At 37.4% G+C, this 57,671-nt stretch carries 55 protein-coding genes, 1 tRNA gene and 1 pseudogene (2 of these 57 cut by a window edge); 31 read left to right on the top strand and 26 right to left on the bottom strand.

What is annotated here, in order from left to right; all coding sequences use genetic code 11:
* From ACY2A0_RS18005 to gyrA, 3 genes are all read right to left on the bottom strand, one after another.
* On the bottom strand, positions 1-592 hold the 5' portion of the coding sequence (locus ACY2A0_RS18005; protein WP_461790765.1) for a tetratricopeptide repeat protein. Its footprint begins 551 nt before the window's first position; 592 of the gene's 1,143 nt are visible here — the first part of the coding sequence; it begins with the start codon at positions 590-592; the stop codon falls past the left edge of the window.
* Between the two features lie 84 nt (positions 593-676).
* Positions 677-1,759, bottom strand: coding sequence for a tetratricopeptide repeat protein (locus ACY2A0_RS18000; protein WP_461790764.1), 1,083 nt, complete (start codon positions 1,757-1,759; stop codon positions 677-679).
* Positions 1,760-1,843: 84 nt separating this feature from the next.
* Entirely contained in the window at positions 1,844-4,384 is a 2,541-nt protein-coding gene (gyrA, locus tag ACY2A0_RS17995) for a DNA gyrase subunit A (RefSeq protein ID WP_461790763.1), read from the bottom strand.
* Positions 4,385-4,690: 306 nt separating this feature from the next.
* On the opposite strand from gyrA, the gene ACY2A0_RS17990 reads away from it, so the two are divergent.
* The 4 genes from ACY2A0_RS17990 to ACY2A0_RS17975 are packed head-to-tail and all read left to right on the top strand — an operon-like array spanning position 4,691 to position 8,456.
* The gene (locus ACY2A0_RS17990; RefSeq protein ID WP_461790762.1) at positions 4,691-5,176 is read left to right on the top strand and encodes a DUF4442 domain-containing protein; all 486 of its coding nucleotides are present in this window, start codon (positions 4,691-4,693) and stop codon (positions 5,174-5,176) included.
* A 50-nt stretch (positions 5,177-5,226) separates the two neighbouring features.
* Positions 5,227-5,865, top strand: coding sequence for an AlbA family DNA-binding domain-containing protein (locus ACY2A0_RS17985; RefSeq protein WP_461790761.1), 639 nt, complete (start codon positions 5,227-5,229; stop codon positions 5,863-5,865).
* 56 nt (positions 5,866-5,921) lie between these two features.
* Positions 5,922-7,298 carry an MATE family efflux transporter gene (locus ACY2A0_RS17980; RefSeq protein WP_461791077.1) on the top strand — a complete coding sequence of 459 codons (1,377 nt, stop codon included), beginning with the start codon at positions 5,922-5,924 and terminating at the stop codon, positions 7,296-7,298.
* A gap of 18 nt (positions 7,299-7,316) precedes the next feature.
* The gene (locus tag ACY2A0_RS17975; protein ID WP_461790760.1) at positions 7,317-8,456 is read left to right on the top strand and encodes a cytochrome-c peroxidase; all 1,140 of its coding nucleotides are present in this window, start codon (positions 7,317-7,319) and stop codon (positions 8,454-8,456) included.
* On the opposite strand, the gene ACY2A0_RS17970 is transcribed toward ACY2A0_RS17975, so the two are convergent.
* Complete coding sequence (locus ACY2A0_RS17970; RefSeq protein ID WP_461790759.1) at positions 8,457-8,615, bottom strand: hypothetical protein; 159 nt, start codon at positions 8,613-8,615, stop codon at positions 8,457-8,459.
* A 182-nt stretch (positions 8,616-8,797) separates the two neighbouring features.
* Between ACY2A0_RS17970 and ACY2A0_RS17965 the strand changes: the two genes are divergently transcribed.
* From ACY2A0_RS17965 to ACY2A0_RS17940, 6 genes are all read left to right on the top strand, one after another.
* Positions 8,798-10,966, top strand: a complete 2,169-nt coding sequence (locus ACY2A0_RS17965; protein ID WP_461791724.1) for a S46 family peptidase — start codon at positions 8,798-8,800, stop codon at positions 10,964-10,966.
* A gap of 182 nt (positions 10,967-11,148) precedes the next feature.
* Positions 11,149-11,343, top strand: a complete 195-nt coding sequence (locus ACY2A0_RS17960; RefSeq protein ID WP_461791723.1) for a hypothetical protein — start codon at positions 11,149-11,151, stop codon at positions 11,341-11,343.
* Positions 11,344-11,717: 374 nt separating this feature from the next.
* A complete protein-coding gene (locus ACY2A0_RS17955) occupies positions 11,718-12,932 on the top strand; it encodes a TCR/Tet family MFS transporter (protein ID WP_461790756.1) in 1,215 nt (404 codons plus the stop codon).
* Positions 12,933-13,017: 85 nt separating this feature from the next.
* Positions 13,018-13,578, top strand: coding sequence for an RNA polymerase sigma factor (locus tag ACY2A0_RS17950; RefSeq protein ID WP_461790755.1), 561 nt, complete (start codon positions 13,018-13,020; stop codon positions 13,576-13,578).
* Between the two features lie 65 nt (positions 13,579-13,643).
* The gene (locus ACY2A0_RS17945; RefSeq protein ID WP_461790754.1) at positions 13,644-15,605 is read left to right on the top strand and encodes a T9SS type A sorting domain-containing protein; all 1,962 of its coding nucleotides are present in this window, start codon (positions 13,644-13,646) and stop codon (positions 15,603-15,605) included.
* 6 nt (positions 15,606-15,611) lie between these two features.
* Positions 15,612-16,619, top strand: a complete 1,008-nt coding sequence (locus ACY2A0_RS17940; RefSeq protein ID WP_461790753.1) for a FecR family protein — start codon at positions 15,612-15,614, stop codon at positions 16,617-16,619.
* A 65-nt stretch (positions 16,620-16,684) separates the two neighbouring features.
* On the opposite strand, the gene ACY2A0_RS17935 is transcribed toward ACY2A0_RS17940, so the two are convergent.
* Complete coding sequence (locus ACY2A0_RS17935; RefSeq protein ID WP_461790752.1) at positions 16,685-18,034, bottom strand: PhoH family protein; 1,350 nt, start codon at positions 18,032-18,034, stop codon at positions 16,685-16,687.
* 166 nt (positions 18,035-18,200) lie between these two features.
* On the opposite strand from ACY2A0_RS17935, the gene folE reads away from it, so the two are divergent.
* From folE to ACY2A0_RS17920, 3 genes are read left to right on the top strand one after another with little or no spacing between them, the layout of a single operon-like run.
* Positions 18,201-18,851, top strand: a complete 651-nt coding sequence (gene folE / locus ACY2A0_RS17930) for a GTP cyclohydrolase I FolE (protein WP_461790751.1) — start codon at positions 18,201-18,203, stop codon at positions 18,849-18,851.
* Complete coding sequence (locus ACY2A0_RS17925; protein ID WP_461790750.1) at positions 18,851-19,570, top strand: SDR family NAD(P)-dependent oxidoreductase; 720 nt, start codon at positions 18,851-18,853, stop codon at positions 19,568-19,570. The genes folE and ACY2A0_RS17925 overlap by 1 nt, the downstream gene beginning before the upstream one ends.
* A gap of 3 nt (positions 19,571-19,573) precedes the next feature.
* Complete coding sequence (locus tag ACY2A0_RS17920; protein WP_461790749.1) at positions 19,574-20,206, top strand: flavin reductase family protein; 633 nt, start codon at positions 19,574-19,576, stop codon at positions 20,204-20,206.
* 19 nt (positions 20,207-20,225) lie between these two features.
* Here ACY2A0_RS17920 and ACY2A0_RS17915 read toward each other — a convergent pair whose 3' ends face one another.
* From ACY2A0_RS17915 to ACY2A0_RS17905, 3 genes are all read right to left on the bottom strand, one after another.
* Entirely contained in the window at positions 20,226-20,993 is a 768-nt protein-coding gene (locus ACY2A0_RS17915; protein ID WP_461790748.1) for a hypothetical protein, read from the bottom strand.
* A 42-nt stretch (positions 20,994-21,035) separates the two neighbouring features.
* Positions 21,036-23,471, bottom strand: coding sequence for a TonB-dependent receptor (locus ACY2A0_RS17910; protein ID WP_461790747.1), 2,436 nt, complete (start codon positions 23,469-23,471; stop codon positions 21,036-21,038).
* 129 nt (positions 23,472-23,600) lie between these two features.
* Entirely contained in the window at positions 23,601-24,554 is a 954-nt protein-coding gene (locus ACY2A0_RS17905; protein WP_461790746.1) for a fasciclin domain-containing protein, read from the bottom strand.
* Positions 24,555-24,702: 148 nt separating this feature from the next.
* Here ACY2A0_RS17905 and ACY2A0_RS17900 point away from each other — a divergent pair, with 148 nt between their 5' ends.
* Positions 24,703-25,314 carry a MarR family winged helix-turn-helix transcriptional regulator gene (locus ACY2A0_RS17900; RefSeq protein WP_461790745.1) on the top strand — a complete coding sequence of 204 codons (612 nt, stop codon included), beginning with the start codon at positions 24,703-24,705 and terminating at the stop codon, positions 25,312-25,314.
* Between the two features lie 9 nt (positions 25,315-25,323).
* Here ACY2A0_RS17900 and ACY2A0_RS17895 read toward each other — a convergent pair whose 3' ends face one another.
* Positions 25,324-26,304, bottom strand: a complete 981-nt coding sequence (locus tag ACY2A0_RS17895; RefSeq protein ID WP_461790744.1) for a D-alanine--D-alanine ligase — start codon at positions 26,302-26,304, stop codon at positions 25,324-25,326.
* Between the two features lie 165 nt (positions 26,305-26,469).
* Here ACY2A0_RS17895 and ACY2A0_RS17890 point away from each other — a divergent pair, with 165 nt between their 5' ends.
* The 5 genes from ACY2A0_RS17890 (at position 26,470) to ACY2A0_RS17870 (ending at position 30,172) form a co-directional block, all read left to right on the top strand.
* On the top strand, positions 26,470-27,237 hold the full coding sequence (locus tag ACY2A0_RS17890; RefSeq protein WP_461790743.1) for a PASTA domain-containing protein: 768 nt from the start codon (positions 26,470-26,472) through the stop codon (positions 27,235-27,237).
* 8 nt (positions 27,238-27,245) lie between these two features.
* Positions 27,246-28,295 (top strand): endolytic transglycosylase MltG, encoded by a 1,050-nt coding sequence (mltG, locus tag ACY2A0_RS17885; protein ID WP_461790742.1) that lies wholly within the window; start codon positions 27,246-27,248, stop codon positions 28,293-28,295.
* A complete protein-coding gene (locus ACY2A0_RS17880; RefSeq protein WP_461790741.1) occupies positions 28,295-28,702 on the top strand; it encodes an acyl-CoA thioesterase in 408 nt (135 codons plus the stop codon). Before mltG ends, ACY2A0_RS17880 begins: the two co-directional genes overlap by 1 nt.
* A 99-nt stretch (positions 28,703-28,801) precedes the next feature.
* A complete protein-coding gene (locus tag ACY2A0_RS17875; RefSeq protein WP_461790740.1) occupies positions 28,802-29,782 on the top strand; it encodes a YihY/virulence factor BrkB family protein in 981 nt (326 codons plus the stop codon).
* Positions 29,783-30,087: 305 nt separating this feature from the next.
* Positions 30,088-30,172, top strand: a tRNA-Ser gene (locus tag ACY2A0_RS17870).
* Between the two features lie 49 nt (positions 30,173-30,221).
* Here the strand turns inward: ACY2A0_RS17870 and ACY2A0_RS17865 are convergent.
* The gene (locus tag ACY2A0_RS17865) at positions 30,222-30,599 is read right to left on the bottom strand and encodes a diacylglycerol kinase family protein (protein ID WP_461790739.1); all 378 of its coding nucleotides are present in this window, start codon (positions 30,597-30,599) and stop codon (positions 30,222-30,224) included.
* Positions 30,600-30,695: 96 nt separating this feature from the next.
* Positions 30,696-32,117, bottom strand: coding sequence for an RtcB family protein (locus tag ACY2A0_RS17860; protein ID WP_461790738.1), 1,422 nt, complete (start codon positions 32,115-32,117; stop codon positions 30,696-30,698).
* A gap of 316 nt (positions 32,118-32,433) precedes the next feature.
* Here ACY2A0_RS17860 and ACY2A0_RS17855 point away from each other — a divergent pair, with 316 nt between their 5' ends.
* Complete coding sequence (locus tag ACY2A0_RS17855) at positions 32,434-33,492, top strand: helix-turn-helix transcriptional regulator (RefSeq protein ID WP_461790737.1); 1,059 nt, start codon at positions 32,434-32,436, stop codon at positions 33,490-33,492.
* 46 nt (positions 33,493-33,538) lie between these two features.
* On the opposite strand, the gene ACY2A0_RS17850 is transcribed toward ACY2A0_RS17855, so the two are convergent.
* The 3 genes from ACY2A0_RS17850 to gatB form a co-directional block, all read right to left on the bottom strand.
* Positions 33,539-34,228, bottom strand: coding sequence for a response regulator transcription factor (locus ACY2A0_RS17850; RefSeq protein ID WP_461790736.1), 690 nt, complete (start codon positions 34,226-34,228; stop codon positions 33,539-33,541).
* Positions 34,229-34,331: 103 nt separating this feature from the next.
* A complete protein-coding gene (locus tag ACY2A0_RS17845) occupies positions 34,332-35,441 on the bottom strand; it encodes a redoxin domain-containing protein (RefSeq protein WP_461790735.1) in 1,110 nt (369 codons plus the stop codon).
* A gap of 41 nt (positions 35,442-35,482) precedes the next feature.
* Positions 35,483-36,952 (bottom strand): Asp-tRNA(Asn)/Glu-tRNA(Gln) amidotransferase subunit GatB, encoded by a 1,470-nt coding sequence (gene gatB / locus ACY2A0_RS17840; protein WP_461790734.1) that lies wholly within the window; start codon positions 36,950-36,952, stop codon positions 35,483-35,485.
* 266 nt (positions 36,953-37,218) lie between these two features.
* Between gatB and ACY2A0_RS17835 the strand changes: the two genes are divergently transcribed.
* Complete coding sequence (locus tag ACY2A0_RS17835) at positions 37,219-37,611, top strand: hypothetical protein (protein ID WP_461790733.1); 393 nt, start codon at positions 37,219-37,221, stop codon at positions 37,609-37,611.
* Between the two features lie 42 nt (positions 37,612-37,653).
* On the opposite strand, the gene ACY2A0_RS17830 is transcribed toward ACY2A0_RS17835, so the two are convergent.
* From ACY2A0_RS17830 to ACY2A0_RS17820, 3 genes are all read right to left on the bottom strand, one after another.
* The gene (locus ACY2A0_RS17830; protein ID WP_461790732.1) at positions 37,654-38,532 is read right to left on the bottom strand and encodes a Ppx/GppA phosphatase family protein; all 879 of its coding nucleotides are present in this window, start codon (positions 38,530-38,532) and stop codon (positions 37,654-37,656) included.
* Positions 38,532-40,586, bottom strand: a complete 2,055-nt coding sequence (gene ppk1 / locus ACY2A0_RS17825) for a polyphosphate kinase 1 (RefSeq protein WP_461790731.1) — start codon at positions 40,584-40,586, stop codon at positions 38,532-38,534. The genes ACY2A0_RS17830 and ppk1 overlap by 1 nt, the downstream gene beginning before the upstream one ends.
* 90 nt (positions 40,587-40,676) lie before the next feature.
* Positions 40,677-41,282 (bottom strand): hypothetical protein, encoded by a 606-nt coding sequence (locus ACY2A0_RS17820; RefSeq protein WP_461790730.1) that lies wholly within the window; start codon positions 41,280-41,282, stop codon positions 40,677-40,679.
* A 64-nt stretch (positions 41,283-41,346) separates the two neighbouring features.
* Here ACY2A0_RS17820 and ACY2A0_RS17815 point away from each other — a divergent pair, with 64 nt between their 5' ends.
* On the top strand, positions 41,347-41,838 hold the full coding sequence (locus ACY2A0_RS17815) for a YajQ family cyclic di-GMP-binding protein (RefSeq protein WP_461790729.1): 492 nt from the start codon (positions 41,347-41,349) through the stop codon (positions 41,836-41,838).
* Between the two features lie 157 nt (positions 41,839-41,995).
* Positions 41,996-42,448 (top strand): GNAT family N-acetyltransferase, encoded by a 453-nt coding sequence (locus tag ACY2A0_RS17810; RefSeq protein WP_461790728.1) that lies wholly within the window; start codon positions 41,996-41,998, stop codon positions 42,446-42,448.
* 16 nt (positions 42,449-42,464) lie between these two features.
* On the opposite strand, the gene ACY2A0_RS17805 is transcribed toward ACY2A0_RS17810, so the two are convergent.
* Positions 42,465-43,778, bottom strand: coding sequence for a nicotinamide mononucleotide adenylyltransferase (locus tag ACY2A0_RS17805; RefSeq protein WP_461790727.1), 1,314 nt, complete (start codon positions 43,776-43,778; stop codon positions 42,465-42,467).
* 219 nt (positions 43,779-43,997) lie between these two features.
* On the bottom strand, positions 43,998-44,432 hold the full coding sequence (locus tag ACY2A0_RS17800; RefSeq protein ID WP_461790726.1) for an Hsp20/alpha crystallin family protein: 435 nt from the start codon (positions 44,430-44,432) through the stop codon (positions 43,998-44,000).
* Positions 44,433-44,510: 78 nt separating this feature from the next.
* Between ACY2A0_RS17800 and ACY2A0_RS17795 the strand changes: the two genes are divergently transcribed.
* Complete coding sequence (locus ACY2A0_RS17795; RefSeq protein ID WP_461790725.1) at positions 44,511-45,002, top strand: acyl-CoA thioesterase; 492 nt, start codon at positions 44,511-44,513, stop codon at positions 45,000-45,002.
* 23 nt (positions 45,003-45,025) lie between these two features.
* On the opposite strand, the gene ACY2A0_RS17790 is transcribed toward ACY2A0_RS17795, so the two are convergent.
* On the bottom strand, positions 45,026-45,382 hold the full coding sequence (locus tag ACY2A0_RS17790; protein ID WP_461790724.1) for a dihydroneopterin aldolase: 357 nt from the start codon (positions 45,380-45,382) through the stop codon (positions 45,026-45,028).
* 136 nt (positions 45,383-45,518) lie between these two features.
* Here ACY2A0_RS17790 and ACY2A0_RS17785 point away from each other — a divergent pair, with 136 nt between their 5' ends.
* From ACY2A0_RS17785 to ACY2A0_RS17765, 5 genes and pseudogenes are all read left to right on the top strand, one after another.
* Positions 45,519-46,709 carry an acyl-CoA dehydrogenase family protein gene (locus tag ACY2A0_RS17785; RefSeq protein ID WP_461790723.1) on the top strand — a complete coding sequence of 397 codons (1,191 nt, stop codon included), beginning with the start codon at positions 45,519-45,521 and terminating at the stop codon, positions 46,707-46,709.
* 134 nt (positions 46,710-46,843) lie between these two features.
* Positions 46,844-47,232, top strand: a pseudogene (locus ACY2A0_RS17780) (GxxExxY protein).
* Between the two features lie 111 nt (positions 47,233-47,343).
* A complete protein-coding gene (locus ACY2A0_RS17775) occupies positions 47,344-47,730 on the top strand; it encodes an SRPBCC domain-containing protein (protein WP_461790722.1) in 387 nt (128 codons plus the stop codon).
* Positions 47,731-47,795: 65 nt separating this feature from the next.
* Complete coding sequence (locus ACY2A0_RS17770; protein ID WP_461790721.1) at positions 47,796-48,599, top strand: hypothetical protein; 804 nt, start codon at positions 47,796-47,798, stop codon at positions 48,597-48,599.
* Positions 48,600-48,649: 50 nt separating this feature from the next.
* The gene (locus tag ACY2A0_RS17765) at positions 48,650-48,862 is read left to right on the top strand and encodes a hypothetical protein (protein WP_461790720.1); all 213 of its coding nucleotides are present in this window, start codon (positions 48,650-48,652) and stop codon (positions 48,860-48,862) included.
* Positions 48,863-48,916: 54 nt separating this feature from the next.
* On the opposite strand, the gene lysA is transcribed toward ACY2A0_RS17765, so the two are convergent.
* Together lysA and ACY2A0_RS17755 are read right to left on the bottom strand one after the other, a co-directional pair.
* Positions 48,917-50,068, bottom strand: a complete 1,152-nt coding sequence (lysA, locus tag ACY2A0_RS17760; RefSeq protein WP_461790719.1) for a diaminopimelate decarboxylase — start codon at positions 50,066-50,068, stop codon at positions 48,917-48,919.
* 236 nt (positions 50,069-50,304) lie between these two features.
* On the bottom strand, positions 50,305-51,618 hold the full coding sequence (locus tag ACY2A0_RS17755; RefSeq protein WP_461790718.1) for an aspartate kinase: 1,314 nt from the start codon (positions 51,616-51,618) through the stop codon (positions 50,305-50,307).
* 225 nt (positions 51,619-51,843) lie between these two features.
* Between ACY2A0_RS17755 and ACY2A0_RS17750 the strand changes: the two genes are divergently transcribed.
* A complete protein-coding gene (locus ACY2A0_RS17750) occupies positions 51,844-53,577 on the top strand; it encodes a phospho-sugar mutase (RefSeq protein WP_461790717.1) in 1,734 nt (577 codons plus the stop codon).
* Positions 53,578-53,670: 93 nt separating this feature from the next.
* Positions 53,671-54,513 (top strand): NAD(P)-dependent oxidoreductase, encoded by an 843-nt coding sequence (locus tag ACY2A0_RS17745; RefSeq protein ID WP_461790716.1) that lies wholly within the window; start codon positions 53,671-53,673, stop codon positions 54,511-54,513.
* A gap of 124 nt (positions 54,514-54,637) precedes the next feature.
* Here ACY2A0_RS17745 and ACY2A0_RS17740 read toward each other — a convergent pair whose 3' ends face one another.
* From ACY2A0_RS17740 to ACY2A0_RS17725, 4 genes are all read right to left on the bottom strand, one after another.
* On the bottom strand, positions 54,638-55,297 hold the full coding sequence (locus tag ACY2A0_RS17740; RefSeq protein ID WP_461790715.1) for a 3-oxoacid CoA-transferase subunit B: 660 nt from the start codon (positions 55,295-55,297) through the stop codon (positions 54,638-54,640).
* Positions 55,298-55,377: 80 nt separating this feature from the next.
* A complete protein-coding gene (locus ACY2A0_RS17735; protein WP_461790714.1) occupies positions 55,378-55,734 on the bottom strand; it encodes a four helix bundle protein in 357 nt (118 codons plus the stop codon).
* Between the two features lie 24 nt (positions 55,735-55,758).
* Positions 55,759-56,472 (bottom strand): CoA transferase subunit A, encoded by a 714-nt coding sequence (locus tag ACY2A0_RS17730; RefSeq protein ID WP_461790713.1) that lies wholly within the window; start codon positions 56,470-56,472, stop codon positions 55,759-55,761.
* A 198-nt stretch (positions 56,473-56,670) separates the two neighbouring features.
* A protein-coding gene (locus tag ACY2A0_RS17725; RefSeq protein ID WP_461790712.1) for a PQQ-dependent sugar dehydrogenase crosses the window boundary here: on the bottom strand, positions 56,671-57,671 show its 3' portion. The gene runs 79 nt beyond the window's last position; 1,001 of the gene's 1,080 nt are visible here — the last part of the coding sequence; its start codon lies off the right edge, out of view; its stop codon occupies positions 56,671-56,673.

The following is a 57,671-nucleotide window of genomic DNA, read 5'->3' as shown; positions in this document are numbered from 1 at the left end:
TCGCTCCACCATCTTTTGCCCTGATGAAATAGGTTAACGCTTCGTTGTATTGTTGTAAGTTTTGTGCACAAACTGCGGCATCAACCGCTAAAATGGTATCTCTAGGCTGGTAATCGCTAACAGCTTTAAAAAGTTCATATGCAGTAGAAAAGTCGTTTTGAGCAAAGGCTTCAGTTGCACGTCTTTGTTTTTTAACGTTGATATTATGGTTAGACGCTTTGATCAATTCAGTATTGGACTGAAATTTATCTAATTTTATCGCCTGTTCCAATGCTTCCTGTGCGAATTTGAAATATTTGTCTGCATTACTTTCATTATCGTCAATTAATGCAGTATAAGAACACAAATAGGCTTTGATAGCCCAGGTTTCGGGCCAGTTTTTAGTTTTACGGTCTTTTTCGGCTAGTTCAATTGCTTTTATCCCCTCTCCTATGATAGCTAATTGCTTTTTTACATCTGCTTTTTCAGCAATACTGTTTTGTAGTTTAGCAAGGCTATTGTTAGCAATTTTAACTTGCGAACCTTGTGCAAAGACGTTCAGGTTAGAGGTGACTTGGACTAAAAATAAAAAGAGAAATATTCTGCGCATCATCAAAAACTTTATACAAAGTAACTAAAAAAGGGAGATATAGTTTAATTATCTCCCTTTTTTGTCAACACTTAAATGTGTTATTGGTTATTTTTTCTGCAATGCATCTAAAAGCTTTTTAGTTTCTTCGTAGCTCTTAGTGTCGTTTTTAAAGGCGTAAATTTGTTTTAATGCCTCCAAGGTATGTGTTGCTTTAGGGTCCAATTCCTGTGCCTTTTTGTAGTATGGTAAAGATTTATCAATTAAAGCCGTCATTTTAGTAGTTAGGGCATTGTACTCTTTTACTTTTTTCGCATCCACTTTTTGGCGTTCATTTTGAACATTTAATGCTTGTTTGTAATAAGTTTCTCCTAGTAAAAAATGGTAAATCGCTTTATTTGGATCTTTAGCAATCAATTTACCCAATGAAGTCTGAGATTTTTCAATTTCACCTCTAATGATGTAGATATCTGTTTGAGTTCCTACAAAATCAGGGTCATCTTGGTATTTAGTTAATGCCTGATCAATTGAAGCTAGCGCCGCAGTTGTATCTTTTAAATTTACCAATTGGATATTGATCGCTTCCAATAGCAAATTTTTACTCTCTGGAACGCCAAACTCCGCAACTTTTTTAAAGTTTTTAACTGCACCTGCATAGTTACCCGCTTGTTTAGCAGCAACACCAGCATTTAAATACATTGATGTATCTGAAGGATTTTTTTCGGTGATTTCAGTGAAGATCTTAAATGCAGTTGCGAAATCTTTCTTATTGTAAGCTCTAATTGCTCTGCCTTGAACAGCATTAGCAATATTAATTTTTGCATTTGCAATATTGTCCTTCTGCTCACCTTTTTTGTCTAATTCCGTAGCTTTAACGATGGCCTCTTCAGCAATTTTTTGTTTTGCTGTAGCGTTTGCAACATCAATTGTGTCAATTAACGAAATAGCCGATGCCATAGAAGCTCTTAAAGCCCATGGCTCCACCGTGTTTTTAGTTTTCTCGTTAGCAATAGCTAGATCTGTATGACCTAACCCTTTGTTAAGGTTCTCCAAATTTTTCTTTAAATTTTGAGCTTGATTCATTGCCTGAAACAAATCCCAAGATTTTTTAGCTTCAGCAACTTCCGATTTTTGGGCGTAAGCAAATGCAGATAGACTCACAATGCTTAAGCTTAAAATTAACTTTTTCATCTATATTTAAATTTGATTCTTTAACGCTAGTGCTTAAATGATATTGCCTTTCGGCGATCTAGAAACACTAGCTATTTAGTTTAATTAATTTTCTGTTGTATTTTCTTCTGTACCGTTATCTGTAGGAGTTTCGCCTTCATTAGGTGTAACCACATCGGTTTCTTCTTCATCTTCGTGATCAATTCTAGCTACCGAGGCAATTTCATCATTTCCTTTTAAGGTGATCAATCTCACCCCTTGCGTTGCCCTGCCCATTACTCTAAGCTCGCTAACTGCAATTCTAATTACGATGCCAGATTTATTGATGATCATCAAATCATCCGCGTCGGTTACGTTTTTAATCGCTACTAAATCTCCAGTTTTGTCTGTGATGTTAATAGTTTTTACACCCTTACCGCCACGGTTGGTTACACGATAATCTTCAATATCGGTACGTTTACCGTATCCTTTTTCTGATACTACTAATATGGTAGCATCCGGACTATCAACAGCAATCATGCCAATTACCTCGTCCTTATCATGTGCCAAGGTAACTCCTCTTACACCTGTAGCAGTTCTGCCCATTGGCCTAACTGTACTTTCATTGAAACGGATTGCTCTTCCTGATCGTAGCGCCATTACAATTTCGCTGGTACCTGTAGTTAAGCTCGCTTCTAGTAATTGATCGCCCTCATTGATGTTGATGGCGTTGATACCGTTAACACGTGGACGAGAATAAGCTTCTAATGATGTTTTTTTGATGGTACCTTTTTTGGTACACATGATAATGAAGTTATTCTCTAAATATTCCTGATCTTTTAAGTTTTTAACCTTGATATAAGCTTTAACTTTTTCTTCTTTAGGAATATTGATAATGTTTTGTAGCGCACGTCCTTTGCTTTGACGCGAGCCTTCTGGTATTTCATAAACTCTCAACCAGAAACATCTGCCGGCTTCTGTAAAGAACAACATATAGTTGTGGTTGCTGGCGATAAGTAGGTGCTCAATAAAATCTTCATTTCGTGAGTCGCTACCTTTGGAACCTTTACCACCCCTACCTTGTGTACGATATTCTGTAGCAGGAGTACGTTTAATGTAGCCTTCATGAGAAATGGTAATCACAACTTCTTCGTCTTCGATGAAGTCTTCCATGCTCATATCTTCAGCAGAGTGAACAATAGTTGTTCTACGTTCATCGCCATATTTGTCACGCATTTCCGAAAGCTCATCTTTGATAATCTGCATACGCAAGCCTTCATCAGCTAGTACAGATTTCAAGTACTCGATGGTTTTCATTAATTCAGCATACTCTTCTTTAATCTTATCACGCTCTAGTCCGGTTAACCTACGCAAGGTCATATCCAAAATAGCACGAGCTTGGATATCTGTTAAACCAAATTTCTCCATTAAGCCAGTTCTAGCTTCTTCTGGAGTACTTGATGCACGAATTAACTTGATTACCTCATCGATATGGTCAAGTGCAATTAGCAACCCTTCTAAGATATGGGCACGTTTTTCAGCTTCCGCTAACTCAAAGCGAGTTCTGCGGATTACCACATCATGTCTATGCTCAACGAAGTGATGAATTAAATCTTTAAGGTTAAGCAATTGCGGACGACCATTCACTAACGCAATATTGTTTACACTAAAAGAGCTTTGTAGCGCTGTTTGCTTAAATAAGTTATTTAATACAATGCTTGCATTTGCATCTCTTTTAATTTCGTAAACGATACGGATACCGTCTTTATTAGATTCATCTTTGATATTCGAAATACCTTCAATCTTCTTCTCGCCAATCAATTCAGCGGTACGCTCAATCATCTGCGCTTTATTTACCAGATAAGGAATTTCGGTAACGATGATTACCTCACGATCTTTGATGGTTTCGATTTCCGCTTTGGCACGCATTACAATACGTCCTCTACCGGTTTCGAAAGCTTCCTGAACACCTGAGTAACCATAGATAATTGCACCGGTAGGAAAATCAGGCGCTTTGATGAACTTCATCAACTCAGCTATCGTTACTTCTCTATTATTAATGTATTCAATAGTTGCGTTAATGGTTTCGGTAAGGTTATGCGGCGCCATATTAGTGGCCATACCTACAGCAATACCCGATGCACCATTAATTAAAAGGTTAGGCACTTTAGCAGGTAAAACCGTTGGCTCTTCCAAGGAATCATCAAAGTTGTTTTGGAAATCAACGGTATCTTTGTTGATATCGGACAACATCTCTTCAGCAATTTTCTGAAAACGAGCCTCAGTATAACGCATTGCCGCTGGTGAGTCACCATCTACCGATCCGTAGTTACCTTGGCCATCCACCATCATGTAGCGTAAGCTCCAAGGTTGTGCCATACGAACCATGGTCATGTATACCGAAGAGTCACCATGTGGGTGGTACTTACCTAAAACCTCACCCACAATACGGGCAGATTTTTTGTAAGGTTTACCGGCGCCAACACCTAGGTCCAACATACCGTACAGTACCCTACGGTGTACTGGTTTTAAACCGTCACGCACATCAGGTAATGCCCTACTCACAATTACCGACATCGAATAATCGATATAAGCAGTACGCATCTGCTCATCGATATTAATGGGGATAATCTTATCGTTCTCTTGATTTTCTAAATCTTCTGCCATAAATTTCTGTATTTTGCGTTTAGCGGGCCTTAAGCAAATATTTTAGTACCTAATACTCGGGCTAAACACAATAGTTTTTATGTTGTGTTATAATCTTGCGAATTTAGTAAAATAAGCTGCACATTACATGGCATTGTGGAAAAGTTTTGCACAATTGAAAACCTATTTAAATTGTGTTTGTTTTGCGGCCAAAAAACTCAGGTTTAACATCTAATTTCTGTAAGCGTTTACCAAAGTGGAGCCAGTAAGCATTAAATTGTAAACAAAGTTTTTTTACTCCAACACAAATATTGATATTTAGCTATCATGATAGTTTCTGAGAACACGCTTAAATGGGCATTAAGTTTATATCCTCCCTTGTTGTTTCAACGTATCTGGGTTAAAAAATTCCATAAGGGCTTTATGGGGGTTGATGTGAAAATTAGCAATAGCTTTTTGAACAGAAATTACAACGGATCTATTTTTGGGGGAACAATCTATGCAGCTACAGATCCATTCTATGCGATTTTATTTGATCAGCTGATGCAACGTAAAGGCTATAAATGTAGAGTTTGGCTAAAAAGTGCAAGTATCCAATACATTAAGCCAGGTTTAAGTGCGCTTTATTTCACTATTAAAATTACTGAGGAGATGATAGCGGAGGCAGAAGCAGCACTAAATACTGAAGGAAAGTTTGTAAAAGCCTATCCTATGGAGTTGTTTAACAAAAAAGGAGAACTTTGCGCCACGGTGATGAATGAAGTTTATCTAAGATTGAAATTTCCTGGAGAAAAACAGCGAGTAGCCATTTAAATTGCTGATGTTGATAATCTATCGTTTAAACCTACACTAACCACTCCAATATGAACATTAAAAGACTGATACTTGAAGGCGAAAATGTTAGTTTAGATTTTAAAAAGACCATTAGCAAAGCTGATAAAATAGCTAAGACGCTTGTGGCATTTGCGAACAATAAGGGTGGCAAACTTTTAATCGGCGTAGCCGATGATGGCTCTATAAAAGGTGTAAAAGCCGAAGAAGAAGAAAAGTACATGATCAACAAAGCGGCACATCAATATTGTAAGCCCGCTTTGGAACCTCGTTTTGAAGAGTATTTGGTGGATGACAAACTAGTTTTAGTAGCCGAAATCCCCAAAAGCGACATGAAACCGCATTACGCTTTGGATGAAAATGGCAAATGGTGGGTTTATTTTAGGGTTCAAGATAAAACGGTACTAGCCAGCAAAATATTAATTGAAGTATTAAAACGTGATTCGGCAGCAGAAGGAACGCTAATCCAATATTCAGAGCAAGAAAAACTTTTACTTAACTATTTGAATAGCCACGGACGAATCACGCTCAAAGAATTTAGCAAGCTAACCAGGAGTGCTTACAAAAAAGCGCAGAAAATAATTGTAAATTTAATTCTATCGGGCATCATTTTACCCCACATTACCGAAAAGGAAGAATATTATATTTTAGCAAATTTGGGCGCAGATTAAAAGCGTTTATAAGTTTTGCATATTAGTTACAGGTAAATTTCCGATTTTTGTCGGCTATGTTTACTTATTCCTTTGCCAAATATAAATCTTTCTATAAAGATAACTTGATACTCGCTTTACCAATTGTTGGTTCGCAGCTGGGCCATACATTGGTACACATGGCAGATGGAATCATTGTTGGCCACTTTGCAGACACTGCACAACTAGCCGCAGTATCATTAGTTAATAGCCTATTTATGTTAGTTTTAGTGCTAGGTTTAGGTATATCCTACGGACTAACACCTTTAATTGCACAAGCTAACGGTGCTAATAACCAAGCTGAATGCGGCAAGCTGCTGTCTAATAGTTTACTTATCAATTTTGCTACGAGCATTGTTCTTTTTGCTTTGGTAAGTGTTGTGGAATATAAAGTGATCGATCATATTGGTCAATCTGCTGACGTAGTAGCACATGCAAAACCATTTCTACGATTATTGGGTTTATCAATTTTTCCTTTAATGCTTTTTCAAGCGTTTAAACAGTTTACCGAAGGCTTAGGCTTTACCAAACAGGCCATGATGATTTCCATTTGGGGAAACTTAATTAACGTGTTGCTAGGGATAGTTTTTGTAAAAGGTATGTTTGGCATTGCGCCAATGGGCGTTACTGGAGTAGGTTTAGGAACGTTAATTGATCGTATATTGATGGCTACAGCTATGGGAACTTACGTTTTCAATTCCAAGAATTTCAAAGCTTACTTAGTACAGTTTAAACTGTTTTCCGTTGATTTAAGTCGCGTCAAGAAAATCATTAAGCTAGGTGCTCCAGTTGCCATGCAATATTCATTTGAAATTAGTGCGTTTAGCGGTGCTGGAATTTTAATTGGAACTATTGGCAAGGTAGAACAGGCTGCACATTTTTCAGCGCTTTCTTTGGCAGCGTTTACCTATATGCTTGCTTCAGGAATTGCCAATGCAGCTACCATTAAAACTGGCAATAACTTTGGTGCTAAAAACTATAAAGAACTGCGTTTATCGGCTATTGCCAGTTACCATATCGTGATTGCTTTTATGTCGTTAACTGCATTAATTTTTGTTTTTGCAAATAACTACTTGCCATACATTTACACTAGTGACTTAAAAGTGATTGGCATTGCTGCGAAGCTCTTGTTGTTAGCAGCACTTTTTCAGCTTTTTGATGGTACGCAGGTAGTTGGTTTAGGCGTATTACGCGGACTAGGTGACGTAAATATGCCAACGTTTATCACCTTTCTCTCCTATTGGATTATCGGTATTCCGGTTGGTTATGTGTTAGGCTTCCAACTAGGTTTAGGTGTTGATGGGATTTGGTATGGATTAACTTTCGGTTTGCTCGCTGCCTCTATCCTCCTATTTATCAGATTCCAAAATAGAACGAAAAAGCTTTTGGAAAATCCAAGCGAGCTAAAAATCTAGTGTTTATATTTTTGTCAGATGAATAAAGCGCTTGGTTCACTTACTATTTTGTTTATTGGTTTGGTTTTGCTCTCATTCAAATCTTCCGAATGGAGTATTGAGCAACTATCAAGTGCAGATACGCTAAGGAAGGCGTATTCTAGGCCGCCTCACCTTTGGCCTAAGCCTAATGTAGATCAAAGCGTGAAATTCACCGAGCTTGGAACTTTGCTGAAATCTCCAATTGACACTTCAGATGCTGAAACAAAACCAATCATCTTACTTGGAAAGTTGCTGTTTTTTGATCCGAGGCTATCGGCATCAAACAAAATATCCTGCGCTACTTGTCACGCTCCCAATTTGTTTTGGGCCGATGCAAAGGAGGTTTCCTTAGGGCACGATGATTTGCCAAATGTACGCAATGCGCCAGCTTTGGAAAATGTGTGGTTTTACAAAAGCTTCTTCTGGGATGGGCGGGCAAAAACTTTAGCTCAACAAGCTGAGGGACCAATGAGTGCACATAATGAGATGAACCAAGACTTAAGTAAGCTGGCTTCTAAAATTTCGGCAATTAATGGGTACGGAGAGTACTTTAAATCCGCTTTTGGCACTACTCAAGTTACTAACGAACGTATCTTTAAAAGTTTGGCTACATTTCAACAAACTATCGTTAGCGAATTATCTGCTTTTGACTACTTTTTAAATGGAGACACCCTCGCCCTAACAGACCAGCAACTGAGAGGTTTACATCTATTTAGAACCAAAGCAAGATGCATGAATTGCCACTACGGCCCATATTTTACAGATAACGAATTTCATAATCTCGGTTTATCCGAATATGGAAAAGCAAACCAAGATTTAGGACTTTACAATGTAAGTAAAAAGATGGAAGATGTGGGTAAGTTTAAAACGCCGGGATTACGAAATGTGGCTCAAACCGGGCCTTGGTTCCATAACGGTATGGTGAAAACTTTGGATAGCTTGATGCTTTTGTACAACATGGGGATGCCGGATATTACACCAGAAGGAGATCAAAAAGCAGACAAATTATTTCCGAAAAACGATAAACTATTGCGGGGGATTATGTTGAGCGTTGGAGAAAGAAAGGCCATTATCGCTTTTTTAGAAGCGCTATCATCTCCCATAAAAATACAAGCCCCCCAGCTGTTGCCTAAATAGTTACACTTTTGGAGCGCTGTGTTTTTGTGCTTTCAATTCGCTTTGGTTTAGCTCTTTTTCCAACTCGGCTTGATCTTTTCGATTACGTTTAATCACGAAATAAATAAAACCTAAAATAGCTACCAGAGCTACCGCAACAATAATAAAATTGATTTTCATTGCTATTCTTTTGATACAAAGCTATTGAGGTCAAATTAATTGTTTGTTAAGCAATTATCATCAAAATCTTAAGTTATTACCCAACTAATGGCACTCGGACGAACATCGAGCTATTCGCTGTTGGTTTTACAGTTAAAAGTATTTCAGTAGCTTTGAAACATTACAAGTTAACTCACAATAAAATGAATAAAAAGAGCTTATTAATCACTTCACTTCTTATTGGTGCGGTAAGTTTAGTCGGATACAATGTGCGTGAAGAAGGAATGTTCCCGCTAAGTGAAATCCATAAGGTAGACTTGAAAAAGGCTGGTTTAAAAATTGATCAAAACGAAGTTTATAACCCTAACGGTATCAGCTTAGTTGACGCTTTAGTGAACGTAGGCGGTTGTACCGGTTCTTTCGTTTCTGACGAAGGCTTAATCATTACCAACCACCATTGTGCTTTTAGTGCGGTTCAGCTGGCAAGTACCCCTGAAAACGATTATTTGAACAATGGCTTTGTAGCCAGAACACGTGAACAGGAAATTGAAGCAAAAGGTCTAACTTGCAGAATTACAGATAGCTATGAAGATGTTTCAGATAGAGTTTTAGGCGCAGTAGCAAACGTTGATGATCCTGCAGCCCGTTTGCAGATGATCAACAATCAAATGAAAAATATTGCTGCTGAAGCGGAACAAAAAGACCCCAGCATTAAGGCTGAAGTATCGGAGATGTTTATAGGTAAAACCTATGTGCTTTTCAGCTATAAGACAATACAGGATGTAAGGTTAGTTTACGTACCAAACCGACAAATTGGTGAGTTTGGTGGCGAAACGGATAACTGGGTTTGGCCAAGGCATACCGGCGATTATTCATTCATGAGAGCTTATGTTGGCAAAGATGGCAAGCCTGCAAAATACAGTAAGGATAATGTACCTTTCAAACCAAAGAAATCATTGAAAGTAAACCCTAACGGAACTAACGAAGAAGATTTTGTATTCATTCTCGGCTATCCTGGACGTACGTTCCGCCATCGTCCGGCTCAGTTTATTGAGTATCAGGCAAATTATGTGCTTCCTTACACTTCTGAGCTTTACGATTTTCAAAATAGCACCATGGAAAATGTTGGCAAAAAGAACAAAGCTACCGAAATCAAGTTAGCTACCCGCATCAAGAGAAATGCCAATGTGATGAAAAACTACAGAGGTAAAATCGCAGGAATTAAAGGAATAGATCTTATTGCTCAAAAGAAACAAGAAGATGCTGCTCTAGCGCAATTCATCAACGAAAATGTAGATATGAAAGCGCAATATGGCAATTTGATGGAAAACATTGATCGTTTATACCAATTGATCAACGGTGATGCAAATAGAGACCTTTGGCTAAGTCAGATTTACAACTCCACAAGCTTACTAAACGTAGCGAAAAACATCAATTCATTTAAAGCCGCATTGAACCAGCAACCAGCGGCTCAAAAGCAATTATTTTTCGATAACAACATTGCGAGGTTAAAGCAGTCGCTTAACAATATTTACGAAGCTTACGATGTAGATGTAGACCGAAAGATATTGAAGCGAATGATGATGGATGCTGTTGCTTTCACCCCTAGTCAACGTGTTGCCGCTATCGATAAAATTACAAGCAGAGGTAGCAATAACGAGGCTATGGTCGATGACTACATTAACGATGCTTATGGACTGACCAAATTAAAAGATCAAAATTATGTACTAAATACGCTGTTGAAATCCAGCAAGTCTATTAGTGATTATAACGATGGTTTGCTGCTTTTTGAAAATGATATTGCTCGTCAAATTGCAGAGCTGAAACCTGAAAAAGATCGCAGGGATGGCATACTAAATAAGCTGATGGGCGATTACGTGAATGTAAAAGAGAAGTTTTTAAAGAAGAACTTTGTGCCAGATGCTAACAGTACGTTAAGGTTAACTTATGGTTATGTACGCGGTTACTCTCCTGTTGATGCAACGTATATGTCGCCGTATACTACAATAAAAGGTATTTTGGAAAAAGGTGCTACTGGCAATCCAGATTTTGGTTATCCTAGCATCATTAAGCAATTGTGGGCCAATAAGGATTTTGGAATGTTTGCTAAGAAAGAACTTAATGATGTTCCAGTAGCATTCCTTTACAACATGGATACCACCGGAGGCAACTCTGGCTCACCTATTATGAATGCAAATGGGGAGTTAATTGGAGTAAACTTCGACCGTGCTTATGGCGCCACCATTAACGATTACGCTTGGAATGAAAGCTACAGTCGTTCAATAGGTGTTGATATTAGGTATGTGCTTTGGGCTGCATCCAAAATAGATAAAGCCGATTTTCTACTTCAAGAAATGGGCATTAAATTATAACTGGTTAAGCGAGGCGGCACCTGCATTAAAATGATTAATGGGTGTCGCCTTTTTTGTTTTTCTAGATAGACCAAGGGTAATCAACCTCGTCTTCTTTCAATCTTTTTAACCCGAAAATCACATTTAATATGAGAGTAATTGCAGAACTTCCACATCCACAATGCAAGATTAGTATATTCAGTATGAACCAAAAATTCATCGTCAAGTTTGAGCAAGGCCCGTACGAACAGAGCTATAAAATTTCAGAGTTAGACTTAACCGGAGGCGGTGTAAATGAAGTATTTCAAATCATAGACGAAACCTTTATCGAAACTGTAGTGGAGCGTTTTAAAACCATGAGGTCGGATTTTACTTCAGCATATCAAAGACAACAATAAATACTTTATTTTATGCTTGTAATTAACTGTATTACAGTTTGGTATTTGCTTTAACAAAATATAATTTTGTATTTAAGCATTAATCTGTACTTCAAATTCATGTTTTTATTAATTTAAACTTTATTTTAATTAGGTCAATAATTTAATTTATAGATAGTTAAGTAAAATAAAAAATTTAATTTGGCGGCTGTTTTTACCAAATAAGTAGTAAGTTTTATCATTTTATGCAGATAATTACTATCCTTATTCGGCCGTGTAATTGATGGTATTCTTTAGCAATTATCTGATCCAAGCTGCTATCATATTCCCCTTTTACACACTGCCCTAACAATTGAGAATAATTAGATTACATTTGTATACCAAACAAATATCAAATGTCAAACAACAGAAACGCTGGCGTATTCTTTATCCTTGTAACTATCCTATTCGACTGTATTGGCTTCGGAATTATTATTCCAATTATGCCAGACTTAATACAAGAGCTTACCGGTTCAAGCTTGAGTAAAGCATCGGAGTATGGCGGTATTTTACTGACGACCTATTCATTAATGATGTTTGCCTGCTCTCCTATTTTAGGTTCCTTGAGTGACAAGTTAGGCAGACGGCCAGTGCTGTTGATTTCACTATTCGGTATGGCGGTTGATTACTTCTTCCTTTCATTTGCGCATACCATTACCCTATTATTTATCGGTCGAATTTTAGCGGGTTTGTGTGGTGCCAGTATCACTACTGCTTCAGCCTATATCGCCGACGTAAGCACACCTGAAAAGCGGTCGCAGAACTTTGGTTTAATTGGAGCAGCATTTGGTTTGGGATTTATTATAGGGCCTGTAATTGGTGGTGTTTTTGGAGAAATTGGCACAAGAGTACCTTTTATGATTGCTGGCGGCCTGTCGTTGCTGAATTGGTTATACGGTTACTTTATATTACCTGAATCTTTAAAGCCAGAAAACAGAAGAGCGTTCGAGTGGAAACGAGCTAATCCAGTTGGTGCATTATTGCGATTGAAGAAATTTCCAGCGTTACTTGGTTTATTAGCAGCATTACTGATTTTATATATTGCAGCGCAGTCAACGCAAACCGTTTGGACCTACTACACGAAAGAAAAATTTGGTTGGAACAAAGCTTGGGTAGGCTATTCTTTAGGTTTCGTAGGGTTAACCGTTGGAATTGTTCAGGGTTGGCTTATTCGCATTATCATTCCCAAATTTGGCAATAAAAAGGCGGTAATGATGGGCTTAATGCTATATGTAGTTGGCTTTATTTTATTCGCATTTGCTTCTAAAGGTTGGATGATGTTTGCATTTATGGTGCCTTATGCCTTAGCTGGAATAACTGGGCCAGCAATGCAAGGTATCATCTCCACTCAAGTGAAAGCCGATGAGCAAGGTGAAATGCAGGGAATTATGACTGGTTTTATGAGTCTGGCCAATATTATCGGGCCAACTTTAATGTCGTTTATCTTTGCCCATTTCACTAAACATAATAGCAGTTCAATTTATTTTCCAGGTGCACCATTTTTCACTGCTGCCTTGCTAGCTTGTGTTTCCATTCTAATTTGTTATCGTACGTTAAAAAGATATCATTAGCTGATTTTTAGCTATTTGACAAGCAAGCCAAATAAGACTGAGACTCTTTGATTTTCTGAGCCGCAATCGTTACTTTTGGACTATAGTGCAAGAAAATTCCCCAGACAACAAAGTAAGAAGCACAGACGAGATCACCTGGAATAAAATAAAATCAGGAGATGAAGCTGCATTTATGCAAGTTTACGATGCCAATTACAAGCACTTATACCTTTTTGGTTTCAGTATTTGCCAAGATGCTGATATCGTGAAGGATCAAATCCATGATTTATTCTGCGAGATATGGGAGAAAAGAACGAGATTATCTACAGTTTATAACATCAAATCCTATCTCTTTACCTGTCTAAAACGGAAAATCATAAAGGACATTAAATTGCCAACAAAGTTAACTCCTGCTCAAGAAGATATTGCCCCATCTATCGAAGAAGAAATCATAGCCAGTCAAACCGAAGAAATGAACGCTGCAAAATTGGCTAATGCTTTCCAATCGTTAAGCCCTTCTCAACGACAAATCATGTTGCTGAAATATTATGATGGTCTATCTTACGAAGAAATTGCGCATCAGTTGAACAATAAACCTCGGACGATTTACAATCAGGTACACGACGCATTGAAGCGGCTCCGCTCCTCTTTCAAATTATTATTTTAAAATCATAGTAAAATTCATTGAAGTAGTGCTCTGTAGTTAAAACCTTTAACTATAACCTAATTGATATGAAAAAAACTTTACTTAGCTTGTTGGCTTTTCTTCCTTTATCTGCTTTTTCCCAATGGAGTGGTGATCCTAGCCAAAATAACCTCGTTGCTGGTGTGATTAATACCAGTACTAAAAATTCGGTTGTTACAACAAAAGATAGTCAAAACAACGTATTTATTGCTTGGGTGGATAGCCGTAATAGCGCTACTACTGGAGATGATATTTATATTCAAAAGATCAATAACGATGGAAGTGTTGCATGGACATCCAATGGAGTTTTAGTTTGTAATGCCTCAGGAAACCAGTCATCACCTTCAGTCACTCCAGATGGTAATGATGGAGTTATTGTGGCTTGGGCCGATGCTCGTGGCGCAAACACTCAAATTTACACGCAACGTGTTGATGCTGCTGGAAACATTGTTTATGCCAACAATGGGATTCAGCTGATTAGTGTTAGCGCAAACCAGATAGCTCCCGTAATTAAGATGGTGAATAGTACTGAAGCGATGATTTTTTTCCGTGATGCTAGAAACAGCGGAACAGGAACCGATCTTTTCGTTCATAAAATAGACATCAGTAATGGAGCTCCGGTGTGGACTAGCGACGTAAATGTGGTTGCAGCTGCTAATACGCAAACTGCTCAGTCGATATTGCCCGACGGCAGTGGTGGTGCTTATTTAGCCTGGGGTGATCCTAGAATTAGTACTTCCGATTCTGATATTTATGTTCAGCGCATTAACAACAGTGGCACTCTTTTATGGACAGCAAACGGCGTAAATATTACTCCCGGTGCGGCTGCTAATCAAATTAAACCGTCCATAGCCTTGGATGGTACGAGTGGCTTTTTTGTTACTTGGCAAGATTTGAGAAACGGCTCAACAAATGCAGATATATATGCACAAAAAGTTAACACCAATGGCAGCGTGGCTTGGACATCTGGAGGGATATCCTTATGTAACGCCACCGCCAGTCAAGACCTTGCACAAGTAATTAGCGATGGAAATAATGGTGCAATTATTACTTGGATGGATCCACGCGACTTAACAACTGGCAGAAGAATATTCGCACAACGTGTCAACAGTTTAGGTGCGATACAATGGGCTTCAAATGGAGTTGCTGTGGCAACCGGCCAAGTGGTTAGCGCAACAGTTATCTATACTTTGATGAGCGGAAAAACTGCTGGCACTAGTATATTGGCTTGGCAGGATACAAGAAATACAGCTACTACAGGTAATGACGTTTACGCACAACGATTGAATGCAGATGGAACCAAAAGCTGGGACGATGCTGGTGTGATTGTTTGTAATGCAAATGGTTCTCAAGCAGGCGTAGTTGCCGAAACTGATGGAAACGATAATGTCATTGTTGCTTGGACAGACGGCCGTAGTGGCACTACAAATTCAGAAATTTATGCTTCGAGGATACTGCCAACCGGTGTACTTCCGGTAACATACACAGGTATTCAAGCGAAACTGTCCACTTCTTCGGTATTGGTTAATTGGTACGTGGCATCGGAAGTAAATACGATTAAATACGTAGTGGAGCGCCGAGGTGATGATAGCAAGTTTGCAGAGATTGGTAGTGTAAGTGCGTTGAAAAAATCAGCATACAGTTATATAGACCCTAATCCTTTAAATGGCAATAATTATTACCGAGTTAAAGGTGTGGATGCTGATGGCACACTTTCTTACAGTGATGTGGCACAAGTGGCATTTAGTTTATCTGGCAATGGAGTACAAATTTATCCAAATCCAGTGGTAGCAGAACTTAAAATTAAACTTAACCAAATATTTACTGATAAGTTATATAACTTTACCCTGACAGATATTACTGGCAAAATACAATTTAACGCTTCCGTAAATGGGAAAAATCTTCAAAGTATTTATCCTATTAATGTATCGAACTTCAGTAAAGGGATTTATTTCCTTACTATCAAACAAGGAAACGAAAAGGTATCTTATCCAGTAGTTAAAAATTGATTATAGATGGACTTTACATTTTACACACCTGAAGAACTAGCTGCTGACGAAAGTTTCATTAACTATTATCGCGGGATAAATGCCGCTGATGTAGAGAAATGGCAGCTTTGGATTTCAGCTAGCCCTCAAAATGCAACACAAGCTACGGCAGCATGCGAACTGTTGGATGCGGTGTATCATGTTCCATCTGCTCAGGAAATGTCTCAGGAGCGCCAAAGATTACTGAATCATATCAAAGCCTCAACAGCAACCAGTACTGATAAATCACCAATTCTTGGAAAGCAGTTTCCGTTGTGGCTGAAGTTTGGTTTGGCTGCTTGCTTTGCTTTGGTTTTAGGTTACTTCTCCTATCAATATTTTGGAAGTTCAAATGAAATAATCTGGGAAAAAAGTACAGCTTCAGTAGGCAAAAAAATTAAGCTTACGCTAAGTGATGGTACCAAAGTAACCTTAAATTCAAACGCTAGTTTACGTTACCCGCTAAAGTACCAAGGTGAAACGAGGGAAGTTTTTTTGGACGGCGAAGCATTTTTTGAAGTGGCGAAAGACAAAGCACATCCGTTTATTGTGCACTCTGGAGAAATTAGCACACAAGCTTTAGGTACTGCTTTTAATGTAGCTAACCTACCGTCAGGCAAAGAAGTTAAAGTGTCGTTGTTAGAAGGTAAAGTTAAAGTTTACGGAAAAGATGACATTGGACAAGTGTTGCTTAATCCGGGAGAGCAGGCACTTTTTGATAAAGCGAATAACCAATTGGTCTTAAAACAAGGTAATACCGACCAAGCAGTGGCTTGGTTAACCAATACAATTGTTTTTGTTGGTGCTAATTTTGATGATATTGCTTTGGCTATGCAGCAATACTTCGGCAAGAAGCTTATCAATAAAAGCAAAGCCAATGATTGGAGCTATAACTCAAGTTTCAAAAATGCAGATTACAAAACCGTAATCGAAGCCATCTGTTTCAGTAAGAATATTTCTTATGTAGAAAAAGGTGACACCATCATCGTGAAGTAAGTTATCTTCATAATATAAGAGCCTATATCGCAGTTGTGGTATAGGCTTTTTTTTAAAAGATGTAACTACAACAATTCCGTTGCCAAATTGGCTAATTCGCTACGCTCCCCTTTTTGCAAAGTAATGTGCGCATAAAGCGGATGATTTTTTGCATTCTCAATCAAGTACGATAAACCATTACTTTCTGAATCAAGATAAGGGGTATCAATTTGGTAAATGTCACCAGTGAACACAATTTTAGTATCTTCTCCTGCCCTGCTGATGATCGTTTTTATTTCATGAGGTGTGAGGTTTTGGGCTTCATCCACGATAAAGAAAATTTTATTTAGCGTACGGCCTCTAATAAATGCCAAAGGTGCAATCTCAATTTTTTCCGTTTTCACCAACTCATCAATTTTTAGTTGCATCTTTTCATCTTTGGCAAATTGTTCCCTAATCAACTTTAAATTGTCCCAAATTGGTGCCATGTAAGGATCAACTTTTGATTTCATATCTCCCGGAAGAAAACCAATATCTTTATTGCTAAGTGGCACAATTGGCCGAGTGATGTAGATTTGTCTATAGTCACGCCGTTGCTCCAAAGCGCTGGCCAATGCCAACAAAGTTTTACCAGTACCTGCATTTCCTTGTATAGTAACCAACTTGATCGCCGGATTTAATAAGGCATCAAAGGCAAAGCTCTGTTCAATGTTACGCGGAATAATACCAAACACCGTATCGTTTTTAACCAACTTTAGCATCTTATCTTTAATACTGTAAAAAGCTGCTGCAGTTTTCCGTTGATATTTAAAAACATAGAAATGATTGCTATCTTGCTGTGGTATAGAAGCTTCTGAAATGGATAAACAACCATCAGCTTTCAGTTTCTCTACTACAGCTAAATCTGTAAGTTTCATTTCGGTTTTACCACTATACAGTTCTTCTACATTTTTAACCTTGCCTGTTTCATAATCTTCGGCATTTAATCCTAACGCTTTCGCTTTTAATCGCAAGCAAATGTCCTTTGATACCAAAATTACTTTGTGTTCAGGATTTTCATCTTGCAGTGCTAAGGCAGCATTCAATATCCTATTATCAAATTTGCCTTCGCTAAAAAGTGTTTCTGCATTAGTGGATTTAGGCACTTCGGCAATTTGAACTTTGAACCTCCCCAAACTACTTTTACCTAGTTTAAACCAGTTATTAATCAAATTGCTTTTAGAGGCGATATCGATAATCCTGATAAAATTTCTTGCTTCAAAATTGCGGGTATCGTTGCCACTTTTAAAGTTGTCCAGCTCTTCAAGTACCAAAGCCGGTATGGCAACATCATGTTCTTGGAAATTGTAAATCGCATTGTGGTCGTACAAAATTACTGAGGTGTCAAGCACAAAAATTTTAAAGCTGCTAACTGCGGAATGTTCTCTTTTTGCCATGTATAAATTTATCATTTTATGACCGAATAAGAAAACAGGTATTTTATAATACAAAATTTAAATTATACCTAAATATTACTTTACGCAGACTGAAACAATTTGTTGTTAAAAGTGTATTATTATACTTTTGAAGTGTTTTAATAAACTTTCGCTTAATTACCGGATCATGAATAACAAACAAGCTGAACTAATCAGTCCAAAAATTAACCTTGCTGATTTTGAAACACCATTATTATCCGGTGCTTTTGAAATGGATGATCAAACTAAAATAGAATTGATCACTAATCATTTTCGTGAAATATTAACTATTCTTGGCTTAGACCTGAAGGACGATAGTTTAAAAGACAGTCCGAAACGTATTGCCAAAATGTATGTAAACGAGTTTTTTAGCGGACTAAATCCTGCTAACAAACCAGACCCTACTCTATTTGAAAACTCCTATCAATATCAAGAAATGTTGGTAGAGAAAAACATTGCCGTTTTTAGTAACTGTGAACATCACTTTGTGCCAATTACGGGTAAAGCACACGTAGCTTATATCAGTAATGGTAAAGTAATCGGTTTATCAAAGCTGAACCGTATTGTGCAATATTACAGCCGTCGCCCGCAGGTACAGGAGCGTTTAACCATCCAGATCTGCGAAGAAATTAAAAAGGTTTTAGGTACGGAGCATGTTGCGGTAATGATTGATGCTTACCACCATTGCGTATCTGCTAGAGGGATTAGAGATGCAGGTAGCTCAACTATTACAACTGCGTTTAGTGGGAAATTTAAAGCTGCTGAAACTAAGAACGAATTTTTAAAATACGTTGGTTAATGAACTTTGAAGGAAAAAACATCTTAATTATCGGCGGTAGTTCCGGTATTGGACTTCAACTGGCAAAATCCTTAACTGCAGCTGGTGCAAATGTGTATGTGGCCTCAAGAACAAAGAGTGATGAATTGCCAACAGCAATAAATTATCTTAGTCTTGACGTGAAAGAAGATTTGAGCGCATTGTCCACGTTTATACCTTCGCAGCTACATGGCTTGGTGTATGCCGTTGGAAATATCAACTTAAAACCGATCTCAAGAATTACAAAGGATGATTTACTGAATGATTTCCAATTAAACGTTGTTGGTGCGGTATTGACTACACAGCAAGTGCTTCCTGCATTAAAAGCAGCAAATGGTGCATCAGTGGTATTTATCAGTTCTGTAGCAGCACAAACTGGAATGGGATTTCATGCTAGTGTAGCAACGGCTAAAGCTGGATTAGAAGGTGCTGCGGTGGCATTAGCTGCGGAATTAGCTCCGATTAAAATTCGCGTAAATGTTGTTGCTCCGTCACTTACCGACACCCCAATGGCAGAGCGCTTACTCAATACGCCAGAAAAACGTGAGGTCGCCGGCAAAAGGCATCCTTTGGGTAGAGTTGGCTCAGTTGAAGATATTGCTGCGGCAATTAGTTACTTTTTAAGTGGTGATAGCAGCTGGGTAAGCGGACAAATTTTAGGTGTTGATGGTGGAATGGGTAAACTTAGAACGAACATTTAAGCTATGAAAATCAGCAGTGAAGAACTTAAACAAATGGATAACAGGTACCTTGCGACCTTCATTAACTCGCTACCCGGATACAAATGTTTACATTTAGTAGGAACCTTAAATGAAAAAGGACACAGCAACTTAGGATTATTTAATTCTATTTTTCATTTAGGTGCGTCACCGGCTTTGTTGGGGATGGTTTTTAGGCCGCAATCTGAAGATCACGATACCTTAAGTAATATTAAACGCAATGGATTTTACACCTTAAACAATGTGCTTCCATCATTTTACAAACAGGCGCACCACACCAGTGCACGTTTTCCTAGCGGCGTTTCTGAATTTGTTGAATGTGGCTTAACGGAATTTTTCCTGCCAGACTTCGAAGCACCGTTCGTAGCAGAATCAAGTGTTAAAATTGCTTTGGAGTTAAAAGAAATTATGCCAGTCACCTTAAACAATACTACCATAGTTATTGGCGAAGCAAAGCAAATCTTACTAAGTCCTAATTTAGTCGGCAACGATGGTTATGTAGACCATCAAGCGGCACAAACAGTTACCGTTACGGGTTTAGATAGCTATTTCGAAGCTACTGCGTTAGGTAGATTAACTTATGCTAAACCAGACATAGTTCCAAGTAACCTAAGCTAATTTTAAACGCATCAGCAAATTAAACAGCACGCCAATTTGGTTTAATAAAGTTAACAACAATACTAATCAATATCGCGGCAGCTACAGCGTAACATGCATAAACAATAGATTGGCCTTCGCTATTTTGGTTCGCTGCAATAGCTAATAAAGCCCAAATACCTACCAATCCATACGCTCGCATGTTACGCTGAGTTACCATAAAAATATTAACCACCCCGGCAATAACTACCATAACGATAGTCCAAGTCATTGGAGCTATTCTCCAAGCATCCCAATTGATTTTAGTAAGTAAGGCTGCCACATTCGCAATAATGGCAACAGATATCCAGCCAACGTACAAAGTAAATGGCAAGTTGATGAAGGAATAATCTTTTGTATCCCTTTTAACTAAATTGATGTCGAGGTTAGTGATAATCTTCAATAATGAAATTAAGATAACAGTCATCAACACTACACTTAGCGCAGTATAATCATAAAGCCAAGCTGCTACCCAGCACGAGTTTGCAATACAGGAAATTAAAAACCACCATCCTATTTTTTCTAATACTGGATGTGGCTGCTGTTTGTTAAAAAGACTTTTGCCCGTGTAAAAAACAAATGCTAATAATCCCACATAAATGATACCCCAAATTGAAAAGGCGTATCCCGCTGGTGTAAAAAAATTAAAGTACCGATCGGATACCGTTTTCATGGTATTTCCGTTGAACACGCCCGTATTAGATAGATAGTTGACAAAAATGGTGCTCACTAATGCTACACCATTTACAATTGGAAATAATTTTTTCATCACCGTTAGCTTTGATACAAAACCATCAATTTATTAAAATGTTTAAAATTCGAATATTACACCTAAAGACGGGATCAGATTACCTGAACTTGTGTTTAAGATGTACGGTATAGCATTTGATCCATCCGATTTGACAGCTTGCCCATCAGTAGTTAAAAAGTTGCTGTTATCCGATGTACGTTGGAATGTGTATTTAGGTAGATCGTCATTTTTCGACTTCAAAATATTTTGGATATCAACATAGAAATTAACCGCAGTACGTTTGAAGTTGATACGTTTATCTACCCTAAAATCCAGTTGGTTAAAGGCGCCCAGTCGTTGCGAATTAAGTTGATTAAAATTAAGCACGCCAGTTCCCAAACTAAGGTAGTTAAGTTGCGAAGCTGTCAAATCAAAAGGCGTGTAAGGCGTGCCACCTGCATAACGATATTTCAATCCCAAATCCCAATTTCTTCTCAATTTATAGCCTAAGGTAAACGAAAGCAAATGTCTATTGTCCCAAGATGAAGAAATAAAACGACCATCAGCCCCAGAAAATTTACTCACTACATAAGAGTAACTCGCCACGTAAAATAGTTTGTTAATTAATTTCTGCTGTGCAAAAACTTCGAAACCATAAGTTCTTCCATCACCTATACTCAACAGTGGCTCGCTACCGAAAGAGGTATATTCAGCCCCTTGATTGGCTAATGAAATTCCGTTGTTTACGGAAACAAGGTAATTATTGTAACGTTTGTAAAAGGCCTCAAATGTAAATCTTAAATCTGTTTTAGGTAGAAATTGAGTGCCCAGTACGTAATGTGTAGATTGGATGTAGTCTAAATTTTTATTCAATGCATTGCCAGAGTTATCTAAGTAACCAAGCGCTGTATACGGAGGAATTTTAAAGTAAGTTCCAACTGATGCATTGATATCCCATTTCGGGTTCAAGTGATAACTGAAAGATATTCTAGGTGATAAGGTACTTAACGGATTGTTTCCTTCGTTCGTGAACGAATTCATATCAGTCCTGATACCTCCTGAAACTAACAAACGCTCATTAAATAGATTTTTAGAAGCTTGAAAAAATGCACCATACTTCCAAAAATTGATGCTGTTGTTAAAAACAATGCTGCGTTGTGGACTAATGAGATTGCCGCTACCATCATAAACGGCATTGCTAAGTTTATTGAACAAATTTCCTTCGTAGCCCACCAATTGTGCCATTAAACCAGCGCCTATTTTCCATCCGTTTACAAACTTATTGATATCAAACCTGAACTTATTTTCGTCTTCTTGCGAAGCAACCCTCAGCACACGTTTAGTTTCATCCATTATTTGATCCTCAAACTTATCTAGCTTATTATCAAACATGTTTCGACTAAGTGTGAAGTTTAAAAATCCGTTCTCAATTTTGTGATTGATATTAATACCAACCGTATAATTCCATTGGTTAATGTATGGTGTTGAACGTAAGATGTAAGTATTTTCTAATGTCGATTCTTTAGTAGGTGCAAATCTGAAACGATCAATGGCACCTAACCCGATAGCGGTAAGTTTAGTTTTATCGTTGAACTTGTGTGTAACTTTGAATTGAAAATCTTCAAAATCAGGGCGTATGGGCAAATCAATAAGCTTAAATAAGAAGCTCAGATATGACTTACGGGCCGAAGCTAGAAATGTGGTATTGTTCGCCAAAGGCCCATCTAAAGTAAGTGCGGTTTCCGTAAAGCTCACCCTTGCATTTCCAGATAAACGTTCGGGATTGCCATCACGTTGCTTAATCACAAAAGTAGAAGCTAATGGATTATCGTAACGAGCATCAAATGCGGATGAGCTGAGTTTCAGACTTTCTATAAAAGAAACATTTAAAATACCTTGCGCACCACCAGAGCTGCCTTGGGTTTGAAAGTGATTTAAAACTGGAATCTCAATTCCATCTAGGTAGTACACATTTTCATTTGGCGCACCGCCTCTGATAATGATATCGTTTCTTTCGCCAGTTCCATTGCTAATTCCTACACCTGGCAACGTTTGGACCACTTTTGAAACATCAAAATTACCGCCTGGGTTGCTTCTGATTTCTTCGGTAGTTAGCTGCTGTACAGAAAGTGGCGTCACTAAATCAGTTGCCACTGCGGATTTTTGTTTGCTAAATTTAATATTAACTTCCTGCAAGTTTTTCGATTCAGGTTGTAAATCAAAGTTAACCAATTGAGGCGTTCCAGTGCTTACCACAATGTTATATTTAATTTGACTTACAAAACCTACACTGCTTACCGAGATTTTAAACGTCCCGGCAGGCACCTTGATTTTATAATTGCCAAGGCTATCGGTTACGGTTTGCAAGTTGACATCATTAACTAAAATGGTAGCACCAACAACGCCAGCGCTGGTATTTGCGTTTTGTACAGTTCCGGTAATTAAACCACTGTTTTGAGCTTTAACTACTTGGCCAAAGTTTAATAAAATGAGAACAAGTAAATGTTTGACTTTCAATTTAAATGGATTTAAAAGTTTAATTGTGTACAAATATAACCAAATAAGCAGCAAGGCTGAATTAAAAAAGCCGAGATAGGTACAAAAATATACCTACCTCGGCGAGAATCAGCCATGAAAAAACGATCTTTAGATACCAGGTGACAGTACTTGGTCGATTGCGTGAATTACGCCGTTGGTTGTAATTACATTAGTTGTAGTGATGTTTGACGATGTAGTATTACCCAAACCTTTCACTTTTGCGCCACCTGTTAAGCTTATGGTTACTTTTCCACCTTGTACAGTAGTTGGCATAGCGCCTTCGGTCAAATCACTTGAAAGTACGCGACCAGCAACTACGTGGTAGGTCAAAATATTAGTTAAAGTTGCAGGACTAGCTGCTTGAATTGCAGCGATAGTTGTATATCCTGCGTTGATGAAAGCTTGGTTAGTAGGTGCAAATACAGTGAATGGACCGGTACCTGATAGCACTTGTGCAACATTGGTATTTCCTTGACTAGCCCTAGTTATCGCAGCAACTAAAAAGCTGAAGTTAGCGTTTGCTTGAGCCGCTTGAACGATGTTTCCGCTAGGTGGCATCAATACTCTGTTGATGATGTGTACCACGCCATTTTTAGCATTAACATCAGCTGTTAACACAGTAGCGCCATTTACGAATACACCATTAGCATTTTTAGTTACAAATACGTTAGCATTTGCTGAGGTGGCTCCAGCTGTGTTAGCGGCGGTTGGTATAGCTGACGCTGGGGTACGGTTAGGCAGTACGTGGTAAAGTAAAATTTGCTTCAAGGTTTCAGCAGACATTGCCATAATTTTTGCATCGGTATCTAAGCCAGCAGCAGCAAACGCCGCATTGTTAGGTGCAAATACAGTGAAATTACCTTCACCTTTTAAGGTTCCAGTTAATTGTGCATGGTTCAATGCCGTTTCTAATAATGAGAAATTGTCGTCAGCAGCAACAACGTCAGCAATGGAAAGGTTTTCCGGCGAATCGTTATCTTTCTTGCAAGAAGAAAAAAGTGCAAAACCTGTAAGCGCAACTACCAACGCCAGCTTAGAAAATTTAAAGTTAAGTGTTTTCATATTTTAGTATTTTTTTATACTTTATAACTACAAATAAAATACTAAATAGTTTTAATTTATACTAATTTTTATTTCAAGCTGTGCTCAAATATTATTTAGTTCATTTCTATACTAATTTTATTTATTTTTGTATTAAAATATTTACGAAATGTCTTATCACCTAGTTAAAGAAATCATTGGATTAGCTGAACGCTACGAACAAGAAAATGTACATGCTACAAAAGATGATGTACATGGATTTGTACAGTGGGTTAACCAGCACTTGGACGGTACTTCTGTAAGCCTGCCTGAACCAGATTGGAATGGGAAGATTTATGGCAGATCTGCCGATAGCGTAATTAATACTTCTTTAGTGCATTTATATCGATACGCAAAACAACATGCAAAAGAAGCTATAGCAGGTTCCGAATTCTCTACTTCTGATGATTTCTTCTATCTGATTAGCCTAATGTCTCATGGCAGTATGACTAAAACTGCACTAATTAAACTTAATGTTCACGAAAAATCAGCGGGTATACAAATTGTAAATAGATTGATTAGCGGTGGTTTTGTAACACAGGAAACTACGCATGACGATAAGCGTAACAGAATGATCAGTATTACTGAAAAAGGTAAAAGTGCTTTAAATAAACATATTGAGCAAATGAGAACGGCTTCGCAAAATGTTACTGAGCCGTTATCAAATGCCGAAAAAATGGAACTCATTAGGCTACTTACCAAATTGGAGGACTTCCACGAGGCAAGAGCTGTTAAGTTATAATCAATTAAGTTAAATAGTTTCTTCTAGTACCTGCGTATAAAAGTCTTGTAGTTTCATGCCCATGGCCGCCACCTGTTGCGGAATAAAGCTAGTTGCGGTTTGTCCGGGTATGGTATTAATTTCGATGAAGTAAAAATTTCCAGTTCCGTGTTCTAAGAAATAATCTATTCTTACAATCCCTCGGCAATTCAGTTTTTGATAAACATCGGCAACTACCTGCTCTACCCTAGCCTTTTCTTCTTCGCTCATGTCTCCGGGGGTAATTTCTTCGGTAACACCTGGTGTATATTTCGCATCAAAATCGAAAAATTCATTTTTGGTTTTAACCTCGGTAGTGGGCAATACCACAATTTTGCCTTTGGTTTTAAATACACCTATGGAGAACTCCCGTCCTTCAACAAATTCTTCTACTAAAACTTGGGAATCTTCGTTAAAGGCTTTCTCTAGTGCGGCAGCTAAATCATCTACGTGTTTCACCTTGCTCATTCCAATACTGCTGCCACCATTATTAGGTTTTACAAAATAAGGTAGTTTCAATTGCGCTTTTACCTCTTCGGCGTCGTAATCTTCTTTAAATAGTTGGAGTGACTTGGCTACATTTAAATTCTTAATGCCATTTACAATTGCTTTGGTGTAGCCTTTATTCATGGTGATGGCGCTAGTTAAAGCATTGCAAGTTGTATAAGGTATGCCTAACATGTCAAAATAGCCTTGTAACTTTCCATCTTCTCCCGGCGATCCGTGAATAGCGATGAAAACGCCATCAAAAACGATTTTTTTCCCTTTGATGTTCAGGGAGAAATCATTTTTATCAACTTCAATTTTTACCGAATCTGCAGGCTCATAAAACCATCCGTTTTCGGTAAGCATAATCTTATAAACTTCGTATTTGCTGGTGTCTATATTTTGGGCAATTGTTGCAGCACTTTTTACCGAAACTACCCATTCGCCTGTAGTTCCGCCAGTTAGTAGTGCAATGGTCTTCTTCATCTTTAAAAATTTAGTTTTTATTTATGCTTATGTTAATTGATAATAAAATTTAAGAGATTGATAACTCTGTAGCTCAAAAATAGAAATTACTTAAACAGATTTGTTTTTAATTTAAGATAAATATTTTTTTAAGCTAAATTTGGGCTTAATTTTAATAAATAGCTGATGGGCAACTTTACCGAGTACCTTAAAACAAATTCATTTCGAACTAACATCATAGCGGCAATTTGTACCTTTTTTGCACTTCTACTTATCGCTTTTTTCAGTTTACGTTACTATACCAAACACGGCGAAGGTTTAAAAGTGCCTAATTTGAAAGGTTTAAAAATTGAAGATGCTGTTAGCAAATTGGAAGGACTTGGATTGCGATATGAAATAGATTCAGTTTATATTATGGATCAACCGCCAGGTATTGTGACAGATCAAGATCCAGATCCAGAAACGTTCGTAAAAGATAATCGTACTGTATATTTAACTATTAATACCAATAACGCTCCTAACGTTAGGTTTCCTGACGTCGAAACAAAATCTTTGCGAGAAGCTAAATCTATCATCGAAAGTTATGGCTTAAAATTGGGTGATACCACCTACAAGCCAGATGTAGCTAGAGACGTGGTTTTAGAAGCTTTGTTTGGCGGACAACCAATTAAAGCTGGCGAGAGTTTGCCAAAAGGTTCGAGAATTAATTTTGTTTTAGGCGATGGTCGCGGTAATGAAGAAGTTGAACTGCCGAATTTAACGGGTCTGACCATTGATGAAGCCAAATTCTCTTTAAAGGGTTCTATGCTAACCATCGGTACAATTACCTATCAAGGTACAATTACAGATACTGCCAATGCCGTAATCGTAAGCCAATTTCCTTTAGCAACAGATAGCTTGAGCAAGGTTCGTATTGGAACACCAATTAACATAACGCTAACAAACAAACAATAACACACCAAATGAGCACAAACAAACCCATTAAAAATAGCTATAAAATTGCCTTGGTTATTTTGGTCGTGGTAGCCTTAGTTGGAGGCTATTTCGGTTTAAAATTTTATAAAACTTACTTTGCACCAAACGTAACCGGTAAAGAGAAATACCTTTACGTCAAAACTGGATACGTTTTCGAAGACTTAGTAACTGATATGCGTTACAAAGACATCTTAAATGATATTGGCACTTTCTGGGAAGCTGCTGAAAAAATGAACTTGCAGGGACCACTAAAACCTGGTAAATATCGCTTAAAGGAAGGTATGAACAACCGAACTTTTATCAATATGTTGAAAGCTGGCAATCAAGAACCTGTGAAGTTGAAATTCCAAAACATCAGAAAAATTGATGGCTTGGCCGCTTTGTTGGCTAAAAACTTGGAACCAGATTCTACTGCATTTATAAAACTGTTTGATTCTGCTGCTTTTGTAGAACAATATGGCTTTAACACGGATAATGTTTACACCATGTTCATTCCAAACACCTACGAAATGTACTGGAACACTTCGCCAAAAGAGTTTTTCAAAAAGATGAATGCGGAGTACGTTAAATTTTGGAACGCTGATCGTAAACAAAAGGCTGCTGCACTTGGTCTCGATCCAATTAAAGCAACCATATTAGCTTCAATTGTTGATGCAGAAGCGCTTTACGACAAAGAAATGCCAACAATTGCTGGTCTTTACTGGAATAGGTTGCAAAAAGGAATGTTGTTACAAGCTGATCCCACTGTAATTTTTGCCAATGGCGATTTTACGGTGAAACGTGTTACCGGAGCAATGCTAGGTGCCGATTCTAGATATAATACCTATAAGTATGTAGGTTTGCCTCCGGGACCAATCAACATGCCAAGTATCAACGCAATTGATGCCGTCCTTAACAAACAAGACAACAACTATCTATATATGTGCGCCAAAGAAGATTTTTCTGGCTACCACAACTTTGCGGCAACGGTTCAGGAGCATAACATCAACGCTAAAAAATACAGAGAGGCTTTAAATAAAAGAAATATCTTTAGATAATGTTCACTTACGAAACTAAGGTTAAAGTTAGATACGCAGAAACTGATCAGATGGGTGTGGTGTATCACGGAAACTATGCCCAATATTACGAAATTGCCCGTACAGAATGTTTTGAAGCCTGCTCTGGTATGACTTACGCCTCAATGGAAGCTGATGGCGTAATGCTACCGATATTAGAATTGCAATCGAAATACTTAAAACCAGCGCTTTACAATCAAGTACTTACCATTAAATCAATAGTGAAAGAATTGCCTACGGTAAGGTTACATGTGGAGTACCAAATCTACAACGAGGCCAATGAGCTCATCAATATTGGAAAAACAACGTTAGTATTTGTAGATAAGCATACCCGGAGACCTTGTCAGCCGCCAGAAAACTTCATGAAAAATGTAAGGCAGTATTTTTGATTTACAATTGTAGAGGTACGATTATGGAATGAATTTGTACAATCTCAAAATATGTACTTTTACAATTAAAAGAATTAAACAACATATTAAATATATTTAATGAACTGGCTACACAAACAGTTACTAAGGTTTAGGCCCTACTCGTTGTTTATCGAGTGGACTAAAGTTTGTGTTTTGCCAGGTTTTAGCCCTTTGCCAATTTATACGGTAGCCTCTTTTTTCTTTAAGGAAATAGGTAAGGATACCTTGGTAAACAAAGCTTCTTCCCTAGCCTACAATTTTATGTTGGCCATTTTTCCGGGAATTATCTTCCTGTTTACGTTGATTCCGTACATTCCAAAACGTATCGGATTTCAAGAGGGTTTAATGTCTTTACTTGCGTTGGTGTTACCTAACAACGCCTATCTGGCTTTTGAAGCTACCATTGATGACATTGTCAATATACAGAATGGAAGTTTACTATCTATTGGTTTTTTCCTTTCGTTATTTTTTGCCACTAATGGTGTGCATAATTTGATGATTGCTTTCAACAAGTCGTCGCTCATTGTTGAAACTCGCAGCCTGCTTAAAAGACGCTTGGTAGCATTGGTATTGACCATTGTACTCGTGGTTTCCATGATCATTTGTATTGCTGCAATGACCTTGGGCGAGTTGGCCATCAATTTTTTCAGAAAAGAAATCAACTACAATGGAAGTTTAACAATTTACGCTATCAAAATTACACAATGGGCTTTATTGGGCGTTTTGTATTTCATCAATGTTTCCATTTTGTACCGCTATGGCCCCGCCCACGCTAAAAAGTGGAAATTCTTCAGTGCGGGCTCTTGGTTAGCCACGATTTTGGCCTTCCTAACCATTTGGGGCTTCTCCTTTTATATCAATAACTTCAGCGCTTACAATAAAATTTACGGCTCTATCGGCACGTTAATGGTAGTCATGATTTGGCTTTATTTAAATTCCTTAATCTTATTGGTGGGCTTCGAGCTTAACGCAAGTGTTGATCTTTCTAAAAGGAGTGTGAAAATCATCAGGCCCAACTTCAATCTGTTCAAAGGAAATAATAAAAACGAAAATAGTTAGCCTTATAACTAGTAGTAAAGCCAATTTCCAGTGCTATTTTCGTTAGCCCCGTTATCCACTCATACGGCTGCTCCAACGCCTCAGTCAACGCTAGGCCTTATCCACTTGGCCGGTATCCGTTACTACCGGGTTTAGTTAACCAACTGCCATGCAATAATCAAAAACCTCAATCTGCAAACCGCTCAAACATTTTTTGTGAAGTCATTATCATTTTTTATAGCTGATTACGAAGCGCTTAAAACAAACTTTGTAAAATACCCAAACTATAATTTGTGTAATAGCCCAGAGTTTGTACTTTTGTCCCCGGAAAGTTGGCAGAGTGGTCGAATGCGGCGGTCTTGAAAACCGTTGTCTGTCACAGGACCGGGGGTTCGAATCCCTCACTTTCCGCGGACATAAAATAGAAATCCTGCACATTATTGTAGCAGGATTTTTTATTTCAAGTCATTCTATTTATCAACTGTAATAGGTACGGAAAGTAAATAATCGCCGCACAAATCAAGGCAAACAAACAGATCACCAATACAGCACCTGAAGCTAAATCCTTAGTTTTTCCTATCAAGGGGTCTTGTTGCTCCGATACACGGTTGGCCAGTGTTTCAATAGCAGTGTTGAAAATTTCAGCCGTCCAAGCTAAGCCAATCAATAGTAAGGTAATTAGCCATTCGTATTTATTAACCTGTAATAATATGTTCAGAACGACCACTAAAATAGCTGCGATCAAATGAAAAAGCATGTTGTTTTCATTCCTAAATGCCAGCAAAATACCTCGCCAAGCATAGCGGTAACTTTTTAGATGTTTATTTAATCTGCTCATTGCTTATTTGGACTCAAATTGTACATCAATATCCTGCATCATTACTAGCGAAGTTAAATATAAAAAATCCAATGATTTACACCATTGGATTTAACTTTAATCCTCTCTGCTCCCATCATCGGCCATACGCACCATTTTTGGTTCAAACTTGGCCACTATATCTACTAAATCTTGTTGTGCAGCCATCACTTGATGTATGTCTTTATACGCCATTGGTGCTTCATCTAAGCCAGCGCCAATCAAAGTTACACCATGATCCTTCAACACCGCCTTCATCTCTGCTTTAGTGATGTTTTTTATCGCTTTTGAACGGCTCATCACCCTACCTGCTCCATGTGAAGCCGAATGGATTGATCCTTCTTCTCCCTTTCCTCTTACTAAGAAGCCTGGAGCCGTCATGCTGCCTGGAATAATTCCCATCACACCTTTTGCTGCTGGTGTTGCGCCTTTTCTATGCACAATCACTTCTTCGCCATTTAAAGTTTCTTTCCATGCAAAATTATGATGGTTTTCTACTTTCGCTAGTACCTTCGCACCTATGGCTTTGGTTAACCTTTTATGGATCACTTCGTGACAGGCAGAGGCATAATCGCCGGCTAAATTCATGGCAATCCAATATTCCTGACCTTCTGCACTATTTAAATCCAAGTAGGCTAAATTTGCCGCATCATCAGGGAGTTTACAAAGCTGTTTTGCTACTTTTGTGTAATGGCCAGCAATGGTTGCACCCAATCCTCTCGAACCAGAATGCGTTAGTAAGGCAACGTATCTTCCTTTATCGATATTCAAGATTTCATCACGTTCCGCAAAATCAATAATACCCCACTCCACAAAATGATTACCGCCACCAGAAGTGCCTAACTGCGACCAAGCTTTTGCATGCAACCCTTTTAACAGCGGCGTTGCCTGAAATGCTTCACTTTCCATCACCTCGTGGTCGGCCCTCTCCAAACCTCTAAATTCTCTACCGGCACCAAACTTGGTAAACGCAATTAATTCTCTTTTATACATGTTATCCTTACCGAAATAATGCTTCTCCGGTATATCAAATATGCTTAAAGCCATTCTACAGCCAATATCAACGCCAACGCCATAAGGAATAATGCTATTATTTGTGGCTAAAACACCACCAATTGGCAATCCGTAGCCTTGGTGGGCATCTGGCATTAATGCACCCGCAACGGTAACCGGCAATTTCATTGCAATATCCATTTGCTTTCTGGCGCCTTCTTCAATGTAATTTTCTCCAAAAATACGGTAGTCTTTTGATGCGTTATTTAATGAAATGGTGTCCAATTCGGTATTATTTTCTGCTACAATTAGTTTGGCCAATGGCGCCAATATCTTGTCGTCCAAAAAGCTTTCTGGATAGCTCTTAACTTTTCGCAAAAGATTCAAAACCTCTTCTTTAGCTACGTCTTCAAAATTTTCGGCAATTAAAGTTAAAGCTAAGCCTACTGATTTACCTTCAGTGAAACCTATGGTTAAGAGCTCATTTCCTGTAATGATTGTTTTCATATTATTCTTTCTTAAAACTCGGCAAGCATCGTTCACTTGCCGAGGGTGTCATTTTTTATCCAGCAAAATATAATGATATTATCAGCTGGCAACATTACAAAGATGCAAGTGGATGTGCGCAGTATAATTGCGCAATAAATTAATTATTTTGATTTTTATTTAAGTTGCTGATTTTTAGTTAATTTATTTTAAATTAACATCAAAAAGACTTCAAAAAAATGATGTACGCAAATACAATGCGCAGATAAATTTATTATTGAATAATTTTTAATTAGTTTTATAACCCAGATAACGATAACGCGATCAGCATTTAAATATGGCCGTCAATAAATTAGCTTTAATCAGATATAAAACCATTGATGATTGTTTAAGAAATAAATACAAGAAGTGGACTTTGGAAGATCTCATTGAAAAAGTTTCGGATAAGCTTTATGAACTCGAAGGAATTACTTCTGGTGTAAGCAAGCGAACCATTCAAGCTGATATCCAACTAATGCGTAGTGACAAGTTGGGCTACAAGGCTCCAATTGTGGTTAAGGACAAACGATTTTACGTTTATGAAGATCCCAATTTTAGCATTACGAATGCACCAATTAATAACGCTGATGTAGATAAAATGAAGGAAATTGTTGGCGTATTAAAAGAGTTTAATGCTTTCAATTATTTCGATGAAATGAGCGACATGATTGCTCGTTTGGAAAACAACCTGCATAAATCGACCCATAAAAATGGAAATTACATTCAGCTAGAAAACAATAATAGGGTTAAAGGAACTGAATATATTCCTGCCCTTTATCAATCCATCTTAAAAAAAATAGCACTGTTAATTGAGTACAAATCTTTTAAAGCCCAAAGATCGCAAAATGCCATTTATTACCCATATTTATTAAAGGAGTATCGCAACAGATGGTTTTTAATTGTTAGAGCTAAAAAAACTAACATGTTAATGAATTTGGCGCTTGATCGAATTATTGAGTTCCAGGAATTACCAAATGAACTTTTTTTACCTTACGATGGAGTTGACTTTGACCGATATTACAACGACCTAATTGGTGTTACCAAAAACGCTAAGGATAGGGCGCAAAAAGTAATTTTAGAATTTGATGCTGCAACTACCCCGTACATTATCACTAAGCCTTTACACCACTCGCAACAACTTATCGCACAAAAAGAAACTACTACTGTTTTTAGGATTGATGTTGCGCTTAATTACGAGTTAGAGCGTGAAATACTTGGTTTTGGTGAGTGTGTGAAAGTGTTAGGCCCTAGAATACTAGCACAGAAAATAAGAAGAAGAATAAAACATGCCGCTGCAAAATATGAACTTGATGACGTACAGGCAGCCAAAGGAAAGCAGAGTCAGCTAGCGCTTTGAAAAGAAAAAGCCTCGATTTGTATCGAGGCCATTATTTTGTTATGGGTTAGGATAACTCAAATTTATATCCAACCCCTTTTACCGTTGAAACGTAATTTTCACCAAGCTTTTCACGTAACTTCCTGATGTGAACGTCTATTGTTCTATTGGTAACTACAACCGAATCTTCCCAGATATTTTTTAGGATGGACTCCCGTGTGTAAACCTTGCCTGGCTTAGAGGCCAATAAATAAAGTAATTCGAATTCTTTCTTGGCCAACACCACTTTTTCTCCGCTCTGATAAACTAAATAAGATTCTCTGTCTATCACTAAATCGCCAATTTCCAATCTGTTTTCTGAAATTTCATCGCTACTTGCGTTACGACGTAATATGGCATTAATGCGGCTTACCAGCGCTCTCGGTTTTATCGGCTTAGCGATGTAATCATCTGCACCCACGTTAAAACCTGCAATTTCAGAATACTCTTCACTCCTAGCTGTCAAAAACACCATGAAAGTATTTTTAAATTCAGGTATGGCTCGCATTAAACGACAAGCCTCAATACCGTCCATCTTCGGCATCATGATATCCAAAATGATCAAATCTGGCTGAACTTTTTTAGCTACATTGATTCCTTCTTGGCCATTGCTAGCTAAAAATACCTGATAACCCTCTTTTTTCAAGTTATATTCAATTAACTCGAGGATATCCGGTTCGTCATCAACTATTAAGATCTTTTGTTTAGCTGTACTCATTGCTTTTTATTTGTTACGAAAGTAAGTATACAGTTGCAACATTTAGTTAAAATCAAGTTAATAAATTGTTAAGACTACTCCATATATTAACATAGATTTAGAATTAGCGTAAGGTTTTGTTTAAAAAAGCGTTAAGCTCCTCACCTCTCAAATCTCTAGCAATAATTTTACCTTCTGGATCGAGCAGAAACGAGCTCGGGATAGCCTCAACCTGGTACAACTTCACTGTTTCACCCTCAAAATCTTTTAATTCGCCAACTTGGTCCCAAGTTAAGTTGTCTTGCTTTACTGCTTGTGCCCAAGCATTTTTATCTTTATCTAAAGAAATGCCTAAGATGGTAAAGTTTTTGTCTTTATAGGTTTGATAAGCTTTTACAACGTTCGGGTTTTCTGCTCTACACGGACCGCACCACGACGCCCAAAAATCTAGCAACACATACTTACCACGGTAGTCGCTTAATTTTACCGTTTTACCATCAATACTTTGTATAGTAAAATCAGGTGCAGTTTGACCAATTTGTACTGCTTTCAGTCTGCCTACCTTTTCTACAAAATTTTTAACTGCTGAGTGCTGCTTCAAACCTGCGTCAACTTTATCTGCATAAGCCACCAAAGCTTTTTCATTTCCTACCGGATTAACTAAGCTAATGGCATAAAAACTCACTAGCGATTTTGAGTTGTCCATTGCGAATTTGATGATCGCTTGATTCAAATCATTTAGCGCATTGTTATACACTGGCGAAAGTTGTTGCAATAATGCATCTCTTTGATCAGGATTGGCAGCTACTTTTTCCTCAAATTGCTTACTTACTTCAAATATTTTCGTTTGATATTTGATTTTCAGATCGTTGAACTCCGCAAGCTTAGCTGCATCATCTGCACCATCAATGGTGTAATGCTGATTTTTATCGGATACGTCTGCTGTAATTCCAATCTTATCACCGTTTTTAGCAATCACGATGTATTCGTTCGTCAAATAATTCACCCTAAAGAAATCGGCCTCAGGTTTGGTATTTACGAACTTAAAATCACCATTTTCTGATAAATTAGTAGAATCTAACAGCACCATGGTATTGCTAGCCATCCCATATAAATACACCTTATTTTTTACATCAGCGTTTTTTAGTTTTCCTTCTATGGTGAATTTGGTTTTATCCTTACAAGCACTTAAAGCTGTTACTAAAACCAATACAATCAATGTTATTTTTTTCATTATTTAATTTTGAATTAGATATAAGATTATCTGTCAATGAGCTATTGCTCCAATCTTTTTAAGATTAATTCATTTACGCTTTTAGCATCAGCTTTACCTTTCGCTAACTTCATCACCTCGCCAACAAACAAACCTAAAACGCCTTTCTTTCCTTTTTTGTATGCCTCAACCTGAGCTTGGAATTTATTGAGTACTTCTTCAATCAGCCCTTCAAGCGCTCCGTTGTCTTCAACTATCAACAAATTAAGTTGTTGTGCTAGGTTTTCCGCATTTTGATTTGCATCAGCTTCCAACGCTGGTAAAAGCTGTTGTAAAGCATTTTGTTGTGATATTTTCTTCTGATCAACTAAATTGATTACTTGAGCTAGCTGAGACGGTGTCAACGTATATTGGTTGATGCCAATTTGTTTTTCGTTCAAAATAGCTTTGATGTTTCCAAGCAGCCAATTGACTAAGCTTTTCTTGTTTGTAACTTCCTTTGCTGCTGCAACGTAATATTCATAAAATGCACTTTCATCGGCCAATACAGCTGCTTCTGATAAATTGATGCCTAATTCGGCCACCAAATTCTGAGCGATTTGTTTAGGTAGTATCGGCATTGCCGCTTTTACCTTCGCCAGCCACTCATCTGAAATTTTTACTGGAGGTAAATCCGGATCTGGAAAATAACGGTAATCGTTTGCTTCTTCCTTGCTGCGCATTGGTGAAGTAGTGCCTTTATCAGCATCAAAATTTAAGGTGCTTTGAATAATTTGCTCACCAGCACCAACTGCTTTTACCTGTCTTCCAAATTCAAAATCTATCGCTCTGCGCACATTACGGATGGAATTTAGATTCTTCACCTCACACCTTGTTCCGAACGCGGTATCACCCTTTTTGCGAATGGAAATGTTGGCATCACAGCGTAAAGATCCTTCTTCCATGTTGCCGTCGCTAACATTAAGGAAACGAACTAGCTGTCTAATTTCAGTTAGCAAAGCTGATGCTTCCTCAGCACTTCGAATATCAGGTTCGGTTACAATTTCAATTAGTGGAACGCCAGCCCTATTCAAATCCACAAATGAAAAGTTTTCATCCTGATCATGCATGCTTTTTCCAGCATCTTCTTCTAAGTGAATACGGTTAATGCCTATCCTTTTCTCGGTGCCATCACTTAAGCGAACATTTAAAAAACCATTTTTACAAATTGGGCTGTTATCTTGAGTAATTTGATAACCTTTTGGCAAATCAGCGTAGAAATAGTTTTTCCTATCGAAAAAGTTGTATTGGTTAATTTCACAGTTTAAAGCTAATCCAATGCGCATTGCCTTTTCTACTACCTCTTTATTCAATTTGGGCAAAGCTCCTGGAAGGCCTAATGATACTGTTGAAATGTGTTCATTGGGGCCAGCGCCAAAAGCAGCACTATCGGCACAAAATATCTTGGATTGTGTATTTAACTGGACATGTATTTCTAATCCCGAAACCAGTTCGAAATCTGTTATTTCATTTGTAATTGTAGTTGTACTCATAATCGGCCAATATCCAACTAAGGGATACGATGTGTAGTATTTTATTGTCAAATATAGGGATAAAATATGGAGTAATTGGCGTTTTTGCAACGCGTTCGTATCAATTTTGGTGGCTTTACATTATGATTCGAAATTGAGAGAAATCAATTTTAATCATCAATTCTTTCTAAATTCATCATTGTATCAATCATGAAACAAAAAAACAACACACAATCAAATGGCACGGTATTCGTTTTAATTTAACACACACACAACAACTAAATGTTATGAAACGATTAATGATGACGCTGACCATTGCTATAGTAGCAATTACAGCTTACAACTCAAGCGCTCAAGTTAGTTTAAATATTAATATAGGCGCACAACCTAATTGGGGCCCTAGAGGTTACGATTATGTTGAATATTATTATTTACCAGAGATCAGTACCTATTATCACGTTCCTACCAGACGTTACGTTTACTACGAAGGAAATAGTTGGGTACGTAGGACAACTTTACCTAGAGCCTATAGAGGTTATGATTTATATAGAGGCAGGAAAGTAGTGATTAACGAACCTAGGCCTTATTTAAGGAACCGTACTACTCAGGTGATTAGGGTTGATAAACATGGTCCACATCACAAAGGACCTAAACACCATAAAGGAAAAGGAAGACACTAAACAAAAACCCCGAAGCAAATTCGGGGTTTTTATTTATAACTACTATAAGTTTTCTTCTATTAATAGATTAATTATACCGTCAACCATTCCTACTTTGGGAACGAAGATTTGCTTAATCCCCGCCCATTTCATTACCGTTAAATAAATTTCACAAGCTGGGATAATTACGTCTGCCCTGTCTGGATTTAACTTAAGCACCGATATGCGTTCTTTAAGCGAGTATGCATTTAGCTCGTTGTACATATTCTTAAGCTTTAAAAAAGATAAAGGCATGTCATCTTTTTCTCCGCTCATGCGAAAAAGCTTGTTGATATTTCCTCCTGTTCCAATACCTACAGTTTGCTTAAGTTCCTTTGTATGCTGCTTGATCCACTCCTTCATTTCATTCCAAGTTTCCTCTTTGTCCTGGTTATCCAAAATTCGAATAGTTCCTAAGTTGAAAGATCTGGACGCTATTGGCTGTCTGTTTACAAAAATAGATAGTTCTGTACTACCACCACCAACATCAATGTAGAGGTAACTTTTCTTGATATCTAGATTTTCTTCAATGTGATTGGAATAAATAATGCTTGCTTCACGTTGCCCTTCAATAATTTCAATATCGATATTAGCTAGCTCTTTCACCTTTGCGATCACTAACTTTCCGTTTTTAGCTTCACGCATCGCGGAAGTAGCGCATGCTAAATATTCAGATACGTGATAGACATCCATCAAATTCCTAAATGCAACCATTGTTTTTACCAAGTCATCTATCTTTTTATCAGAGAGATTTTGGTCCAAAAATGCGTCATCACCCAAACGAAGTGGAACTCGTACCAAGGTGTTTTTTTTGAAACTATTTCGGCTTTCGTGTTGCGTAACGTCAGCAATAAGCAAACGCACAGCATTTGAGCCAATATCTATGGCAGCATATCTTAACATTATTGGTGTTTATTTTTAAGGTAATTATAGGTTTGAATCTGTGCTCTTATTTTACTCGACAATCTGTTTTTTCTGTACTTGTTATCGTTGGCTTTGTCGATTAAACGTGCTTTAACGTTATCTTGAAGTTGAAAATCGATTACGTCTCTAATTTCTTGCTTCACGTCTGCATCCAAAATTGGAAAGCCTACTTCTACCCTATGCTCAAAATTACGTGACATTAAATCTGCCGATGATAAGTACATTTCTTCTTCGCCAGCGTTGCAGAAAATAAATACACGGGCATGTTCCAAAAATCTGTCTACGATACTAATAACTGAGATATTTTCGCTAAAGCCCTTTACGCCAGGTACCAGGCAGCAAATTCCCCTAACAATGAGTTTAATTTGTACTCCGGCGTTACTAGCTTCATATAACTTTTGCACAATGCCTTCGTCAGCCAAGCTATTTACTTTTAAGATCATATAAGAAGGCTTTCCAGCTTTTGCATATTTGATTTCCCGCTCGATAAATCCATACATCTTACTTCTCGAATCAATTGGCGAAACAATCAAATGCTTAAATCCCTTAGCAACGCTACGTTTATTAAGTGCTGTAAATAATTTCACCAATTCTGAGGTAATTTCTGTTCTGGTAGTGAAAATGCTGTGATCACAATAGATTCGAGCAGTTTTCTCGTTAAAATTTCCAGTTGCTAAATTGGCGTAGTAAGTAACTTTTCGTTTTTCTACACGCTTAACTAAACAGATTTTTGAATGGACTTTAAAATCTGTTAGGCCATAATTTACATTCACGCCTTCTTCCATTAATCTGTTAGTCCAAAAGATATTTGCACTTTCATCAAACCTAGCTTTCAATTCTACCAGACAATTCACGGTTTTACCATTTTTAGCAGCGTTGATTAGGGCATTAACCACTTTGGAATTTTCAGCCAAACGATATAAGGTGATATTGATCTCCGTAACTTTTGGATCGATTGCGGCTTCGCGTAGAAACAAAATAATATAATCGTAAGATTGGTACGGCAGATGTACTACGTAATCTTTCTCCGCAATTTTTTTGAACAAGCTTTCGGTACGGTGCAGGTTTTTAACCCTTAAAGCTGGCATTGGTGCATATTCTAAATCTTTAGCTCCAACATTCGGAAATGCAATAAAGTCACCAAATCGGTGATATTTATTTCCAGGGATTAAACCGTCAGCACCAATTTTTAGCTTGCTCACCAAAAAGCTCAACATGTCAAAAGGCATATCGCTATCATAAAGCAACCTCATTGGCTTGCCTTTTTTCCGCTTATCTATACTTTTTCTAAGTTCTTCCACAAACTTATCACTTACATTTTTATCAATATCCAATTCTGCGTCTCTGGTAAGCTGAATAGAATATGCCAATATCTCTCGATAATTAAAAACGTAAAATATATCGTCCAAACAGTATTTGATAATGTCCTCTAAAAGGATGATAAATTTTAAATCGTTAGTTTCTGGCAACACTAAAAACCTAGAGATACTGTCTGGGAGCTCTAAAATGGCGTACTTTCTACTTTTGCCTGAATTGTTGGACAACTGCACGAAGAAATACAAAGCCCTATCCTTTAGTTCGGGGAAAGGTTGACTCGTGTCAATCATAATCGGTACCAAGTTAGATAAGATTTTATCTCTAAAATGTTGCCTCACAAACTCGCCCCTAGCTACATTAAGCTGTGTATGATTAAGAATGAAGATGCGTTGCTGAGCTAACTCGGTAATTAAAATGTCCTGAAAAAGCGTTTCAAATTTCCGCTCGTGTCTAACTACGATATTTTTTATTTCTTCCAATACCTTCTTAGGATTGAAACCTAATAGTTCCTTTGCCTTATCATTTAAATTCACCAATCTATTTAAGGAAGCCACACGCACCCTATAAAATTCGTCGAGGTTAGAGGAAAATATGGACAAAAACCTGATACGTTCAATCAATGGCACCGACTCATCCGCCGCTTCTTGCAGCACACGTTCGTTAAAGTACAACCAACTTATTTCTCTATTTAAAAACGGAAGCTTCTGTTTAGCCATTAGTTGAATTAAAAAAATCCCTAAAAAGGGATTTCCAAAAAGAAAATTTTAATATTAACTCATCATTAAGCGCAAGTTAACAAAAATCAATTATTTAACATCAGAAGGCTTTTTAGGTGCAGGCGCCTTTGCGGTTTTTCCAGCTACTTTAGCCGGCGCTTTTTGAGCTACGGCACGAGTTGATTTCTTTGGAACTACTGAGCTTTCAGCAACTGCCTTAGCGGGATTTTTACTAGATGATTTAGTGTCATTAGTGATTTTTTTAGCTATAGGTTTTACCACTTTTGCAACTTTTTCCTCAGTTTCTAAAGCTGCAACTTTAACGCTACTTACCACTGGTTTAGCTTTTTTTGCCGCCTTTTTTACGATTTTAGTAGCAGATTTATCGATATTTTTAGCAAGTTTTACCGTATCCTTTTTTATTGTTTTTGCTTTCTTCTCCACTTCAGGTGCTGATGAAGCAATATCTTCGATTTTATGTCCTACCACTTCTTTAACTTCTACAAAAGTTTTCGCCATTTTTTTGGCTACTGCTTTACTTGCTTTTGCTACCTCAGTTGCAATAGATTCCGCATTATGGCCTAAATCTCTAATGGCGTCTAAAAATTTCTCTGTTAAGGTTTGCTCCAATTGTTTTTTTGTAGCTTTTTTAACAGCTTTTTTTGAGGGTTTTACTTTATTAGTTTTCGATTTCATAATTTTTAGCGTTTTTTGTATGGTAAAATAAATTTATCAATTCTTTTTAATTTAAGATAACAACATGCCAAGTTTCGATATAGTTAGTAAAATAGATGGTCAAACTTTAGACAATGCAATCAACAATGCAAAAAAGGAAATTTTGAACAGATACGACTTTCATTCTTCCAATAGTAGTATTGAGCTGGATAAAAAAACGAACGTGATTACGATATTAACGGAAGATGACATGCGCTTAAAAGCCATTACTGATTCTATTATCTCTCGAATGATGAAACAACATTTAGACCCAAATAGTTTGGATTTCGGGAAGGAAACTATCGCTTCTGGCAATATGATTAGAAAAGAAGTGAAAGTGAAAGAAGGCATCGATAAGGAAGCGGCCAAGAAAATTGTTGCGAAGATTAAAGACAGTAAAATAAAAGTGCAAGCTTCTATGATGGAAGATCAAGTACGTGTTCAGGGTAAAAATATTGATGATCTACAAAAAGTAATTCAGCTTTGTAGAACTGAAGACTTTGGTCAGCCGTTGCAGTATATTAATATGAGAAGCTAATTCGATGATTAGCTAATTTGATGATTGGTTGATTTGATGATTGGTTAATTGTCGATTGTTAATAGAAATAGCACCAATATCCAACTATTTATGTCTGACAACTGATCCCTAATACCTAAACACTAATACATAATCCCTGATCCCTAACCCCTGAACAATGGAAATCAAAGAAAACGGCTTCATATTTTCGGATGATCGCAACTTAGTGGATGTGAAAGCTGTACATCAATACCTAAGTATTTCTTCCTATTGGGCAAAGGATATTCCGTTTGATTTGGTAAAGCGCTCTATTGAAAACTCCCTTTGCTTCGGCATTTACAAAGAGCAACAGCAAGTTGGATTTGCCCGTTGGATTACCGACAAAGCAACATTTGCTTATTTGTGTGATGTATATGTACTTGACGATTTCAGAGGTTTAGGTCTCTCGAAAAAACTGATGTCGTTAATGCTTTTCCACCCCGACTTGCAAGGATTGCGCCGTTACCAATTAGCCACGCTAGATGCTCATGGACTATATGAACAGTTTGGTTTCAGGGCTTTAGAAAATCCTGAGCGACAAATGGGAATTGTTTTGAAAGACTTGTACAGTAAATCTAAAGAAGCCAATTAGCTAACTTCAAATACCTTTAAACCGTTTTTACTTCCCCTTCTGCGTAATCCTTAATGTCTGTGATATAGCCATTCATAATCAGGAAATCGAACAATGGTTTAGCTTCTGGAGAAACTGGCATATTTTCGGTAGTAATTACCGTATTACTCTTTTTATCTAAGAATGGATAGGCAAAAAGCCTTACATTTCTGCTAAACATATCGTTAACATAACTCAACAAGTGTCCGGTGTAGTTTTCACCAAAATTAGCCGAATTAAACACGAATTTTAAGTTGTTGATGTTGGTTGACATGCCCACGCTTTTAGGTCTGCACCTATCCAAGTATTTTGCCAACCTATTTTTACGGGTAAAGTTAGAAACGATTACAAAATTGCCTGTTTTACACATTTCCTCTGCCCTTTTCGCTACAACCTCCAAATCAATATCATCAGGGGTTTCCTGTGCTGCCGTAAGTACGTTGGTGATTAATACCTCAATCATTACAATCAGGTTATTATCTTCTACCTTATTCACCAACTTAAATTGATCGGCAGCCTTATTAAACAAGCTAAAGTTAGGATTTGATTTTTGTCCGTATTTGGTACGTAAAATCATCACATCCTTTTTGTAAAGCAAGTCCTTCGCCTGTCTAGGATGCGAATCTGAATCAAATATAGCTGCAGTAGAAAAGTCTTTTACAATTAAGTAAAGGTTCAGCAATAGGTTATTTACATCCTTAAAAGCTGGTCCCTGAACAGAAATTAAATCAATCTCTACGGAACCAACGTTTAGATTATCCACTAATGATTCAATCATTTTTCTCGGATCACTAGAATAGTAGAACGCCGCATAAACTAAGTTCACCCCTATCATTCCTAACACACGCTGTTGCATCTGAACATCAGTATCAAGCAAACGTACATGGAAGTAAATTTCATTCGGCAGCCCACCTGGCTCGCTTTGGAAACGTAAACCAACCCAGCCATGTGGGTCGTTGGTACGAGTATAGTTTAAAGTAGTGACCGTATTCGCAAATGCAAAAAAGGTCTTGTCTTTATGTTTTTCACCCTTTAACCGCTCAATCAACAAAGTGTATTCATGGTCAAGCATCTTAAGAAGGCGTGTTTGACTTACGTACCTTCCTGATTCTTCAGCGCCGTAAATTTCGTCACTAAAGGTCATGTCGTAAGCAGAGATAGTTTTAGCAACAGTTCCCGAAGCGGCGCCTACATTGAAAAAAGCTCTCGACACTTCTTGTCCGGCTCCAATTTCGGCGAAAGTGCCATATATTTTTGGGTTTAAATTAATTTTTAATGCCTTGCGCTTGATGTCTATAATTTCTTGTTGCATGCCGCAAAATTACAAAATTCACTTAATTAGGTTAAACTGTGTTTCAATTTGGTTTGGTTCTAAACAAGTTTGTCCACAGATGCACAGCTACCAATCTGATATTTGGTGAAGGGGTAACGGTTAAAAATCTGTGACTAAACACAAAACAAGGGCATCAATTTTACTTGTGCCCTTGCAACCTTAAACTCACACCCAAAAAGGGCGTATCAAACCATTGTATTATGAAACTACAATTTCTTTATGTTCATCTTTAGCCGGTTCTTTTTTTCCTAGTGTGATATTTAACACACCATTCAGATATTCAGCGCTAATTTTTTCGGTATCAACGCCTTCTGGTAAAACGAACGATCTCGCGAACGATAAGTATTCAAATTCTTTTCTGGTATAATCTTTCTGTTCTTCGGTTTGTTCAGATTTTTTCTCCGCCCACACCGATAAGTTGTCTTTTTTCAACTCGATTTTAAAATCTTCTTTATTTAAACCAGGTGCCGCTAACTCAATTTTGTAGCTAACAGCAGTTTCCGCAATGTTAACCGCAGGCATTTTACTGATGCCATAGTTTTTATTTAATGCATCGCTAAACAATGAATCAAATACGTTGTTAAAATAAGGTGCTGTGTTTCTGGTTCTGTTGTTGAATTTAACTAAGCTCATTTTTATATCCTCCGTGTATTTTTTTAATTTTTAATTGATAACTATTCGCATTCAAACTACATTCCAATCCGAAAAAATATGATTTTTAAGACATTTTGGCGTAAAAAAGAAACTAAAGAAGACAAAAAGGCAGATATAGAGATAAAAACGGATATCTTTAAGTACAGAACAGTTATCGAAATGCGCTTCACTGATTTAGATATGATGGGCCATGTAAATAATGCGATGTATTTCACTTATATGGAAATTGCTAGAACCAAATATTGGCAACACACCATACAGTGGGATTGGAAAAAAACAGGTGTCGTTATCGGAAAAGCAGGCATCAACTACATCAAACCAATCTATTTTGGCGATAAGATTAGTATTTATGTGCGTACCTCACGTATCGGAAATACAAGTTTTGATTTAGAGTACATCATCGTTAAAACCATTAACGGCGAGGAAGTAATTTGTAGCAAAGGCAAAACAGTTTGCGTGGTGTATGATTACGCTACCAAAAGCCCAATTTCAATTCCCGAACGTGAGCGTAACAAAATGATTGAATTTGAGCAGTTAAAGAAAGTATGACCAATCCAATGTACTGTACTTTGCTATTCGGAAAAGCTCAACTCAACGTATGAGTGTCCTATTTCGCCTTTCATCGGTGGATTTAGTTTTCTAATGCCAACCTTAGCGCTCGAAAGAAAGGGATAAGAATTTCTTACACGGTCTAAAATATTTTTTACCACCGTTTCTAACAGTTTTTGGGTGTTAGCCATTTCGCTAAGAATGATATGATTTAAAACCTCGTAGTTTACAGTTTTTTCTAAATTTTCTGTATCTGGATGAGGATCAAACTCCACTTTAACATCAACCATAAAAATACAACCGATCAATTGCTCCTCTGGATAATAACCATGGAAAGCATGACATTTTACATCTTTTAAAGCTACCGTTTGTTTGTACATCTAAAATGTGGTCTCAATTATAAATCACTTAACGCTGCTATTGATAGCATGCGCAATTATAACTAATTTTTATTTAAGGATTGCGGTATTTTGCTAACTTTGAAAGCAACCATTTAAAACCAAAATCTTTACAGAAATGAGCAATACTTCAAGAAAAGACCTTTACGAATCACCAGATTATTACTTAATTGATGAACTTCTATCGGAAGAGCATTTACTTATAAGAGCGTCAGTAAGGGACTGGGTAAAGAAAGAAGTAAGTCCAATTATTGAAGATTACGCCCAGCGTGCAGAGTTTCCAAGGCACTTAATTAAAGGGCTTGGAGAGATTGGCGCTTTTGGTCCTACTATTCCTGTTGAATATGGTGGTGCTGGATTAGATTATACAGCTTATGGCATTATTATGCAGGAAATTGAGCGTGGCGATTCTGGAATACGTTCTACTGCGTCGGTTCAAGGTTCATTAGTGATGTACCCAATTTACACTTATGGCACGGAAGAACAGCGTAAAAAATATCTACCGAAGCTAGCTACAGGCGAATTGATGGGCTGTTTCGGTTTAACTGAGCCAGATCACGGTTCAAATCCGGGCGGCATGGTAAGTAACATTAAAGATATGGGAGACCACTTTTTGCTTAACGGAGCCAAAATGTGGATTTCAAATGCGCCGTTTGCAGACATCGCAGTGGTTTGGGCAAAAGATGAAGAAGGAAAAATTAGAGGGATGGTATTAGAAAGAGGAATGGAAGGCTTCAGTACGCCAGAAACGCACAATAAATGGAGCTTAAGAGCATCAGCAACTGGCGAATTGGTATTTGATAATGTAAAGGTTCCCAAAGAAAATGTATTTCCTGACATTAGAGGCCTCAAAGGTCCGTTAGGCTGTCTAAACCAAGCCAGATATGGCATTGCCTGGGGAGCTTTAGGTGCTGCAATGGACTGTTATGATACTGCGTTGCGTTATTCAAAAGAACGTGTTCAATTTGGAAAGCCCATCGGAGGATTTCAGTTACAACAAAAGAAATTAGCTGAAATGATTACTGAAATTACCAAAGGTCAGCTGTTGGTGTGGCGTTTAGGCAAGCTTAAAAGTGAAAATAGAGCTACTGCTGAACAAATTTCAATGGCGAAACGTAATAGTGTTGAAATTGCTTTAGATATTGCCCGCAACGCAAGGCAGATGCTTGGCGGAATGGGAATTACAGGTGAATATTCGATTATGCGACATATGATGAACTTGGAATCAGTAGTTACTTATGAAGGCACACATGATGTACATTTGCTAATTACCGGGATGGATGTTACGGGTTTAAATGCCTTTAAATAGCATAATGTCTTCATCAGGATTTTAAGATTAGTTGATTTTCATGATAAAATTGATAAGTGTAAATTTTAAAAATCTTGTTCAATTAAAAATCAATTAAATCCTTATACAGCCAACTAGCAAATATTCATTTAAATATGACTATCGATGAAATCACATACAAAATAAATGGTTGTTCTATGAAAGTTCACAATACATTAGGTAATGGATTTCAAGAGATGATTTATCAACGATGTTTAGCTATTGAATTAAGTAAAGCTGGATTGATTTATGCAAGAGAAGTAGAGTAAACTATTTATTCCGAAATATCGAAGTAGGAACTAGAAGAGCAGATTTCATCATTGAAAAACAAATAGTTGTAGAACTGAAAGCTGTGATTAATTTAGAAGATGTTCACCTGGCTCAGGCTAAAAATTATGTTACCGCTTACAAGTTTCCGATTGGTTTATTAATTAACTTTGGCGCTGTAAGTTTACAGTTCAAGAAAATTTATAATTCAAATATAAAGTATAACCCTTTACAATAATTCATCAGAATTTTAAGATTAATTTTAAATGTAAGAGTAATTAAATTAAGCGCCCGAAATCCTGACAATCCTAAAATCAAGCAAATACTGATACAGACAGAAAATATCCAGATGAAATCATTTAAAAAATATATACTACTACCCGCTCCTCCCGAAGAAGTTTATTTGGCATTAACCAAAGCGCAAAGCATTCAATTATGGACTGGTGCTGAAGTGGAGTTTCAAGAAATACCTGAAACAGAATTTTCACTATGGGATGGAGATATTGTTGGAAAGAACATCTCATTTGAATATGGCAAAAAAATCGTGCAACAATGGTATTTTGGGGAAGATAATGAACCATCAATTGTTACCATCAAATTGCATGAGGATAAAAAAGGCACATCATTAGAGTTTGCACAAACGAATATTCCAGCCGAAGATTTTGACGATTTTACCGAAGGCATCAAGGAGCATTATCTTGGTGGCTTAGCTGATTTTTTTGAGGAAGAAATTTGATGTATTACCTTGCTCAGTTTGTTATTATTTAATGACACTAAGTATATTCATAACATATTAAACAAATGAAACGCTTTCACCTTTTTGTTTTCGCATCTTCTTTAAGCTTGCTTTTTCACTCATGCACAACCTATGTAATTCCTGGAGCATTAGGGGTCGACGTACCCTATAAGCAGCGCCCTATGGTATCGGACAGCGTAACATCGGCAATAAATGTAAGCGGAGGTTTTGCATCTTCTGAATCTTTAGGGGCCGAGGGGAAAACAAACGTCGGCATATTGAGCATTAATAGAGGACATACACTTAAGGACATCAACTTCTCTTACGGTTTGCTAGGCTTTACCGGAAAACGAATGAAATCAAGAGTTGTGGAAGTTGATAACCAAATACCCAACTTCTCAAAAAATTTGTATGGGTTTGGCATACACACCTCGGTTGGGCACCACTTTACATCGAAAAGAGGCAACACAGATTATAGGATAATTAATTGGGAAAATACGATTACCAGAGAATTTGGAGAATACTTGAACTTTAGAAAGCAGCTTTACGGAAACACTTTGTACAAACAGGTATTGGTTTCAAAAAGTGAAGTTCTTTGGGTCACGGGATTATCGTTAGAGATTATTTTCCACCATAGGAGAAATAAAGATCTCAAACATGCATTTAAACTATTTATAGGTGGTGCTCCAGATCTATCACGTACTTTTGACTACGCAATCAAGGAGCCAAACTTTAAACAAATCGATCGTGAATTCAATTCGATGTACTTTCAAGCAAGTTATTTCTTCAAGTACAAGAATTTTAATTTGAGCTGTCAAGCAGATTTTGGCCGCCAAGCTAGTTCAATTTCACTTGGCTACACTTTTTAGGTTGAAACAATTTTAGTAGTAAAGATGTTCCCTAATAAAAATAACTTATTATGGGCAAACCTTTCGGAATATTATTAATTGTAATTGGATTAATTATGTTGGTATGGAGTGGTTTTACTTATACCAAAAAAGAAAAAGTAGTTGACGCAGGACCGATACAAATTTCTGCAGACAAACAGAAAACGGTAAACTGGCCACCTTATGTTGGAGGCGTTGCTGTGATTGCAGGAGTTGCGGTTTTCGCATTATCAAAAAAGCGGTAACATATAAAAGCCAGTAATTTTATCGATTACTGGCTTTGTATTTAAGGATATCTTCTAGTAATCTTCATTAGTTACTGTCACTATTGCATCACGCAAGTTGTAATTAGAAGCCATTACTTCTCCATACGCCCCAGTACTTCTAATTGCAATAAGATCATTTCTAAAGGTTTGAGGTAACGAAACTTCCTTTCCAAAGCAATCTGTACTTTCGCAAATAGGACCTACCACGTCATACTTAACATCATTACCGTTTTGATTCAAGTTTTCTATTTGATGATAAGCCTGATATAAAGCTGGTCGCATTAATTCGGTCATACCCGCATCCAGCACAATGAAGTTCTTTTTTTTGCCATTTTTCACATAAAGTACACGGCTAATTAATGACGATGATTGACCCACTAACGCCCTACCTAACTCAAAATGTACTTCCTGGTGAGGTTTTACTTCCAAAAAATCCGCAAAAATCTTGAAATAAGCTTCGAAATTTGGAATTTGCTCATCAGGATTATGATAATCAATTCCCAAGCCACCTCCAACGTTTAGTACTTTTACTTTAAAGCCTTTATCTTCAAACCACGCTGCAAACTCGTTAACACGTACACACAGGTTTTTGTAAACATCCAAGTTGGTGATTTGAGAACCGATATGGAAGTGGATGCCCACAAACTCCAGATTGGCCGAAATATTCAGAATATCTGCACAGGCTGGCATATCCCAAGAATTGATGCCAAACTTATTTTCATCTAAGCCAGTGGTGATATTGGCATGTGTATGAGCGTCCACATTAGGGTTAATGCGGATAGCAACTTTTGCGATCTTGCCTTTTTGCTCCGCCAATTGATTAATAACTTCTAGTTCTTGCAGCGACTCTACGTTGAAGCAAAAGATGTCTTGATCTAAAGCATAATTAATTTCTTTGTCGGACTTACCAACACCAGCAAAAACTACCTTATCGTTTTTGAAGCCACCGTCAATGGCTTTTTTAACTTCGCCCCCACTTACAGCATCTGCACCAAAACCAACTTGTTTAATCTGCATTAAAACCTTATCATTAAAGTTGGCTTTCATAGCATAATGCACATGAAAATCATACTTTTTCGCCGCTGTACTACAAGCCTCTAATGTTTTTCGTAATAAATTGAGGTCGTAATAATAAAATGGTGTTTCTAAATTCGAAAAATGTGCTATATCTTTATCCGAAAACATAATCTTGAAAATTCTAGTGCTCCTTTTTCTGTTACTTTTGGGCTTTATTTACGTCGGCAACTATATTGACTATCGCCGAGGAAATATCACTCGTTTAGAACTTCAAAGAAGAGTTCGTATCTGGATTTTTTTACTTCTGGTAATAATATTTATTTACTTCTATTATCGTTAGCAATGTCACTTAAGGCATTAAAAACTTACTGCATTCGCCTTAGTTTTTCATTGTGACAAAGCCATTATTCAAAAATTCTATTGTGCAAGCTTCTCAAAGCCTCGGTTTTATCTTCGGTATTTACTAAAAGAGATATGTTATAAGCACTACCACCATAGGAAATCATACGCACTGGAATGTGTTTAATTGAATCCAGCACTTTTGCCGCATAACCATGTCTTTCCGCACCAAAATCACCTACAACGCACACAATGGTTAAATTTCTATCTAACTCAACGCTTCCGAAAGCATTTAGTTCCTCTATAATTTTATCTAAATTATCAGTAAAATCAACAGTTAAGGAAACGGCAACTTCCGACGTAGTAATCATATCAATTGGCGTTTTATATCGCTCAAACACTTCGAACACTCTGCGTAAAAATCCATACGCTAATAGCATTCGGCTCGACTGTATTTTGATTGCGGTGATGCCATCTTTAGCTGCTATAGACTTGATTTTTCCTTTTTCGCTTTCGGTGCTAATTACTGTACCAAAAGCTTTTGGCTCCATGGTATTCAGTAAACGTACAGGTATTTGATATTTCTGAGCTGGAAAAACCGACTGAGGGTGCAAAATCTTAGCACCAAAATAAGCTAGCTCTGCTGCTTCATCAAAAGACAAATTAGCAATAGGTTTAGTGCCTTTTACAATACGTGGGTCGTTATTGTGCATGCCGTCAATGTCAGTCCAAATTTGAACTTCCTCTGCAGAAATCGCTGCACCTAATAATGATGCAGTATAGTCACTACCACCTCGACGTAAATTATCTACTTCTCCGAAGCTGTTTCTACAAATAAACCCTTGTGTAATGAAAAGCTTATTTTCGGGGTTAGCCTCCAATAAAGGAGTCAAATTTTCTGTTGTAAATGGAATTACAGGCTCATTGTCCTCATCAATTTTCATAAAATCCAATGCAGGCAGTAACACGGACGGTACACCGATAGATTTCAGATAAACATGATATAGCGTAGTGGATAGTAATTCGCCCTGTGCCAAAACCACTTTATCCTCAATGGCAGTGAACATGTTATTGGCTAAGCTTAACAAGAAACTGAAATGGTAATCAATTACTTCCTGGCCCTGCTCTATATATTCGCCCTCTGGAAAAAGTTCTGCTACAACAACATCGTACTTCTCTTTTAAAGATTGAATTAATTCGATGCCCTTCTTCTTGTCTTCCTTCAGTAACGCATTTGAAATTTCTACCAAGCTATTTGTAGTACCAGACATTGCCGATAATACTACAATTTGTCTCTCCGATGGATCAATAATGTCCAACAGTTTTTTCATACGTTCTGGGCTACCAACTGAGGTGCCACCGAATTTTAAAATTTTCATTTAATTTTAATGGTTTACGATTATGAAACATTCGATATTACTCGAAATGTTTTCATTTTTAAGTTATAGGATATAGATTTTTGTTATTATTGTAACGGGGTGTGAAAATAAATAAAAGACTGTTAATTTCAGTCAAAACACCGAAATAAAATGTTGATTTTTTTATTTTTAATGAACCCAACCGAATAATATTTGTTATCTCTATCGATATAAACCCATTTAAATATGCAATTAGATTCACACACGCAGCAAACTATTGATACTTGGCTGAGCGGAAATTATGATGAACAAACAAAATCTACTATAAAAAGTCTTGTAGATCAACAAGCAAGCACAGAGTTAACTGACTCATTTTATAAAAGTTTGGAATTTGGAACGGGTGGTTTACGTGGAATCATGGGCGTAGGTTCTAACCGGATCAATAAATATACTATCGGAACTGCAACGCAAGGACTTTCGAATTACCTATTAAAGAAATATCCTTCGGAGAAGATTTGTGTGGCTATCGCTCACGATAGTAGAAATAACTCAGATGTTTTCGCAAATATTACTGCTGATGTTTTTTCAGCAAATGGAATTAAGGTTTATTTCTTTACCGCATTACGTCCAACACCTGAACTTTCTTTTGCTATACGCGAATTAGATTGCAAAAGCGGTGTAATGCTTACGGCGTCACATAATCCGAAGGAATATAACGGTTACAAAGCATATGGTCCAGATGGTGGTCAGTTTACTTCACCTGACGATAAAATGGTGATGGACGAAGTTGCGGCCATTCAAAGCATCGATGAAGTGAAGTTCCAAAGAAATGAAGCTAATATTGAAATGATTGGTGAAGAAATCGACCAAAAATATCTCAATCAAATCACAGCCCTTTCAGTATCGCCTGATGCCATTTCACGTCAAAAAAATCTTAAAATTGTTTACTCTCCTATTCACGGTACGGGAATTACCCTAGTGCCGGCGGCGTTAGAACAATTTGGGTTTACCAATGTAACGGTGGTTGAAGAGCAAAGCAAACCTGATGGCAATTTCCCTACGGTAGTTTATCCTAATCCAGAGGAAAAGGAAGCTTTAACATTGGCATTAAAGAAAGCGGAAGAAATTGATGCCGACTTAGTGTTAGCAACAGATCCAGATGCAGATCGCGTTGGTATTGCGGTGAAAAATACCGATGGCAATTTCGTTTTACTGAACGGAAATCAGACGGGAAGTTTATTGGTAAATTACGTATTAACAGCTTGGCAGGAAAAAGGAAAGCTAACAGGGAATGAATACGTTGTAAGTACTATTGTAACCACACCACTAATAAAGGCGATAGCTGATGAAAAAGGTGTAGAATATTTTGATACCCTCACTGGATTTAAATGGATTGGCAAAATCATGACTGAATTGCTTGGCAAGAAGCAGTTTGTAGTAGGTGGCGAGGAAAGTTATGGCTACCTAGTTGGCGACTTAGTCCGTGATAAAGATGCAGTGATTTCTTGTGCGTTTATTGCCGAAATGACTGCCTTTTATAAAGACAAAGGCAGTAGTTTATATGAAGCGATGATTGAGATGTACATGAAATACGGCATGTATAAGGAAGATTTGGTTTCTATCACTAAAAAAGGAAAAACTGGAGCTGAGGAAATTAAAGCGATGATGGAGAAGTTTAGAAACAACCCTCCGGCAACATTAGGAGGCTCAGCAGTAGTAAAATTAAAAGATTACGAATTAAATAAGGAAACGGATATCAATGCTGGAATGAGCAAAGAATTAGGTTTTCCAAAATCGGATGTTTTGCAGTTTATTACCGCTGATGGAAGTATCATTTCTGCAAGGCCGAGTGGTACAGAACCTAAAATCAAGTTTTATTGCAGTGTAAATGAACATTTGGCAAGCGCCGGTGATTTCAAAACTACTGAACAAAAGCTAAATGATAAGATTAAAACTATCATGAGCGATTTACAGGCATAATAATTTAAGGACTTACGAAGTTTTATGATTTCGTAAGTCTTTTACTTTAACATTTATAGCGTTTTTAGAAACGCTTTTTTTATGAATTAAGATATGAGTAGAGAAAAAATAGGCTGGATAGGTTTAGGAAATATGGGGAAACCGATGGCCAACAATTTGATGAAAGCCGGGGTTCCATTATCGGTTTATAACAGATCTTTAGATAAAACTACAGACTTTAGCAACAAGGCAACCGTTTGTGCAAGTATTGCGGATTTGGTTGCGCAAAGCGATGTAATTTTCACCATGCTTACCAACGATGAAGCAGTGACTGAAGTTTATAATGAAATTTCCAAGCAGGACGTTGATGGCAAATTATTTATCGACTGTAGTACCATATCACAGCACTGCTCTTTAGCAATAGCGGAGTTAATTAAAGCTAAAAATGCAGCGTTTCTAGATGCGCCAGTTGCTGGAAGCACCGCTCCTGCTACCGATGGTACATTGATTATGATGGTTGGCGGTGAAGAAAATGATGTGAAACGGGCTACTGCTTACTTTGATGTTCTAGGAAAATTAACCAAGCATTTAGGAAAAAATGGAAGCGGCATTGCAGCGAAGCTTTCCATTAATTATTTTCTCTCTTTGATTTACCAAGGCTTGGCAGAAACCGTATTATTTGCTGAAAAATTAGGCATTGAACGTAAAGACATGCTGGAGATCATCAATGAGAGTGCTTGCGGAAACGGCGCAACTAAAATTAAAACACCGCTTCTTATTAAGGACGAATATCCGGCGGCTTTCGCTTTAGATTTGATGCTGAAGGATGTTTTGTTAGCGCAAAAAGCAGGAGCTGATTTTCCTTTGTCGCAGGCTATGATTTCCACTTACCAAGATGCGCATGAAAAGGGCTTGGGTAAAAAAGATGTGATTGGTATTATTGAAGCGATGAAGTAGACTGATATTTTTGCTGTGCAAGATTTACGAAGTTTTAAAAACTTCGTAAATCTCAAATACTAAACCAATGAACTATTGAACCAATGAACTAATTAGCCAGTGAACTATTGAACTAATTACCAAACTAATCCAGTACCATTTCAGGAACATCGTCATCAGCGTACAATTTACCTGCTGTAGCATTCCTAATCTGCTCTACCGTTACACCAGGAGCTCTTTCTAACAATTTGAATCCACCCTCCGGCAAAATATCGAAAACACCAAGTTCAGTTACCACTTTTTTAATGCAGTTAACACCGGTTAACGGTAAGGTACAAGCCGGTAATAATTTGCTTTCACCAGCTTTGTTTACATGTTGCATTGCCACAATAATATTTTTAGCTGAAGCTACTAAATCCATGGCACCTCCCATTCCTTTCACCATTTTACCAGGAATTTTCCAATTAGCGATATCTCCATTTTCAGAAACTTCCATCGCTCCCAAAATAGTAAGATCTATTTTTTGTGCTCTGATCATTCCAAAGCTCATGGCGGAATCAAAGATTGATGAACCTGGCAATGTGGTGATGGTTTGTTTACCTGCGTTAATTAAATCAGGATCTTCTTCCCCTTCAAAAGGGAAAGGCCCCATCCCTAGCAATCCATTTTCTGATTGTAGAACCACGTTAACTCCGCTCGGGATATAATTGGCAACCAAGGTTGGAATTCCAATACCTAAATTAACGTAGTAACCGTCTTTTATTTCTTTAGCGATGCGTTTCGCTATACCGTTTTTATCAAGCATATATTAATGTGATTGATTTGCTAATTAGCTGATGTGATAATGAACAAGCGGGCTGTTACTGTATAGAATCATCCGCCGGTTCATTTCTGTTTAGTAGTAGTTATAATTTTGTTTAGTATCTTTTGAACAACTTCAATGCTCTTTAACAAGTTGCTGCTACTTGGATAATCATTAAAATGTTGACATAGCAATAGCCAATACTTGGTTTCCTCACACTCTTTCGCCGATATTTTCATTTTATGAACAAAATCAGCTTTACTTTCAGCATTTTGTGCTTCCCAAATGTTAGCACCTATACTAGTACCCGATTTTAATAATTGATTTGCAACCACTAATTTTCTTCGCTCCTCCAACTCCTCGGCAAATTTTATGATCTCTAATGCAAATTCGAAACTTGTTTTAACAATAATGTTATTTTTAATTCTCTCATTATTCATAGGTAGGTATTAATAATCTAATTATCACATCTTCGTATCATCTAACTTTCTAACCGTTCGCTGTTCAATGCGCTTTTCATAAGCTTCTCCTTGAAAAATACGATGTACGTAAACACCCGGAGTATGAATATGATCTGGATCTAATTGACCAACTTCTACAAGCTCCTCCACTTCGGCAATGGTGATTCTACCGGCCATAGCCATTACTGGATTAAAATTCCTGCTAGTAGATCTAAAGATTAAATTCCCAGCAGTATCGCCCTTCCAAGCTTTCACTATTGCGAAATCAGCATCAAAGGCATACTCCATTAAATAATCCTTGCCGTTAAAATTTCTTGTTTCTTTGCCTTCTGCCACTTCAGTTCCAACGCCAGCAGGAGTAAAAATTGCAGGCATGCCATATCCAGCCGCTAAACAACGCGTTGCTAAGGTGCCTTGAGGAATCAATTCCACTTCTAACTCTCCGCTTAACAGCTGACGTTCAAACTCAGCATTTTCACCTACGTAAGAAGAAATCATTTTTTTGACTTGACGTTGTTTCAACATCAAACCAATTCCGAAATCGTCAACTCCGGCATTATTTGAAATGCAGGTAAGTTCTTTAACACCCTTTTCTACTAAGGCTGCGATGCAGTTCTCTGGAATACCGCACAAACCGAACCCGCCCAACATTAAGGTTTTACCGTCTGTAATATCAGCTACGGCTTCATTAGCATTTGCTACAACTTTATTAATCATATTTGGTATATTTTCCCGTATGTTCGGGTAAAGCGATGGCTAAATTAGGGTTTCTTTACTGCTTTACAAAAGCAAAATTTTTAACTGTTTGTTGTAATTTATACACTAACGTCAACTTCTAAACATAAGTTAAAACGCACGTTTACAGATTTTAAGCACCAACATTTAAACTTATTATTCAAATACCTTGAACCGTAATTATTTTGAAATTTCCACAATCTTATCATTGCTTCCATTACTTGTACAAAAGTAAATTTTACCTTCAGGAGATTGACATATCGCTCTTAACCTGCCATATTCCCCGATATAAAAATCCTTCACTTCACTAATAGCGGTTTGTGCGTCGTTTAAAGTCATTTGCTTCAACCTACTATCTTTCAATAAGCATAACAACAGCGAGTTTTTGAATTGGGGAATATAATTAGAATTGTAATAAGTCATTCCACTAGGTGCAATAGTTGGAGTCCACTCGAAAATCGACTCTGCTACATTATTTTGATTGCAAAATGCAGTTTCATTTGATGCATTGCATTTACCCGTAACGTTGGGCCAACCATAATTTCTGCCTTTCTCTATGATGTTGATTTCATCATCTGATGATGGTCCATGCTCAGAAGAAAACAACTTATTTCCAACTAAGGTTAAACCTTGAGGGTTTCGATGTCCGTACGACCAAACTGGATTATTTGGGAAAGGATTATCCGGAGGAATAGATCCATCTAAATTTAAACGCAATATTTTCCCAGCTAAAGAATTGATATTTTGAGGCGTACTTAAATCCTCTGCATCTCCAGTAGTAAGAAATAATTTGTCTCCGGAAATTAATATCCTTGAACCGTTATGATTGTTGGACGCTGGAATGTTATCTAACAGTGTTGTTGGACTACTTAAGGAGTTATTCGCATAGGTAAAGCGTACCAGCTTATTTTTGTAGCTGCTGCCGTATCCATAAAATACGTAAACATATGGATTGGTGTTGAAATTCGGATGCAAAGCCATTCCCAGTAAGCCGCCTTCACCTTGCATTCTAACTTCGCTAATGGTATGTAATAGGCTAACTTGACCGCTACTTGGGTTTAAACGACTGATTTTGCCAGATTTTTCCGTAAACCAAATTAAACCATCTGGGCCATAAACCAACTCCCAAGGCATGGTTAAATTTCCAACTAAAACTTTTGTTTTTAAGTCGACTGGCGTTA

The sequence above is a fragment of the Pedobacter sp. genome, from assembly GCF_965249885.1.
Lineage (GTDB): Bacteria > Bacteroidota > Bacteroidia > Sphingobacteriales > Sphingobacteriaceae > Pedobacter.
This window is presented reverse-complemented; position numbering and strand designations above follow the sequence as displayed.

Coding starts and splice junctions, on each gene's coding strand:
- ACY2A0_RS17835 (WP_461790733.1), top strand. CDS start 37,219: ATGAAACGATTAATGATGACGCTGACCATTGCTATAGTAGCAATTACA.
- ACY2A0_RS17980 (WP_461791077.1), top strand. CDS start 5,922: ATGTTTACTTATTCCTTTGCCAAATATAAATCTTTCTATAAAGATAAC.
- ACY2A0_RS17905 (WP_461790746.1), bottom strand. CDS start 24,554: ATGAAAACACTTAACTTTAAATTTTCTAAGCTGGCGTTGGTAGTTGCG.
- ACY2A0_RS17735 (WP_461790714.1), bottom strand. CDS start 55,734: ATGAATAATGAGAGAATTAAAAATAACATTATTGTTAAAACAAGTTTC.
- ACY2A0_RS17790 (WP_461790724.1), bottom strand. CDS start 45,382: ATGTACAAACAAACGGTAGCTTTAAAAGATGTAAAATGTCATGCTTTC.
- ACY2A0_RS17855 (WP_461790737.1), top strand. CDS start 32,434: ATGGCCGTCAATAAATTAGCTTTAATCAGATATAAAACCATTGATGAT.
- mltG (WP_461790742.1), top strand. CDS start 27,246: ATGAGCACAAACAAACCCATTAAAAATAGCTATAAAATTGCCTTGGTT.
- ACY2A0_RS17775 (WP_461790722.1), top strand. CDS start 47,344: ATGAAATCATTTAAAAAATATATACTACTACCCGCTCCTCCCGAAGAA.
- ACY2A0_RS17785 (WP_461790723.1), top strand. CDS start 45,519: ATGAGCAATACTTCAAGAAAAGACCTTTACGAATCACCAGATTATTAC.
- ACY2A0_RS17830 (WP_461790732.1), bottom strand. CDS start 38,532: ATGTTAAGATATGCTGCCATAGATATTGGCTCAAATGCTGTGCGTTTG.
- ACY2A0_RS17975 (WP_461790760.1), top strand. CDS start 7,317: ATGAATAAAGCGCTTGGTTCACTTACTATTTTGTTTATTGGTTTGGTT.
- ACY2A0_RS17890 (WP_461790743.1), top strand. CDS start 26,470: ATGGGCAACTTTACCGAGTACCTTAAAACAAATTCATTTCGAACTAAC.
- ACY2A0_RS17940 (WP_461790753.1), top strand. CDS start 15,612: ATGGACTTTACATTTTACACACCTGAAGAACTAGCTGCTGACGAAAGT.
- ACY2A0_RS17965 (WP_461791724.1), top strand. CDS start 8,798: ATGAATAAAAAGAGCTTATTAATCACTTCACTTCTTATTGGTGCGGTA.
- ACY2A0_RS17925 (WP_461790750.1), top strand. CDS start 18,851: ATGAACTTTGAAGGAAAAAACATCTTAATTATCGGCGGTAGTTCCGGT.
- ACY2A0_RS18000 (WP_461790764.1), bottom strand. CDS start 1,759: ATGAAAAAGTTAATTTTAAGCTTAAGCATTGTGAGTCTATCTGCATTT.
- ACY2A0_RS17960 (WP_461791723.1), top strand. CDS start 11,149: ATGAACCAAAAATTCATCGTCAAGTTTGAGCAAGGCCCGTACGAACAG.
- ACY2A0_RS17895 (WP_461790744.1), bottom strand. CDS start 26,304: ATGAAGAAGACCATTGCACTACTAACTGGCGGAACTACAGGCGAATGG.
- gatB (WP_461790734.1), bottom strand. CDS start 36,952: ATGAGTACAACTACAATTACAAATGAAATAACAGATTTCGAACTGGTT.
- lysA (WP_461790719.1), bottom strand. CDS start 50,068: ATGTTTTCGGATAAAGATATAGCACATTTTTCGAATTTAGAAACACCA.
- ACY2A0_RS17740 (WP_461790715.1), bottom strand. CDS start 55,297: ATGCTTGATAAAAACGGTATAGCGAAACGCATCGCTAAAGAAATAAAA.
- ACY2A0_RS17920 (WP_461790749.1), top strand. CDS start 19,574: ATGAAAATCAGCAGTGAAGAACTTAAACAAATGGATAACAGGTACCTT.
- ACY2A0_RS17945 (WP_461790754.1), top strand. CDS start 13,644: ATGAAAAAAACTTTACTTAGCTTGTTGGCTTTTCTTCCTTTATCTGCT.
- ppk1 (WP_461790731.1), bottom strand. CDS start 40,586: ATGGCTAAACAGAAGCTTCCGTTTTTAAATAGAGAAATAAGTTGGTTG.
- folE (WP_461790751.1), top strand. CDS start 18,201: ATGAATAACAAACAAGCTGAACTAATCAGTCCAAAAATTAACCTTGCT.
- ACY2A0_RS17755 (WP_461790718.1), bottom strand. CDS start 51,618: ATGAAAATTTTAAAATTCGGTGGCACCTCAGTTGGTAGCCCAGAACGT.
- ACY2A0_RS17730 (WP_461790713.1), bottom strand. CDS start 56,472: ATGATTAATAAAGTTGTAGCAAATGCTAATGAAGCCGTAGCTGATATT.
- ACY2A0_RS17970 (WP_461790759.1), bottom strand. CDS start 8,615: ATGAAAATCAATTTTATTATTGTTGCGGTAGCTCTGGTAGCTATTTTA.
- ACY2A0_RS17750 (WP_461790717.1), top strand. CDS start 51,844: ATGCAATTAGATTCACACACGCAGCAAACTATTGATACTTGGCTGAGC.
- ACY2A0_RS17800 (WP_461790726.1), bottom strand. CDS start 44,432: ATGAGCTTAGTTAAATTCAACAACAGAACCAGAAACACAGCACCTTAT.
- ACY2A0_RS17900 (WP_461790745.1), top strand. CDS start 24,703: ATGTCTTATCACCTAGTTAAAGAAATCATTGGATTAGCTGAACGCTAC.
- ACY2A0_RS17815 (WP_461790729.1), top strand. CDS start 41,347: ATGCCAAGTTTCGATATAGTTAGTAAAATAGATGGTCAAACTTTAGAC.
- ACY2A0_RS17985 (WP_461790761.1), top strand. CDS start 5,227: ATGAACATTAAAAGACTGATACTTGAAGGCGAAAATGTTAGTTTAGAT.
- gyrA (WP_461790763.1), bottom strand. CDS start 4,384: ATGGCAGAAGATTTAGAAAATCAAGAGAACGATAAGATTATCCCCATT.
- ACY2A0_RS17880 (WP_461790741.1), top strand. CDS start 28,295: ATGTTCACTTACGAAACTAAGGTTAAAGTTAGATACGCAGAAACTGAT.
- ACY2A0_RS17850 (WP_461790736.1), bottom strand. CDS start 34,228: ATGAGTACAGCTAAACAAAAGATCTTAATAGTTGATGACGAACCGGAT.
- ACY2A0_RS17765 (WP_461790720.1), top strand. CDS start 48,650: ATGGGCAAACCTTTCGGAATATTATTAATTGTAATTGGATTAATTATG.
- ACY2A0_RS17990 (WP_461790762.1), top strand. CDS start 4,691: ATGATAGTTTCTGAGAACACGCTTAAATGGGCATTAAGTTTATATCCT.
- ACY2A0_RS17935 (WP_461790752.1), bottom strand. CDS start 18,034: ATGGCAAAAAGAGAACATTCCGCAGTTAGCAGCTTTAAAATTTTTGTG.
- ACY2A0_RS17865 (WP_461790739.1), bottom strand. CDS start 30,599: ATGAGCAGATTAAATAAACATCTAAAAAGTTACCGCTATGCTTGGCGA.
- ACY2A0_RS17875 (WP_461790740.1), top strand. CDS start 28,802: ATGAACTGGCTACACAAACAGTTACTAAGGTTTAGGCCCTACTCGTTG.
- ACY2A0_RS17955 (WP_461790756.1), top strand. CDS start 11,718: ATGTCAAACAACAGAAACGCTGGCGTATTCTTTATCCTTGTAACTATC.
- ACY2A0_RS17745 (WP_461790716.1), top strand. CDS start 53,671: ATGAGTAGAGAAAAAATAGGCTGGATAGGTTTAGGAAATATGGGGAAA.
- ACY2A0_RS17805 (WP_461790727.1), bottom strand. CDS start 43,778: ATGCAACAAGAAATTATAGACATCAAGCGCAAGGCATTAAAAATTAAT.
- ACY2A0_RS17810 (WP_461790728.1), top strand. CDS start 41,996: ATGGAAATCAAAGAAAACGGCTTCATATTTTCGGATGATCGCAACTTA.
- ACY2A0_RS17915 (WP_461790748.1), bottom strand. CDS start 20,993: ATGAAAAAATTATTTCCAATTGTAAATGGTGTAGCATTAGTGAGCACC.
- ACY2A0_RS17770 (WP_461790721.1), top strand. CDS start 47,796: ATGAAACGCTTTCACCTTTTTGTTTTCGCATCTTCTTTAAGCTTGCTT.
- ACY2A0_RS17860 (WP_461790738.1), bottom strand. CDS start 32,117: ATGAAAACAATCATTACAGGAAATGAGCTCTTAACCATAGGTTTCACT.
- ACY2A0_RS17795 (WP_461790725.1), top strand. CDS start 44,511: ATGATTTTTAAGACATTTTGGCGTAAAAAAGAAACTAAAGAAGACAAA.
- ACY2A0_RS17820 (WP_461790730.1), bottom strand. CDS start 41,282: ATGAAATCGAAAACTAATAAAGTAAAACCCTCAAAAAAAGCTGTTAAA.
- ACY2A0_RS17845 (WP_461790735.1), bottom strand. CDS start 35,441: ATGAAAAAAATAACATTGATTGTATTGGTTTTAGTAACAGCTTTAAGT.